General features: G+C 50.5%; 45 protein-coding genes, 7 tRNA genes and 1 pseudogene. 30 read left to right on the top strand and 23 right to left on the bottom strand.

The window, feature by feature from the left end; translation table 11 throughout:
- Window positions 1–196 precede the first annotated feature (196 nt).
- Together ACTHUT_RS01730 and ACTHUT_RS01735 are read right to left on the bottom strand one after the other, a co-directional pair.
- Window positions 197–388: a hypothetical protein gene (locus ACTHUT_RS01730; protein ID WP_440385707.1), complete on the bottom strand. Its 192-nt coding sequence runs from the start codon at window positions 386–388 to the stop codon at window positions 197–199.
- Complete coding sequence (locus ACTHUT_RS01735; RefSeq protein WP_440385708.1) at window positions 385–900, bottom strand: hypothetical protein; 516 nt, start codon at window positions 898–900, stop codon at window positions 385–387. The genes ACTHUT_RS01730 and ACTHUT_RS01735 overlap by 4 nt, the downstream gene beginning before the upstream one ends.
- Before the next feature lie 14 nt (window positions 901–914).
- Between ACTHUT_RS01735 and terL the strand changes: the two genes are divergently transcribed.
- The 24 genes from terL to ACTHUT_RS01855 all read left to right on the top strand — a co-directional run bounded on the left by terL (window position 915) and on the right by ACTHUT_RS01855 (window position 25610).
- Window positions 915–2525: a phage terminase large subunit gene (gene terL / locus ACTHUT_RS01740; protein WP_440385709.1), complete on the top strand. Its 1611-nt coding sequence runs from the start codon at window positions 915–917 to the stop codon at window positions 2523–2525.
- 2 nt (window positions 2526–2527) lie between these two features.
- On the top strand, window positions 2528–2725 hold the full coding sequence (locus tag ACTHUT_RS01745) for a hypothetical protein (protein WP_440385710.1): 198 nt from the start codon (window positions 2528–2530) through the stop codon (window positions 2723–2725).
- Window positions 2726–2775: 50 nt separating this feature from the next.
- Window positions 2776–4221, top strand: coding sequence for a phage portal protein family protein (locus ACTHUT_RS01750; RefSeq protein ID WP_440385711.1), 1446 nt, complete (start codon window positions 2776–2778; stop codon window positions 4219–4221).
- On the top strand, window positions 4208–5503 hold the full coding sequence (locus ACTHUT_RS01755) for a phage minor head protein (RefSeq protein ID WP_440385712.1): 1296 nt from the start codon (window positions 4208–4210) through the stop codon (window positions 5501–5503). The genes ACTHUT_RS01750 and ACTHUT_RS01755 overlap by 14 nt, the downstream gene beginning before the upstream one ends.
- A gap of 3 nt (window positions 5504–5506) precedes the next feature.
- Complete coding sequence (locus tag ACTHUT_RS01760; protein WP_440385713.1) at window positions 5507–5806, top strand: glycine cleavage system H protein; 300 nt, start codon at window positions 5507–5509, stop codon at window positions 5804–5806.
- A 279-nt stretch (window positions 5807–6085) separates the two neighbouring features.
- Entirely contained in the window at window positions 6086–7036 is a 951-nt protein-coding gene (locus ACTHUT_RS01765; RefSeq protein WP_440385714.1) for a hypothetical protein, read from the top strand.
- A complete protein-coding gene (locus ACTHUT_RS01770) occupies window positions 7029–7391 on the top strand; it encodes an oxaloacetate decarboxylase alpha chain (protein ID WP_440385715.1) in 363 nt (120 codons plus the stop codon). The genes ACTHUT_RS01765 and ACTHUT_RS01770 overlap by 8 nt, the downstream gene beginning before the upstream one ends.
- Window positions 7392–7406: 15 nt before the next feature.
- Complete coding sequence (locus ACTHUT_RS01775) at window positions 7407–8396, top strand: major capsid protein (RefSeq protein WP_440385716.1); 990 nt, start codon at window positions 7407–7409, stop codon at window positions 8394–8396.
- A 58-nt stretch (window positions 8397–8454) separates the two neighbouring features.
- Window positions 8455–8865, top strand: coding sequence for a phage protein Gp36 family protein (locus ACTHUT_RS01780; protein ID WP_440385717.1), 411 nt, complete (start codon window positions 8455–8457; stop codon window positions 8863–8865).
- 3 nt (window positions 8866–8868) lie between these two features.
- Complete coding sequence (locus tag ACTHUT_RS01785; RefSeq protein ID WP_440385718.1) at window positions 8869–9300, top strand: phage virion morphogenesis protein; 432 nt, start codon at window positions 8869–8871, stop codon at window positions 9298–9300.
- Window position 9301: 1 nt separating this feature from the next.
- On the top strand, window positions 9302–9766 hold the full coding sequence (locus tag ACTHUT_RS01790; protein WP_285070029.1) for a phage tail terminator protein: 465 nt from the start codon (window positions 9302–9304) through the stop codon (window positions 9764–9766).
- Between the two features lie 12 nt (window positions 9767–9778).
- Window positions 9779–10537: a hypothetical protein gene (locus ACTHUT_RS01795; protein WP_440385719.1), complete on the top strand. Its 759-nt coding sequence runs from the start codon at window positions 9779–9781 to the stop codon at window positions 10535–10537.
- Between the two features lie 109 nt (window positions 10538–10646).
- On the top strand, window positions 10647–14696 hold the full coding sequence (locus tag ACTHUT_RS01800) for a phage tail tape measure protein (protein WP_440385720.1): 4050 nt from the start codon (window positions 10647–10649) through the stop codon (window positions 14694–14696).
- A 103-nt stretch (window positions 14697–14799) separates the two neighbouring features.
- Window positions 14800–15210 carry a hypothetical protein gene (locus tag ACTHUT_RS01805; protein ID WP_063076042.1) on the top strand — a complete coding sequence of 137 codons (411 nt, stop codon included), beginning with the start codon at window positions 14800–14802 and terminating at the stop codon, window positions 15208–15210.
- 46 nt (window positions 15211–15256) lie between these two features.
- On the top strand, window positions 15257–17092 hold the full coding sequence (locus ACTHUT_RS01810; protein WP_440385721.1) for a hypothetical protein: 1836 nt from the start codon (window positions 15257–15259) through the stop codon (window positions 17090–17092).
- 8 nt (window positions 17093–17100) lie between these two features.
- Entirely contained in the window at window positions 17101–18786 is a 1686-nt protein-coding gene (locus tag ACTHUT_RS01815; protein WP_440385722.1) for a hypothetical protein, read from the top strand.
- A gap of 108 nt (window positions 18787–18894) precedes the next feature.
- Window positions 18895–19476: a J domain-containing protein gene (locus ACTHUT_RS01820; protein ID WP_440385723.1), complete on the top strand. Its 582-nt coding sequence runs from the start codon at window positions 18895–18897 to the stop codon at window positions 19474–19476.
- Between the two features lie 122 nt (window positions 19477–19598).
- Window positions 19599–20537 (top strand): hypothetical protein, encoded by a 939-nt coding sequence (locus tag ACTHUT_RS01825; protein ID WP_440385724.1) that lies wholly within the window; start codon window positions 19599–19601, stop codon window positions 20535–20537.
- 3 nt (window positions 20538–20540) lie between these two features.
- Window positions 20541–20918 carry a hypothetical protein gene (locus ACTHUT_RS01830; RefSeq protein ID WP_440385725.1) on the top strand — a complete coding sequence of 126 codons (378 nt, stop codon included), beginning with the start codon at window positions 20541–20543 and terminating at the stop codon, window positions 20916–20918.
- Window positions 20919–20929: 11 nt separating this feature from the next.
- Window positions 20930–22795 carry a hypothetical protein gene (locus ACTHUT_RS01835; RefSeq protein WP_440385726.1) on the top strand — a complete coding sequence of 622 codons (1866 nt, stop codon included), beginning with the start codon at window positions 20930–20932 and terminating at the stop codon, window positions 22793–22795.
- An 83-nt stretch (window positions 22796–22878) separates the two neighbouring features.
- Entirely contained in the window at window positions 22879–23109 is a 231-nt protein-coding gene (locus ACTHUT_RS01840) for a hypothetical protein (protein ID WP_049323799.1), read from the top strand.
- Between the two features lie 81 nt (window positions 23110–23190).
- Entirely contained in the window at window positions 23191–24447 is a 1257-nt protein-coding gene (locus ACTHUT_RS01845; RefSeq protein ID WP_440385727.1) for a hypothetical protein, read from the top strand.
- Window positions 24448–24635: 188 nt separating this feature from the next.
- The gene (locus tag ACTHUT_RS01850) at window positions 24636–24749 is read left to right on the top strand and encodes a zinc finger domain-containing protein (RefSeq protein WP_079453713.1); all 114 of its coding nucleotides are present in this window, start codon (window positions 24636–24638) and stop codon (window positions 24747–24749) included.
- Between the two features lie 81 nt (window positions 24750–24830).
- A complete protein-coding gene (locus ACTHUT_RS01855; RefSeq protein WP_440385728.1) occupies window positions 24831–25610 on the top strand; it encodes a DNA adenine methylase in 780 nt (259 codons plus the stop codon).
- A gap of 219 nt (window positions 25611–25829) precedes the next feature.
- On the opposite strand, the pseudogene ACTHUT_RS01860 reads toward ACTHUT_RS01855, so the two are convergent.
- The 11 genes and pseudogenes from ACTHUT_RS01860 to ccoG form a co-directional block, all read right to left on the bottom strand.
- A pseudogene (locus tag ACTHUT_RS01860) lies at window positions 25830–26087 on the bottom strand (transposase); the annotation flags it as partial.
- Window positions 26088–26281: 194 nt separating this feature from the next.
- A tRNA-Leu gene (locus ACTHUT_RS01865) sits at window positions 26282–26371 on the bottom strand.
- 21 nt (window positions 26372–26392) lie between these two features.
- Window positions 26393–26470 (bottom strand) — tRNA-Cys (locus ACTHUT_RS01870).
- A 10-nt stretch (window positions 26471–26480) separates the two neighbouring features.
- Window positions 26481–26554, bottom strand: a tRNA-Cys gene (locus ACTHUT_RS01875).
- Window positions 26555–26585: 31 nt separating this feature from the next.
- Window positions 26586–26661, bottom strand: a tRNA-Gly gene (locus ACTHUT_RS01880).
- Between the two features lie 21 nt (window positions 26662–26682).
- A tRNA-Gly gene (locus ACTHUT_RS01885) sits at window positions 26683–26758 on the bottom strand.
- A 24-nt stretch (window positions 26759–26782) separates the two neighbouring features.
- A tRNA-Gly gene (locus tag ACTHUT_RS01890) sits at window positions 26783–26858 on the bottom strand.
- Between the two features lie 34 nt (window positions 26859–26892).
- Window positions 26893–26968 (bottom strand) — tRNA-Gly (locus tag ACTHUT_RS01895).
- Window positions 26969–27062: 94 nt separating this feature from the next.
- On the bottom strand, window positions 27063–27623 hold the full coding sequence (gene pgsA / locus ACTHUT_RS01900; protein ID WP_003679552.1) for a CDP-diacylglycerol--glycerol-3-phosphate 3-phosphatidyltransferase: 561 nt from the start codon (window positions 27621–27623) through the stop codon (window positions 27063–27065).
- A gap of 680 nt (window positions 27624–28303) precedes the next feature.
- On the bottom strand, window positions 28304–28870 hold the full coding sequence (locus ACTHUT_RS01905; protein WP_188213707.1) for a FixH family protein: 567 nt from the start codon (window positions 28868–28870) through the stop codon (window positions 28304–28306).
- A 3-nt stretch (window positions 28871–28873) separates the two neighbouring features.
- Window positions 28874–30358 (bottom strand): cytochrome c oxidase accessory protein CcoG, encoded by a 1485-nt coding sequence (ccoG, locus tag ACTHUT_RS01910; RefSeq protein WP_440385729.1) that lies wholly within the window; start codon window positions 30356–30358, stop codon window positions 28874–28876.
- Between the two features lie 444 nt (window positions 30359–30802).
- On the opposite strand from ccoG, the gene tkt reads away from it, so the two are divergent.
- Complete coding sequence (tkt, locus tag ACTHUT_RS01915; RefSeq protein WP_440385730.1) at window positions 30803–32782, top strand: transketolase; 1980 nt, start codon at window positions 30803–30805, stop codon at window positions 32780–32782.
- 265 nt (window positions 32783–33047) lie between these two features.
- Here the strand turns inward: tkt and ACTHUT_RS01920 are convergent, their stop codons facing one another.
- A complete protein-coding gene (locus tag ACTHUT_RS01920) occupies window positions 33048–34469 on the bottom strand; it encodes a surface lipoprotein assembly modifier (RefSeq protein ID WP_440385731.1) in 1422 nt (473 codons plus the stop codon).
- A 105-nt stretch (window positions 34470–34574) separates the two neighbouring features.
- On the bottom strand, window positions 34575–35162 hold the full coding sequence (locus tag ACTHUT_RS01925; RefSeq protein WP_440418666.1) for a factor H binding protein domain-containing protein: 588 nt from the start codon (window positions 35160–35162) through the stop codon (window positions 34575–34577).
- Between the two features lie 112 nt (window positions 35163–35274).
- Here ACTHUT_RS01925 and ACTHUT_RS01930 point away from each other — a divergent pair, with 112 nt between their 5' ends.
- Window positions 35275–35676 carry a hypothetical protein gene (locus tag ACTHUT_RS01930; protein ID WP_440418667.1) on the top strand — a complete coding sequence of 134 codons (402 nt, stop codon included), beginning with the start codon at window positions 35275–35277 and terminating at the stop codon, window positions 35674–35676.
- A gap of 203 nt (window positions 35677–35879) precedes the next feature.
- Here ACTHUT_RS01930 and clpA read toward each other — a convergent pair whose 3' ends face one another.
- Together clpA and clpS are read right to left on the bottom strand one after the other, a co-directional pair.
- A complete protein-coding gene (gene clpA, locus ACTHUT_RS01935) occupies window positions 35880–38159 on the bottom strand; it encodes an ATP-dependent Clp protease ATP-binding subunit ClpA (RefSeq protein WP_440385733.1) in 2280 nt (759 codons plus the stop codon).
- A 3-nt stretch (window positions 38160–38162) separates the two neighbouring features.
- Window positions 38163–38474 carry an ATP-dependent Clp protease adapter ClpS gene (clpS, locus tag ACTHUT_RS01940; protein WP_440385734.1) on the bottom strand — a complete coding sequence of 104 codons (312 nt, stop codon included), beginning with the start codon at window positions 38472–38474 and terminating at the stop codon, window positions 38163–38165.
- A 257-nt stretch (window positions 38475–38731) separates the two neighbouring features.
- On the opposite strand from clpS, the gene ACTHUT_RS01945 reads away from it, so the two are divergent.
- The 4 genes from ACTHUT_RS01945 to ACTHUT_RS01960 all read left to right on the top strand — a co-directional run bounded on the left by ACTHUT_RS01945 (window position 38732) and on the right by ACTHUT_RS01960 (window position 40268).
- Entirely contained in the window at window positions 38732–38935 is a 204-nt protein-coding gene (locus ACTHUT_RS01945) for a cold-shock protein (protein WP_002217533.1), read from the top strand.
- A 75-nt stretch (window positions 38936–39010) separates the two neighbouring features.
- The gene (locus tag ACTHUT_RS01950) at window positions 39011–39226 is read left to right on the top strand and encodes a hypothetical protein (protein WP_003746135.1); all 216 of its coding nucleotides are present in this window, start codon (window positions 39011–39013) and stop codon (window positions 39224–39226) included.
- Between the two features lie 84 nt (window positions 39227–39310).
- Window positions 39311–39757 (top strand): SsrA-binding protein SmpB, encoded by a 447-nt coding sequence (smpB, locus tag ACTHUT_RS01955; RefSeq protein ID WP_049348437.1) that lies wholly within the window; start codon window positions 39311–39313, stop codon window positions 39755–39757.
- A gap of 70 nt (window positions 39758–39827) precedes the next feature.
- Window positions 39828–40268, top strand: coding sequence for a hypothetical protein (locus tag ACTHUT_RS01960; RefSeq protein WP_003682952.1), 441 nt, complete (start codon window positions 39828–39830; stop codon window positions 40266–40268).
- A 72-nt stretch (window positions 40269–40340) separates the two neighbouring features.
- Here the strand turns inward: ACTHUT_RS01960 and ACTHUT_RS01965 are convergent, their stop codons facing one another.
- The 6 genes from ACTHUT_RS01965 to ACTHUT_RS01990 all read right to left on the bottom strand — a co-directional run bounded on the left by ACTHUT_RS01965 (window position 40341) and on the right by ACTHUT_RS01990 (window position 46492).
- Window positions 40341–40826: a DUF4189 domain-containing protein gene (locus ACTHUT_RS01965; RefSeq protein WP_254344777.1), complete on the bottom strand. Its 486-nt coding sequence runs from the start codon at window positions 40824–40826 to the stop codon at window positions 40341–40343.
- 169 nt (window positions 40827–40995) lie between these two features.
- Entirely contained in the window at window positions 40996–41946 is a 951-nt protein-coding gene (trxB, locus tag ACTHUT_RS01970) for a thioredoxin-disulfide reductase (RefSeq protein WP_204788314.1), read from the bottom strand.
- Between the two features lie 108 nt (window positions 41947–42054).
- Window positions 42055–43350: an NAD(P)/FAD-dependent oxidoreductase gene (locus ACTHUT_RS01975; protein ID WP_440385735.1), complete on the bottom strand. Its 1296-nt coding sequence runs from the start codon at window positions 43348–43350 to the stop codon at window positions 42055–42057.
- Between the two features lie 149 nt (window positions 43351–43499).
- Window positions 43500–44387 carry an ABC transporter permease subunit gene (locus tag ACTHUT_RS01980; RefSeq protein WP_003679574.1) on the bottom strand — a complete coding sequence of 296 codons (888 nt, stop codon included), beginning with the start codon at window positions 44385–44387 and terminating at the stop codon, window positions 43500–43502.
- Window positions 44387–45352, bottom strand: a complete 966-nt coding sequence (locus ACTHUT_RS01985) for an ABC transporter permease subunit (protein WP_003746146.1) — start codon at window positions 45350–45352, stop codon at window positions 44387–44389. Before ACTHUT_RS01985 ends, ACTHUT_RS01980 begins: the two co-directional genes overlap by 1 nt.
- A gap of 15 nt (window positions 45353–45367) precedes the next feature.
- Window positions 45368–46492, bottom strand: coding sequence for an ABC transporter ATP-binding protein (locus tag ACTHUT_RS01990; protein WP_003746147.1), 1125 nt, complete (start codon window positions 46490–46492; stop codon window positions 45368–45370).
- Window positions 46493–46583: the final 91 nt, after the last annotated feature.

The following is a 46583-nucleotide window of genomic DNA, read 5'->3' on the forward strand; positions in this document are numbered from 1 at the left end:
CCGCGCTATAAGCTGGAGCCGTTGTTTTGGCTGGCCGACCAGTTTTTTTACTTTATGTCCGCCATGCATGAAATGAAAACGGGAGAGCCACTTCCTTTTTGTTTCAAGGTTTATCCCAAACCGCTAAAAAAACCTATCGTTCACTATTACAAGGCCGTCTGAAAAAAGGTCGGCTTATCAAACCCGACCCTTTGGATTAAACCGGCAATGCTGTAAACGTGCCGTCTTCTCGTCTGTGTGCCATGCCAAGAGCAACCTGAAGATTTAAGTGTTCGGTCAATTCAGGCAATGTAATGCTGAAGCCTTGCTCTTCCAATAGATCTTTTATTTCTGATGGTGTGTATCGGCCATTTTCGAGGATTTTTGCAAGTGAGTAATCGATATTCATATTGTATTTCCTTGTAAACTTTGCAGCAGATTGATAATTTGAGGAGATGTAACAGCGTCGATGGCTTTCTCGGTAAATTTTGCCAATGCGACATCTCCCATTTTGCTTAAGATAACCTTTAGCTTGCTTTTTTCTTCCGGAGGGATATCTGCTTGGTCAATTTTTGTATTGAGCAAAGCTTGAATAGTGTCACTGTGTAGTTTGACTGTGACAACCCCAAGAATAGCAGAAAGGCCGCCATCATCCATAAGGAAGTCTATGCCTTTGGCCGTGATTTTAACAGTAGCGGTTATGAGAGTCTCATTGTCGAAGACAACCAAGCCATGTTCGGCTAAATATTGCAGATTTGCGGATTGTTTTAATACAAACGAAGCATCTTCTTCTGCTTCTATAACACCACTAGTTTGGGCGATAGCGGCATTTATATAGTAGTCATAAGTAATACTGTCTGGATAAACCTTATAAAGCTCTGACAAAAATTCGTGTTGCAGGTTTCTGTCTAACCAATCCATTTTGAGCGCTCCATATGAAAAATAAAGAATTCCTCAAATCCCTTGCCGAACTGGCCGCCAGCCTGCGCCAAGTCATCGAAGCGGAAGTGGACGGCTTCGATGCGTCGTCCAAGGCTATTGCTGCACGCCGTGCCAAGGTGTTTGACCCGGTAGGCGGTTACGAATATTTCGTAAATACCTACTTCCCCCATTATATCCGCTCGCCTGAGAAATCCGAACTGCATGCGTTTTTATTCAGCCGTCTGCCGGAGATTATCCGCTCCCCTAAAGGGGAAAATGAGGCGGTGGGTGCGCCGCGCGGCGAGGGTAAATCGACGCAGGTTACTCAGTTGTTTACGCTGTGGTGTATCGTGACCGGCCAAAAACATTATGCGGTCATCGTCATGGACAGTATCGACCAGGCATATCCAATGCTGGAGGCCATTAAGGCAGAACTTGAGTTTAACCCGCGCCTGAAAACCGACTTCCCGGAAGTCTGCGGGCAAGGCCGTGTATGGCAGGCCGGTACGATTGTGACGGCCAATGACGTTAAAGTCCAAGTGGCTGGTAGCGGTAAAAAGCTGCGCGGTTTGCGTCACGGCCCTTACCGTCCTGACTTAACTGTTTTGGACGATATTGAGAATGACGAGCAAGTCCGCAACCCGGAACAGCGCGACAAGCTCAATGCGTGGCTGACTAAAACGGTATTGCCTCTGGGCGGGGTCGGCCAGAAATACGATGTGATCTATATCGGCACGATTTTGCATTACGACAGCGTACTGAATCGTACTTTGAATAACCCGTTTTGGCACGGTATTAAGTTTAAGGCGATGAAACGCTGGCCCGACCGCATGGATTTGTGGGACCGCTGGGAGGAACTTTTCCGAAACGACGGCGAGACGGTGGCCGAGGCGTTTTATCAGGCAAACAAAGACGAGATGGAGCGCGGCGCGCAAACAAGCTGGGCGGCTCGCGGCGTATTGGCATTGATGAAAATCCGTGCGCGTGACGGCCATGCGACATTTGACAGCGAGTATCAAAACGACCCAGTCAGCGGCGAAGATGCGCCGTTTGCCGAAAACATCAAATACTGGTCGGAGTTGCCGGACGATTTGGTGTACTACGGCGCTCTAGACCCATCATTGGGTAAAGCGGGTGCGGGGCGCGATCCGTCGGCAATTTTGGTCGGCGGTTATCAGAAATCAACAGGCCGTTTGTTTGTAACTGTTGCCCAAGTCAAAAAACGCCTGCCCGATTTGATTATTGAGGACGTGATCCGCATCCAAAAAGAGGCGCGGGTCAAGCCGGTGTTGTGGGTGGTGGAGACGGTGCAATTCCAAGAGTTTCTCAAGGATGAGCTGATTAAGCGCGGGGCGCGTTCGGGTGTGCATATTCCGGTGCGCGGTATCAAGCCGTCTTCGGACAAGATGTTGAGGATTGAGACCTTACAGCCGCATATGGCAAACGGGCTTATTCTGCTCAACCCCGACCAAAAGACCTTAATCAGCCAGTTGCGCCATTTCCCGAAAGCCGACCATGACGATGGCCCCGATGCGTTGCATATGCTGTGGATGGCGGCAACGACGGGCAATGTATCAAACAGAGCGCGGGCGATTGATTTGCCTGTGCCGATGTTGGAGATTTAACAATGTGTGATGGAAAACGTATAACCGCTCGTGAAAAAGAGCTGACAGAGGATGTTGAGTACCTCGAGCGTGGTTTGGATAAAGCGATTGCACATCTGCAAGAGGTTGTCTCCTGCTATAAGGCTGGGCGGCTATTAAATCTACATTTTATTGTCGCTGAAATTGAAGGTTTTTTGACGGCTCGCGGCGAAGAGTATTGATTTTAAGGTCGTCTGAAAACGGTTTCAGACGACCTTTGGAGTAAGAAAATATGTTCGGATTGATTAAAAGCGCAACACGGAAAACCGCCATCAAGACATTGACGAGCGCGACGGAAGATGCGTTGGAAAGCCTGTTTTCAAATATGGAAGGCACGGACTCTCTACTATCTCGCCTCGGCGTGGACAGACAGCAGGCGTTGGACGCGGTATCGGGCGACGATGAGGTCGCCGCCTGTTTGGAGGATTTGCATTCCGCCATGCAGAACAAGGCGTGGCGCATTTATGGCGAGGACTTGAGCGACGAAGACAAAGACCGTCTATGGAAAACGCTGAAACGCCATCTGCCCGCACTTGCCGAAATCGTGTTGACGGCGCGTTTGGGCGGCTATGGTGTCGGTCGGTACGTTTATCAGCCCGAACCCGACGGCTTTTTGACGATTAAGCATATCAGCAACAAAAGCGGCGAATTGGCGAAATACGTTCCCTACCGCGACGGCTCGCTGGTGTATCGCGGCAGCGGTGGCGAGGAAGCCTGCAATACGGACGTGCTGTATCTCTTTATTACCCACCGCGCCACTTCAACCAATCCTGCGGGCGAAATGGCGGCGGCGCGGCTGTATGCGCCGGTTGCGTTGCGTAAAAAAGGCTTTGTCTATGCGGCGCAATTTATTACGCGCTACGCCCAGCCTTATCTGATTGCCAAAATCCAAGCCAACAGCAACGACGACCACGACAGCTTCATGAGCCGATTTTACCGCTTTGTTTCCGGCGGCGCGTTGAGTATCGAACGCGAAGACGATGTAATGATGCTGCAAAACAGCGCGGATGGTCAGGCATTCCGCCGTCTGGAAAACCTCGCCAATGCGCGCATCCAAAAAACGCTGTTGGGCAAGGTCAAAACCAGCGACCTTGAGACCGCCAGCCGCGCGAGCCAAGAGACCGAAGAAAACAACCGCGACGAGCGTATTGGCGCGTATCTCGCTCTGCTCTCCCGCGCTGCACAGCACTTTATCGACGCGCTCGTGATGGTCAACAACGCCTACGGCAAGCCGATTAATGCGCCCAAAGGCGTATGGTTTGAGTTTGAAGAAGAAATCAAGGTCGATAAAACCCGCGCCGAACGCGACAAGATGTATATGGATACGGGGCAGCTCGTTTTGACCGAAACCTACTACCGCGACATCTTGGGCTTTGAGCCGGAGCATTTCGAGCTGCGCGACCCTAAAACGTCGTCTGAAAACCCTGCGCCTGCCAAATTCAGCCTGCGACTGTCTGACGGCCTTGCCCGTAATGCGCCTGATACGGCGGAGCAGGCAATCGCCCGACCGAAGATGGAGGCGGTGTTGGGTTTACTGGAAAGCTGCAAAGACTACGCCGAATTTGAGGCGAAGCTGTCCAAACTTGATTTGAGCCAGGGAGACAATCTCTTAATTCAGCGTTTGGTTTCAGACGGCCTTTCGGCTTGGGCTGACGGAGCGGACGATGGACGGGATTGAATACAACTTCTCAGGGCTGGTCGATAAAGCCGCTTTCGAGCATTTCAAATCCAAGAAAATCCTTGCGGGTTTCAGTCATTACGACGTTTGGCTATATCAACACAGCCTTGCCTTTACCGCCGCCAAGATGATGGACGCGGATATGCTTGCCGAAGTCAAAGACGCCATTGAATCCGCGCAACAAAACGGCACGGCGTTTGCCGATTTTAAAAAGCGTTTAAAACCATATTTGATGGCGAAAGGCTGGTGGGGCGAGCAAGTGATGACCGACCCGCTGGACGGCGAGCCGAAATTGGTACAGCTCGGCAGTACACGTCGTCTGAAAACCATCTTCAACACCAATATGCAAACCGCCTTTGCGGCGGGGCAATGGCAGCGGATTCAGGCAAATAAAAAAGCCTTGCCGTATTTGCGCTACAACCATTCCGCCGCCGGGCATCCGCGCGACAGCCATAAACGCTACTACGGCTTAGTCCTGCCGGTTGACCACGACATTTGGAAAGTCATCTTTCCGCCCAACGGCTACGGCTGTAAATGCTCGGTGTCCGCCCTGACCCGTCGGCAGGCGGAGCGCGAGGGCATCAGCGGCGAGCCTGATGTGGATATGGTCGAGTTTACCAATCCGCGCACAGGCAAAACGGTATTGATTCCCGACGACATCACGCCGAGCTTTGCGCACAACCACGGCGACCGACTGGGCGCAATGGACGCGCTGTTTGGCGAGAAAAACGGCGAAGAGGCACTGGCCGCCATGATTGCCGAGCGTGAGGCGTGGCTGGACAAGCGGTATAGCGTGCCGTCTGATAAAGTGGCGGTGTTGGCTTTGTCAGACAAGGTGTCGGAAAAAGAAGTGCGTAGGCTGACAAAAGAGCAGTCTGCCAACAATACCAAAGACCACGAAGCGAGAGCTGCGGCAGCGTGGCAGGCTGAAACGGGCGACAGGCTGGAAGTGTTCGATTTGGCGGTAGAAAAAGGCAAAGGACAAGCCGATTATCTGATTGTTTCAGAAGACCTGCCTCGTGAGCAATGGGTAAAACTGGATTTTATGTTTACCGAAAATCCCGAACGTGCGGAATTGATGAACCGTTATTTTGCGCACACCGCCGACGCATGGAAAGGGAAGGTTGACAATATTCAAGAGCATTTCAACAAAGCCGATATTGTCCCGCTTGATTTGCGCCATCTGAATGCGGTAAACCGGCATAAATTGTTGCAGTATGTGTTATCATTGCCAAAAGAACAGCGGGATAAAGTCCGCTTATTGGTAAAAATATCGGAGTAAGTCATGCCGTCTGAACTGTATGTCAGCCGCGAAGTAAAAGTATTTTTAGGCGGGAAAACCGCCCCGTCCGAATTATTGGACTATCTGTACCCGCGTCTTGCCGAAATCGACAAGGAGGCCGCCGAGCAAATGCAGGGCGAGTTTTCGGGCTGCGTTTTTTCGATTGCGGATTTATCCGCGGAGGCATTCGCCCGTGTATGCGGATGGATACTTGAGGCTGCTGAAAAGTCCGAGTGGATTAAGCCTTACAAGTCCGATTTAAAAGCCGCGCTTGAAGCCGATCCAAGATTCAAGTCTATATAACCCAAAGGCCGTCTGAAACCGATTCAGACGGCCTTTTTTATAACCGCTCAAATTTCGCGTTTTAGCGCGTTTAAATGCTTTGGGTAAGCAAAGATATATCCAGCATTTTAAAATCAATCCTAGAGGCTTCTAAAAAGCCCCTGAATCGAATTTTAAATAGATGAACCGCGCAAGGCCGTCTGAAACCTGATATTCGGGTTTTAGGCGGCTTTTGCATTTGGATTGGGAAGTGAAATCCTGCCGTCCGTCTTTTTGAACTTGGCAAGGCAAAATGGAGCAATGGATACGAACAACACCCCCCTCAATATCAAATTGTCCGCCGCGCTGCCGGTTGCCTTGGCGACCCGTGCGGATGATGTGCGCACCTTTAAGGGTGTCGCCAATTCGGGCAAGCCGTTCGGCTACGGCGGTTATCAAACCGTCGTCGATTTGGCTCAGTTGTCGCACAAAGCGTCCGTCCCCGTCCTGCTGGAGCATTCGCCGCTAAAAATGGCGGGCGTGTGCAGCCTGTCGGTAACGGCGGACGGCCTGATTGCGGAAGGCAGTCTGTTGTCCAACGAGTTTGGCACGCAGATTGCCGAAGCCGCCGACCAAGGTTTCCCTTGGGAGATGTCGGTTTACGCGCAAGCGGAATCCTACGAGGAGCTGGCGGCGGGCGCAGTATTGTCCGTCAACGGCAACGAGGTAACCGGGCCGGCCGTCATCCTGCGCCGTTGTGCGATACGCGAGGTGTCGTTTACCGCCGTCGGCGTGGACAGCGAGACGGAGGCGGTGGTGTTGTCGGACGGCAGTCCATTGCCGGATATTTTTAAACAACCTTTGGAGTTATCTATGACACCCGAAGAAAAGCAAGCGTTTGACAACCTGAAAGCGGAAGTCGATACGCTCAAGGCTGAAAAAGCCGAAACCGAGAAAAAGCTGAAAGAAGCCGAAGCGGCTGCCAAGAAAAACCAAGTCAAGGCGAAATTGTCCGCCGCCGGCTTTAAGGAAGGCGAAGACGGCAAGTTTGAAGGCTTGTCCGACGCAACCATGACCGTGCTTTTGTCTGCTGACATTGAAGCGGCAGAAGCCATGATTGCCGATTTGAAGCCGAAAGCCGCTCAATCTGCCGTACCACCCGCGCTGTTGAGCGAAGGCGCAGGCAAAGGCGCATCCGAAAACACCGGCGAGGCGGAGGGCAAGTTCTCCGTCGCCAGCCACAAAGGCTTATTGGGAGGCTCTTATGTCTAAAGCCAAAACCGAAATCCTCGGCCCTGCTATTTCCGATTTTTTGAAATATGAAGCGACGCCGTTAACGCGTGTGGCGATTGATGCTCCGCAAGGCACAAAAGCCGGTACATTTGTTAGTTGGACTTTCCGTAACGGGGGCAAGCTGCTGGCATTGACAGATGAAGCCGACGGTAAAGTCATCGTACAGCCGCACAATTGCATCATCAATCTGAATCAATGCTTAGACGCTGAAATTCGTGCAGGTGCATCGAAATTATCAAGCAATGTGATTGAGCAGCTGAATAAAGACGGCGATCCATACGGCATCGTTTATTTTGTAAACCGTACTGTCAATTCGAGTAGCGACAGCCTGTAACCATAAGGAAAAAATATGCCTTTATCTGATAACAGCAAATTCGGCGTGCAGGCTTTGACCACCGCCATCAACAAAATCGACCCGGGCGCAAGCCAAATCCGTGAACTGGGTATTTTCGAACCCGAATATCTGACCACCACCTACGCCGACATTGAGTTCCAAGACGGCAAAGTCCACTTGGTAGCCAGCAAAGAGCGCGGTACGGCCGGACAGGCGGTCGAAAGTCCGAAACGCACCGTGCGTACCGTCAAAATCCCACACCTTCCGATTCATGACGTCATCCGTGCCGATGACGTACAAAACCTGCGTGCTTTCGGCACGACCCAAGCCGCGACCGTCATGGACAAGGTCAACGAAAAGCTGGCCGGCGGCAAATCCGACCTTGAATACACCCGTGAGCACCTGATGCTCGGCGCGTTGCAAGGCAAGATTTTGGATGCGGACGGCAGCGTGATTTTGGACATCAATACCGATTTCAAAGTGCAGCGCAAAACACAAGACATCGAATTGTCGAAAGACACGACCAAAGTCGGCGCGGTATTGGACAAGCTCTTGTCCGAACAACGCCAAAAATTCAACGGTGCGCAAGTGCGCGGCTGGGTTGTCTATTGCGGCATGGAGTTTTTGAGTGCGCTCAAAGAGCATAAGTCTATCTTCGAAGTGTACAAACGCTTTGACGAAGCACGCGCCTACCGCGAAGGCGATACGCTCAATCCGACCGAGTTTGTCCACAAAGGCATCCGCTTTATCGAGTATGCCAACCATTTCGGCAGCGACGCCGACATCGGTGCGGACAAAGCCATTCTGCTGCCGGTTGGCCGCAATCTCTACAAAGAGTATTTCGCGCCTGCCGACATGAACGCCACCGTCAACACCCGCGCCCTGCCGTATTACGCCAGCCGCGAGAAATTGCAGCACGACAAAGGCTGGAGCCTGCATATGCAGTCCAATCCATTGCCGATTGCGCTGCGCCCCGAGTTGTTGGCAACGCTGACCATGTCTTAAACGGATTTCAGACGGCCTTTAAGGCAGTTTTAAAGGTCGTCTGAAAACGGAGGACGGCATGATTACCATCCAAGACATGATTACCCGCTTCAGTGAGCAGGAAATGGCGGAACGGTCGAATCATGAAAACTACGAAACCATAGACGAAGCAGTGATGGCGGCGGCAATCGCCGACGCGGAAGAAGAAGCGGCAAGCTACCTTCGGGCGGCGAAACTGTTTTTTACCAACGACACTGCGCCGCAGGTTTTGAAAATCAAAGTCTGCGACATCGCCCGCTACTACCTCTACGACGACGCGGTAACGGGTATTGTCGAAGAGCGTTATCAGTCGGCAATCGCCTGGCTGAAGATGGTCGTCAAAAATCCGAATATGCTGGACGAAAACCGCGTATCGGATGACCGCAGACCGTCAACGTGTGCCGTTTATGTGAATGCCGAACCCGATTTGCGGGAATGGCTGAAGGAGTAGGCAATGCGGATTACGGTATCGCACGACTTGTCGCGTATCGCCCAAAGCCTGAACCGCCTGTCGGGCAGGTTGAACGGCAGCCTTGAAGAGCCTTTGCGCGCTATCGGCGGCATCCTCGAATCTTCGACCCGCCGCCGTATCGCCGAAACCAAAACCGCGCCTGACGGCAAACGCTGGCAGGATGTCAGCCCTGCTACGGCAGAAGCCAAAAACGGACGCGGCGGGATTTTGGTGGATTACGGCAACCTCTTGGCAAGCATTACGCACGAGGCATCGGCAAAAAGCGTGATTACCGGCTCAATCATGGGCTACTCGGTTTATGTGCAGGAAGGCACGAAAACCATGCCTGCCCGCCCGTTTTTGGGCTTATCGTCGCAAGATTATCAGGACATTGACGATTTAATGTCCGATTGGCTGGAAGGATTGATTGTCTGATATGGCTTTAAAACAGCATGAAAACTTATTGGCGGTCTATCCCGAAATCCTAGGTCGTCTGAAAACCGTCAAAGGCATTAAGGCGGTCAAGGAAATCGGCGAACTTGCCGAGCTGCTCGCCCAAGGCGCGGCGAAGCGCAAAGCTGCCCCGCTGGACGGCGCGGTCTATGTCGTTTACGGCGGCTCGACCTTTGCCGACGAAGCGAAAAACGGCAAATTCCTCAAATCGACGCTGCACTTTACCTTTGTTCTCGCGCGAAGCTATACCGCCAACGGCAAATCCACGCTGTACGAGGTCGGCGAGACCCTGACGGCAATCCAACGGGCGTTTTCTGGCTGGGACGCTGGCGACGAATATGCCGTTACCCCTTTCCGCCGCATCGCCTCGCCATCCATCGAATACAACGACGGCTTTGCTTTTTACCCTATTTCATTCGCCTGCGACACCGTGCAGGCGGCAAACTAAAGGAGCTGCCACATGGCAAAACAAAACGACCACGGCTTAATCTTTGAGGGCGACGTCAAGGTACGCAACCTCAATCAAAAAGGCTCAGGCTTTATCGAAATCGGCAATACCACCGCCCTGACCACGCAGACCAGCGTGGAAACCAAAGAGCGCGTGTCCAAGCAAAAAGGCACTTACGGCAGCGCACTCGACAGCCTGAAAACCGTCAAGCCTACCGAAATCGGCTTGAAGCTCGACACTTTCGATAAAGACAACCTCGCGCTTGCCCTGATGGGTGAAGCCGCCGTCATCGCGGCTACGGCGCAGACCGTTACAGGCGAGACCGTAACCATCGGCAAAAAAGGCATGGCGTACAAACTGGCAAACGGCAACATCGATCCGGCTACCGTCAAAGTCAAAAACAAGTCAAACGTCAATGTTGATGCCAAGCATTTGGACATTAATGCCACCTTGGGCATGATTACCATCCTGACGGCCGCCGATACTGTCAATGATGGCGAAAACGTCACCGTCGAATACAAAACCCGAGATTCCGGCGGCTACAAAGTCTCTGCCGCTACCTTGTCCCGCTTGGACTTGGAAATCTACGTTGACGGCCGCAACCGCGTTACCGGCGAGACCGGCATTCTGCATATCCCCCATGCCGTACTGGCGGCGGACGGCAGTATCGACTGGTTCGGCGACGACTTCAACGAAGCCGAATTTAAAGGCACGGCAGTGTTGGCTTCGGGCGAGACTTCGACCTATTCCTTTACGTCGTACAACAACTAAAGATTCGGTAATAAACAAAGGCCGTCTGAAATTGGCTTCTGCGTGTAGGCGCAGCGGCGGCAGGTTTCAGACGGCCTTTTTTAAACGGGTTTTAAAACAGGATTAAATAATGGCGAATATTCAGGCAGGTTTAGAGATTAAGGCGGGCGTGTCCGGCGTTGAAAACATCGACGCGCTGGCGCAGTCCATCGAGGCGGCGGGCATCGATACGGGCAAGCTGACCACCGAAGCGAAAGAGCTGGGCGCAACGCTGGCCAAAGCACAAGCGCAACAGGCGGCAATTGCAGAATATAAGGCGTTGTCGGCGGAATTGGACAATACCGCTAAAGAAATGCGTGCACTGGACGAGCTGACCGCGACGTTGGAGAAATCCATGCGCGGTGGCGGTACGCAGCAACAGCAGGCCGATTTGGCGAAACTTCGCGCCGAATCCGAACGCCTGGCAAAAAGTGAAACCGAGCTAACGGGCAAGCTGTATGCCGCCCGCGATGCGATGTCGGTGTCTGGGGTGTCCGTCAAAAACCTTGCCGCCGAAGAGGCGCGCCTGTCGTCCGAATCCGCCGCCGCAACGGCGCAGCTCGACCGCCTGACCGCCGAAGCACAAACCCTAAAGGCGATCGCCGATGCCAAAATCCAGCTCGGCATCGATACCGACGACAAGGCGCGGCAGGAAATCCAAAAGACCAAAGACGCCTACGAATTGCTTAAAAACAGCGGCACACTCTCGCATGAAGAATTAGCCCGGGCGGCGCAGTTGCAGGAAGGCAAGGTGCGCGAACTTGAAGCCAGCCTGAAAGGCGTGAAGCCGTCTATTGCCGAGGTTGCTTCGGAGATTCAGGGCTTGGTTGGTGGTGCGGGCGGCTTGGCGTTTGCCACCCGCGAGGCGATGAAGTTTGAAACCGCTATGGCGGGTGTGAAAAAAGTCGCTGACGGTACGGACGAGCAGTACGTCCAACTTTCAGACGAGCTGAAGAAAATGGGCGCGGAATTAGGCATTTCCGCCGCTGAAATGGCCGAGCTTGCCGCAGCGGGCGGACAACTCGGCATTCCGATTGAGAAATTGTCGGAATTTACCGCTATTGCGTCCAAGATGTCGGTTGCCTTCGGCATGACCGCTGAAGAGGCAGGCAATGCCGCCGCGACGATTGCCAACGTGTTCCAACTTCCGATTGGAGAGGTGGAAAAACTCGGCGATGCCATCAACGTTTTGGGCAACAATACCGCCGCACGAGAAAAAGACATTGTTGCGGCGATGGCACGTATCGGCGGTACTGCCAAGCAGTTCGGTTTGGCTGCCGACGAGGCCGCCGCGCTTGCCGACGCATTTATCGCATTGGGCAAACCGCCCGAAGTGGCGGCGACCGCCATCAACGCCATGCTGCAAAAACTGCAAACTGCGCAAAGCCAGGGCAAAGGATTTCAGGCGGCCTTGGAAGGCATCGGTACGTCTGCCGACGAGATGGCAGCCAATATCGCCGCCAATCCGCAGCAGGCTTTAACGGACTTCTTGCACAAACTCGAAGGCTTGGACAAACAAAGCCGCGCCCTGATACTCTCGGAACTCTTTGGCACGGAATACAGCGACGACATTGCGCTTCTGGTCGGCTCACTCGGCGAATATGAAAAGGCTTTGGGCTTGGTAAACGATCAAGCTCAAATACAAGGCGCGATGCAGAAGGAGGCGGCAGCTGCATTAAATACTACCGAAGGGCAAATCAATAAGGCCAAGGCGGCAGTTTCCAATATGGCGGGAGAACTGGGTAATGCCTTATTGCCTATTTTAAAAATAACGGCATCCACAGTTGAAACGGTTGCAACGGCAATTAGCGATTTCACAAAAGATTTTCCGGTATTGTCAAAGCTGGCAATTTACTTTGCGGCCGCCCGTGTTGCAATGGAGGCGTATTCTGCAGTTGTGCGTCTTGGTGGTGCGACTGCGCTGAAAAGTTTGGTGTCTCAAAAAGCTGCTGTCGATGCGTTGACTGTTTCATATGGCAAAGCCGGTTTGGCGGCTAAAGAATATGGAATAAGTGCGGCGGCAGGTGCAGCGCAAACACGCGGCGTGAGTGGTTTGGCATCAGGACTGTCTGCGGTCGCCTCCCGATGGGGACTGATTGGGACGTTGGCGGTAACCGCCGGTGAAGCCCTCGGATCATTCATTCAGGACCTATACGAACACATCCCGGGCCTACGCGGTATTTTTGACGAGATAGCACGCCCGATCGCCATGATAGAGAGTCTGGTAACAACGGGAAGTTTGGATAAATATCACGAATTTTTCAAAACTGACGCTGAAATCAAGCGCGAGCTTGCAGAATCAAACAAAAAGGCTACTGAAGCTGCCGAAAAAGCCGCTGTCGCCAAGAAAAAAGCTGCCGAAGAAGAGGCAGCCGCCGTCAAAGCCCTGCAAGCCGAATATCGTGCGTCTGCAACAGAGTTGTCAGCGTTGGAGCACAGTATGGCCGCCTTGCGTGCAGACGGTCGAGAAGCCAGCGACTTTTACAGTGAACTGGCAATCAAGCTGGAAAACGTGCGTACCAAAACCGCCGAACTGAAAGCCGAACTTGATAAGAAAAACGTCAAAATCAGCGCAGATACGGGCGAGCTCGCCGCAGCACAAAAAGCCCTTGAGGCTTTGGGTTTGACGGCGGAAGAAGTAACCACCGGCATGAGCAAAAAGGCGGCGGAAGGTATTGCCAATTTTTCGCGTGTTGCCTCTCAGTTTGGTAATGATGCCGAGCAGATGGGCCGGGTGTTTCAGGCTGCGCTCAAGCAGATGGACAGCAAAGAATCAACTGATGCTCTTTTGGCTGAATTGGAAAAGGTAGGCAAACAATCCGGGCTGACGGCCGAAGAAATCAAGAAAATCGGAGATACGGCAAGGGAGTCGACGGACAAGGTTGCCGATGCCTTCGCCAAAATCGGCGTGGACAGTAAAGCCGTGATGACGGGCATCAGCAGTGATGCGCGGCAGGCATTCGCCGATTTTCAGACGGCCTCGACAGAAGCGGCGGCGGCCGGTCAAAAAGATGCCAAGCTGATACAGGCAGCCTTTGAGGCCATGATGGGCAAACTTAAAAGCAAGGAGGAATTTGCCGAGTTTCAACACCAGCTCAAAGCCAGCGGCGACGCGGCACTGTTGACGCAGGAGCAGCTTGCCCGGTTGGGCGATGCGGCTTCGGGCGGTGCGGAAAAGGCCAAAGCCGCCTATCAAGGGCTGAACGATACTGCCGCTAAAGCAGGCGAAGCCGCGAAAGCCGCGCATGACAAAGGCTCGCAAGCGGCGGAAAACCATGCCCAATCGGTCAGAAAAGTGGCGACAGCCAACAAAGAGGCGGCAGTGGAGGCAGACAATGCAGCAAAAGCGGCGGCAAATGCGTCTAAATCGTTTAGTGATTATGGCTACCGTCTGACGCAAACGGCTGGATTTTATAAGCTCAATAATGAGCAGCTGGATTTAATGAACCGACAGTTTTCCGGGATTAAGTTGGGCATGGAGGCCACATTCCGCACTGCTCAGATGAAAGAGTACACGCAACAGATTTACAACGCGAATACCGCGATGCAAAGGCTGACCAATGCTTCTGCTCAAGGCGCAGTGACACAGGATATCTTGAACGATGCGGCCAGCGCGGCATCTCGTGCTGCCGATAAATTGGGGAATACTGAGCTGACAAAATTCCGCAATGCGATATCCGATGCCCAACGCCGGCTGAATGCCCTGCGTCAAGAAGCACATGATGCAACCCGCGCGCTTGAGGCCGAGCTTGCCGAGCTTAATGGTAATACGGAAGCGGTTTATTCTTTGCAGCAAGAAAGAAAAATCCGTGAGCTGCAACAAAAACTCGACAATGCCAACCGCCTCAAACAAACCGACGTTGCGCGCGAATATCAGCGTCAAATCGATTTGCAGCAACAGATTTACAACAGGCAGCGCAGCAAGCGCGCCGAATCTGCCGCGCAAGAGCAAGTCCGCAACCAAGGTTCGTATGGTAACAGTAATGCCGCCCAGCGGTTGCAACAAATCGGCAATACGCAGGTTAATATCGACCCGGAAAAGCTTAACCAAATTTTGGCGCAGCGCGACCAAGCGGTTGCCGAGAAAGCTGTTAACGGTTTTATGAATAGTTTACAAGCTTCATTAAAGCGCACGACCTAATTCAGACGGCCTGCAAACATCTGACTGCAACCATGCCAAGCCCCGATTTTCGGGGCTTTTGTTTTAATAGGGTTTTGAGAAAAATACGCAAAGGCCGTCTGAAATGGCAAATCAAGAATGGACGCTGAAACGGAAAGACACCGGCGTGGCCGTACATCTGCCGCAGGATATGCGCTGGGACGATGAATTTGAATGGAACAAGGTTGCGCAGGCCGCTCCGCAGCGCACCTTGTCGGGCGGATTGGTCATCCAACAAGGCATTAAGGCAAACGGTCGTCCGATTACGCTGTCGGGCGATTGGGTATGGCTTGATTTAAGTATCTTGCGTACGTTGCGCGACTGGACGGACGTCCCCGAATTGGAAATGACGCTGACGCACTACGACGGCCGCGAATTTAATGTTATTTGGCGCACCCACAACGCGGCTTTGAACAATGTCGAGCCGGTGCATTACTCAACGCCGGAAACGGATAGCGAGCGATACACCGCCCAGCTCTGCCTGATGACGTTTTAAGGTCGTCTGAAAGTAGGTTTAAACAGGATTTAAAAAGGTTTCAAACATGGAAAAAACAACGCGCCTAACGCAGCAGGATTTGCAGATTTACCCCAGCCAGCGCATGACCGATACGCCTGACGGCGGCGGTTTGATGGTCGGCCAACCGCTGACCGGCGAGGATAACGAGATTTTCCCACCCGTCTCGGACGTTGACCGCACGATGGGCAGCCTGGACGCGCGTCTGCTGTACCCTGCCGTCTTGCGCAATGATTCCGAGCCGCTTTACGGCGGTCATTTTGTCATTACCGAGCCGCCGACCTCCGAAAACGTGTCTTTCTTGGCGTTTAAGGCGCGCAACTACGGCGAGAGCCGCGCGGATATTATGCCGCGCATTGAGGCGTATTCTGTGCCGACAGTGGAGAGCCGCATGACGTTATTGGGTCGCCATTTGGCAGGCGTTCGCCTTGTGCAGGCGTATCAGCGCGTAGAGGCTCCTTTGCCGAAGGTTGGCGAGCGTTATTGCCTGCAATATGAAGAAAAAACCAAAGATGTGACGCGCCGTATCACGGAGTATTTCCGCATTATCAACATCGAAGATGAAGTGCGAGTTTTTGAGATCCCAAAATCAAACGGTGAGGTCGAGGAAGTGCCGCGCCGTGTAGTCAAAATGGAAATCAGCAATCCGTTAACCCGAGATTTTGATGGTGTCGATTATCCGGTTAAGGGGTATGCCGCGCCTAAAGTTAAGATTTTGGAAACCCAAGTGGCAGATTCCGCGGCTTATTATGGCGTGAAACCTGTATCAGACGGCCTTTCGGCAGGAGATGCCACGCTGACGGTGTCTAGCATTTACGAAAAGCTTGTACCGACCTCGACAGTCGAGACACCTTATGCGGACGAATACCCGGTTCCCGGTGAAGCATGGGTCGCCGCTGCGCCGGAAAAGCAGCTTTTTGCGGGGCATGTCAATAGTGGAACCTTAACTTTGCCTTCGGCTGTTTTACCCGGCAGTATCAAGATTGGGAACTACACAGACAATGGCTTCGGTCAACTTAAAAGCGGGGACAATATCGTCAATGCCGATTACGCTCATGGGCGTCTGAGTGGTTTGCCGACAGGTTATTACACGGTAACTGCGGTTCCTGGTGCTAAATCATCATCCGCTCGATATGCTATTGCGGTAGAAATTAAAGAAACCAATCACGGTACATCATTTGCCCCTCTGCTTAGACCTAATCCTGCTTTGGGTAGTTTAAAAGTGTCTTTTATGGCTTTGGGCGTTTGGTATGTTTTGACCGATACAGGCGACGGCGTGTTACGGGATGAGGCCGGTAAAAGTGTAGGTACGGTATCGTCTGCAACAGGCAGTGTATTGCTTAATCTACCGTCTCTTCCGGATGTTGGCAGCCGCTTAGTGTTCCAATGGGGAGACTCCTCTGGTTTCACGTCTTTTGATGGCGGAAAGACGGGCGGAAATAATCTGCCCAAGGCTGCAAACGGGAAGTGCACTTATTCCCTGGGGCATTCGATTAAGCCGGGAACGCTGGTGCTTACTTGGCAAAATAACGGTAAGAAAAGAGCGCAAGACGATGGCGCAGGAAAATTAACGGGTGATGCAACTGGCAGCGTGGATTATTTGAACGGTACGATTAGATTGCCGGCTTATATTGACTCTACTTCAGTTGATTATGTTTGCGATGAGCCTGAACGCATTCAGGTTGGTCTTGCTGATGGGCGTGGGTTGACCGCAGAGGAAAAAGGAGAGATATGGAATATCACACTAGGTACGGCAGTACCGGATTGGCGCACTGTTTCTTTAACGGCTTTGGGAGGCTTTGAGGAATATACAAGTACAACCGTTTCAAACAGGTATTCTTGGGAATTGGCAGCATTGAGATAGGATAAGTAATGGGAGTAAAAACTGGTTCAGGCGGCTTTAAAATTGTATTGTCCGCCAACCCTGCGAAAAATGGCGAGTTTACAATCGGCGGTCGAATAGCCGAGGGTGTGAGTGGTGTAGGGTCGACAATGATCGTGCCTAAAGCGGTGTTACAGGTTACCGGTAATGAAAGATCGATGGTTGAACAAAATATTTTGGATACACCACATAAGTACCTAAAATCGCTTGAGACAAAAGAAATAAACCGTTATGGAAAAATAGTCAGTTGGTATGCAGATTACCTGACTAGTGATCCAGCTTCAATAAAAAAACGTCGTGGCAGCTTGAACGGCGGCTTGTTATTTAATGTTTTGAGCGACTTTGATCAAGGAAGCGTCTGTGTTTTTGATACCTGGTCATTTCATGACGGCGAGACAGAGATTATTGAGCGAGGCGGTACGCTTTATAAGAATTGGAATGCAGTACAAGGTTCGGGCGATGCAGTCGGTACGTTGACTGCTGACGGTAAAGTCATTATCAATGACCGTAATATTGCCTTCCTGAATCTTAAAATTACAGGCGGTATCGTACGCCAGCCACAGATCAAGGGTTATGGTTATGCAGGCCGCACACCTGCCGCGCCGGTCAAGCCTGAAAGCTTTACCGTTTACGCGGGCAATGGCGAAATTGTCGGCAGAAGCAACGCCGCAGGCGAAATTACCGGCGGCATCACAGGCAAAATCGACTACGAGACAGGCTTTTATGAAATCAAGCGCGATGAGGGTTTTTACCCCGAAGATTTACGCTACAACGCCGTGACCCAAGACAACCTGCCTTTGGATTCGTCGATTATCGGCATTGATGCAGTGCGCCTGCCTGCCGACGGACGCGTCCCTGTGTTCCGCAAGGGCGATATGATCGTGATTTCCAACCGCCTCAAGCAGGATTTGGGCAGCGCGTTTACTGCCGCTCAAAAAATCACGCTCAACCGTCAAAATATCGACCGCCTATGCTTGGTCGACAGCAAGGGCAAACACGTCCTCGCCGAGAAATACACGGCAGACCTCAAAGCGGGCAGCATTACTTTTGCCGAGCCGTTGGACTTGTCGCAATATACCCTGCCGCTGACGGCCGTGTGCGCGTGGGAAGAGGAAAACCGTGTGACCGGCGTCGATATTTCAGGCCGTCTGAAACTCCAGTTTGCGATTGGGCGCAACTATCCGAAGGAGCATACATTTGTGTCTTCCGCCCTGATCGGCGGCGATTTGCTGGTGCGCGCTACCGAGCCGTTTTCTCAGCAGGCATGGGACAATGTGTGGAGTGACGCGCAACGCGGGGAGCCTATTTTGGCGCGTACCAATGTCAAAGACTACCCGATTAAGTTGGCCAGCAACGGCGCAATTACCGAGCGTTGGCTGATTAAATTTATTACTGCAACCCAATTTGAGCTTTACGGCGAGCGGCTGGGCTTGGTCGCAAAAAGCGATACCTTGACCGATCTTGCGCCGACCAATCCGGCAACCGGCAAGCCTTATTTCACGCTCAAGGCGGCCGCATTCGGCGGCGGCTGGTCGGTGCAGAACTGTATCCGCTTCAATACCTACGGTACGCCGTTGCCTGTTTGGATTTTGCGCAGTGTCCAGCCTTCGCCGGACAAGCAAAACGGCCGCGATGGTTTTACCGCGTGTTTGCGCGGCAATACAGTGGCCGAATAAAAGATAAGGCCGTCTGAATAGGACTTTCAGACGGCCTTCATACCGTTTGTTTCTTTTTTATGCCGTTTGTTTTAGAATACATTATTTAAAATAAATATGGAGAATGAAATGGAAAACTATTACAAACTTCTTGGGATTATGTCATCTGCAACGGAAGAAGAGATTAAACGGGCTTTGAGGCGTGCTGCGGAGCGACAGAAACTTGAATTGGATGAGATAAGATGGTGTCGCGAGTATTTGCTGAATCCGGCGGCAAAGGCGGAATACGATAAAATCCTCCATGCCGAAAATCCCGATCTTGCCAAAGAAGAAAGCGAAAAAGCGAAAGAAAGAGAAAAGCTCAGACAGAAAAATAAAAAAAGCGGAGGGTCTGATTTCTTGAAATTGATCGGTACCGGGATTCTGGTTTCCATCCCGATGCTTTGGTTTACATTCAAAAACGGCGGCACGTCATCCAAGCCGAGCGTATATCAGGCACAATCAGCCTGCGAAAGCGCGGTAACGGGTATTTTAAAATCGCCTGCTTCGGCTGATTTCGGGGGATGGCAACGGCGTGAAAATGCCGATGGGACGTTTGAAATAAGCGGATATGTCGATTCGCAAAACAGTTTCGGGGCTATGTTGCGTGCGCAATTTAGCTGCTCCGTCGATGCAAGCGGCAGTCAGGCGACAATTACTTATTTCCGCTGAAATCAATAAAACAAAATAGAAACAAGCTATTGAGTGCAACTATGCCAAGCCCCGATTTTCGGGGCTTTTGTTTTAATAGGGTTTTAAATAAACCATTGAAGTAAAAAGAAAGGCCGTCTGAAATGTTTGATACGCAACGTGTGCCGGTAAAGGTTTACCGCTGGGATGACGAGGGTGCGCCGCAGGTTGAATCGGCGGCAGGCAGTATTAAAACGATTTTAAAAGCCTGCCTGGTTACCGGTTATGGCGAGGGTAATAAACGCAAGGACGCTCTAGGCTGGGAAATGGCGTTTGAAAAGGCGCAAGAAGCCTGTTTCCGCAGTATGCACCCGAAGGCGACAAAGTGGTGGCTGGGGGTGGATGATACGAAGTATTTGGCAGGCGGCGATAGAAATAGTCGTTATACCGATGTCTGTGGGATTTTGGAGCCGACATCTGCTACAGCGGGCAAGAAGGTTCAATATGTTTGGCGTAATTCGGATAGGGTTCGGTTTACTAGTGCCTATTATTCCGATAATAGTTTCAGATTGGAATGGGTTTTAGTAGGTCATGCACGTGCCTTTGCCCTTATTTTGCTGGGTCCGGATAATTCGTCCATCAGCCCTGTACTTTATTTTGGGGAGTTTCCAAGCCTGGCGGTGGCGGATGAGCATCAAAACCTATTGGGGCTGGGTGGGCCCGGAGACAGAAGATATTTTACTTTGAATGACACCAACGCATTTCATTGCTCGGCCATGCGCGATTACAAAGGGGATGCGCCAAATGCATTTTATTGTGGTGCTAATGTGGTTCAATCCTCTGTCCCTTACCCAAGTCCTATCAGTGGCGGCTTTACTGCTTCCGACCTGTATCTTTTTGAAGAGCTTAATGGCAGTAAATATGCGATTCGCGGCTTAGTTCCGGGTTTGATGCGGACCAACGAAGAGATGCCGAGTAACAGTGTTATTCCGCAAGGTACTGTTTACGATAATTTAGACAATTCCGGCGATGAATGGATGTATGCCAAAGTTTTTGGTAATCGTTCCGGCCTGCTGATCAACCTCACAGCCTGGGAGCTGTAAGCCATGCCGAATTATGTTTTCCGTAGCCGTCTTGCCGTTAAGCGCGGCAAGTTGCGTAGCAAAATCGTCAATCGGATTGGGCGAAACCGTGCAGTCAAATCGCCGCATTGGAAATACGGCGGCCACGGCTATATTGCCGGCGAAGGTACGGGTATTGTTACGGTGGGCGGCCAGCCGGCTTCGCGCCGTATTTATCTGTTTGCCCGGCCTAATATGTACTGCATCGCCGATACTTGGAGCGCGGAAGACGGCAGCTACCGCTTTGACCGGCTCAAGGAAGACGAGGAGTATTTGATGGTGGCGACGGATTATAAAAAGCAATACGAGCCTGTTTCTTATGATTTTATTAAGCCTTATGTCGAGCGTGACGGCGGCGGTTGAGGCCGTCTGAAATGTCTGAAGACAAAATTTATGATGATTCGGCGCGTATCCCTTTGCCTTTCGGCTTGGCGATTGGCTCCCGTCCGTCGTCCAGGCTCTTGCCGTTGGCGTTCAGACGGCCTTTACGCCATATTGAGGATGGCGGTGAGATTGTTCCCGATACGCCGCTTAAGCCTAATCCGTACCGCCCTCCGGATGGTTATGCGACTGTTTCGGGGGCATGGGGCTTTGTGCAGCAGGCGGTGTCAACGCAGGCGGTGTGCGCGGCCGGTCGTTATGATTTGGGCGACATGGCTGCCCAAGTGTCGGGGATAACGGCGGAGGCTGTCGGGGAGGCGGTTTGTTTTCAGACGGCCTTTTCGGATATGCCTGAGTTGGAAAGCTGCCTGCATGAAACGGTCGGCTTGTCTGACGTGGTTTCCGGGTGTATGCAGGCGGTGCAGGCCGGAATGGATGGTCTGGACGGCTGTCTGCATGATGCTTTCCCCGATGATTTGTTCTTAAGCGGCTGTAATGCAGACCGATCATCGGCAGGTCTTGGTGAGGCTTTGGCGGCGTGTTCGGAGAGTGTGTTTTCCGATGACGCGCCGGTGGACGATTGTTTGGTATCGGAGGTGCGCGAGGCGGCGGTATTGGCGCGCTGTGCGCATCCGCAAAGCCTTCCTGCTTTGGCTGTGCCTTGCGAGTATTATGAGATTCCGGTTGAGCCGGAGCCCGTCCCTGAAACTTATGTTTGCGGTATCCGCCCGCCTTCAAACCGTCTGCACCTGCGCTTTTACCGCAAAAAGATTGCACACGATGCGCGCCATATTCCACTGCCGTTTGCTTGTTTTGATACGGTAAGCACTCCTGTTTTAAACGGATATATCATGCAAAATATTATTAAGGCTACGGTTGACGGCCAGCCGATCGGGCTGTTTTCTGCTTCCTTTACGACGGACACTGCCGGTTATTGCTGGCAAGGCAGTTTGACTGTTTCGCCCGATGATTTTGCCAAGATTAATCCTGATGCCCGACCGAAAGGCGGGGAGGCTGAAATCGAGGTGCAAATCAATGCGGATACTTTTGTCATTATTGCCGAAGATTACAGCGACAACCGCCGCTTTGGGCAAAAGAGCTATATGGTAACCGGCCGCAGTGTTACCGCCCGTTTGGGCGCGGACTATGCGCCTAAAGGCCGCGGTACATACCGCAATCCGATTTATGCGCAACAAATCGCAACGGAGGTTTTACGCCCGACAGGTGTGGATTTGGACGGCTGGACGATGGTTGATTGGTTGATTCCGGGAGATGTGTATTCGTTGACCGATAAAACGCCGATTGCTGTTTTGCAAGAGCTGGCTCAAGCCGCCGGGGGATTTGTGGAGAGCGACCGCGCCCGACCTGTTGTCCGCTTTAAGCCTAAATGGAAAAAGGCTTCTTGGGAGGTTTCCGATGCGCCTGCCGATGTCAGTGTCCCTGTCAGCGTGATTTTCAGCATCAGCGGCCAGCGCAATGTATCGGAGCGTGCCAACGGGGTTTATGTTTGGCCGAGCCATAACAAGGGCAAAGGCGCGGATGTGTACCGCAACGGCAGCAACCGCGAGCCGCGTGCCTCCGCGCTGACCAATACGCTTTATACCGACCAACCGGTCTTGCTTGCCGCCGGTATCGCCGCTTTAAGCGAGACCGGTGTTCATAAGCGCGAAACGGTGTCTTTACCGGTATCGGATAAATACGCCATTCCTATGGCGAATTTAGGCGAGATTTGGCAAATCAATGAGCCTTCGGGGAGCTGGCAAGGCGTGGTGGTTGGTGTGTCGGTCGAAGTCAAAATCGAAAACGATGCGCCTGTCGTGACTCAAAATGTAACGATAGACCGCTATTTTGACGAATGATTAAAGCTGGTTTAAAGATGCTTTAAAGGCCGTCTGAAAGCCATGTTCAGACGGCCTTTTATCTTTTTGTTGAGGATAACAAAATGACTAATCTGTATCAAAACCTGACGGCACTGCTCAAGCGCGAACAGCGCGGCATTGCCAAAATAACGGGCGATTTGGGCGGCGGCTCATGGGCGGCGCAAACGCAAAGCGGCGGCAATCTTGTTTTAAGCGGGCAAGCCGCTTTAAATCAGCGCGTGTTTTATGATGTCTTGAGCAACCGTATCCTTGGGCAGGCTCCCGATACTACTGTTTTAGAGCTTGGTGTATAAGGCTAAGTGCAGTATAGCCAGGCGTTGCTTTCGTATAACGTCTTAAAATAATTATTATTATTATTATTTTGAAGAGGTTTTATGCGAACTGAAGTGTTGGGTGTCGGTATTGGCGACATTTTAAAATTTGAAGCCACTACCTTGACGCGTGTGAAGGTAAAAGTGTCTGAGGGTACGCGTGCCGGTGATTGGGTCAATTTCTCTTTGCGTGACAATAAATTAGTCGCGTTAACCGATGAACAGGACGGATACGCTCTTGTTCATCCGCACAACTGTATTATTGACCTGCGTTATTGCGCTAAACCTGAAAATATTTCTGATACCTTGCAGCAAGGCGACCGATTCGGCATTCAATATATTGGCGCACCGGTCGAGCATGAGCGTCATACCGTTATGCCGTCCGGCCCTGTTATTCCTCCGAAAGAGGCGGCACGCCCGGTAGCTCCTCCTTCCCCTCCTTCTGCATTGAAACGTAGCCTCAATTTCTTCGGCGACTCCACCAATGCACGTATCGGCGGTCAGGCTGTGAGTGTTGCCGCCGCTGAAAATCTGCCGGTTGTAAACAACGCACAGGGCGGCAGTCTGGCTGCGTATGCCCTAATGTCGATGAACGGCAGCCCGGTGGAAGTTACTTTTAAAGTCGATACTATTCCAGCTAAAGCAAATGGCGTGATGGTTGATGGCGAGTTGGTTTACGGCGAAGGCGTTACGCCTTTCAGTATGCACTCTACCGTCGTTATTATTGGCGATGACATCGAAGCGGTCATGACCGGCCAAACCGCTAATATTAAAGTCATTCCGCGCGATAGCCAGGCTCATAACGTTGTTCCGGGTAAAAAATATCCGGTACGCCTGAAAAACAGCGGTGGTGTCGATGGTATTTGCGTGTTGGCAACCGCAAAAAACGACATTAACGGCGCAAATGTCGGTAACTGGCAGACGGTTTTGGAGCGTATTAAAGGCTATGTTGAAAAATGTATTCAACAAGTTCAGCCTAAAGAGTCTCCCCGTTATATTGTCCTGACTGTATGGGCTGATAATAAGCCGGGTTGGGCCAAAGAAAACCACCCATACCGACATCAGCTCAAGGATCAATTTAATAATTGGCTCAAGTCTAAATATGGCAATAATGTCTTTGATATTGAGCAATATATTTTATCTGATCAGATTTGGACGGATAGCGGCCTCACGCCAAATGAGGCGGATAAAAAAGCGCAAACAGACGGCGTAATGCCGTTGTCACTCTCACAAGACGGCGGTGCCCATCTGCTTCCGGCGGTTGAGGCTAAAGTCGCTGAACGTATCATCGCAAAAGCGAAAGAGTTGCGCTATTTGTAGGCAAATATAAATAAAAGGCCGTCTGAATAAGGCGGCCTTTGGGAGGATTTTAAATATAAGTGGGACGGCGACGTAACAGTGCGGCAACACTGTTACGCCAGCCAAGCAGAGTATGCCTGCATTGACTTCTAAGGCCGCCTTAGTCTCTAGAGACCGAGGCATTCTATCTGATACAGGAGTGGATGCAAATGCAAATCTATCGTGAATTACGCTGTAAGTTTTGTGGGAAATTGCTGGCAAAAGGCAGCGGCTGTGTACAAATAAAGTGCGCTCGTTGTAAAAACATCAATTCTTTCAGCTAATTAATAAATCAAAAGAATGCCTTTGAGCGTCATATTAAATCTGATTTAGAGCATCGCGAATGCCATAATTTAGGAGTATATATGATGCAAAAAATGCAACAGACATTACCTATTATCCCCTGGATGGGTGGCAAACGTCGTTTAGCAAAACATCTTTTGCCCATGTTCCCCGAGCATTCTTGCTATGTCGAGTTGTTTTCTGGTGGCGCAGCATTGTTCTTTATGCGCCCAACGCCTGCTAAAGTAGAGGTGCTCAACGACATCAACGGACAGCTCATCAATCTCTATCGTGTGGTACAACACCATTTCGACGAGTTCGTCCGTCAGTTCGAGTGGACGCTGACCAGCCGTGAGACATTCTCCGGCCTGCAAAATACGCCGCCCGAATGCATGACAGATATTCAACGTGCCGCTCGTTTCTTCTACCTTCAACACAACGCTTTCGGCGGCAAAACCGTCCATCAGCATTTTGGGACAGCTACCACGTCAAAAGCGTGGGATGCATCTCAGATTGAGGTTAAATTAAAGGCTGCTAAAGACCGTTTAAAAGGTGTTTATATAGAGAATGAATCGTGGGATCGTTGCTTCAAGCGATATGACCGTGAGCATACCTTCTTCTATGCAGACCCACCATATTGGCAGACCGCAGGCTATGACCAATCATTTGGCTGGGAGCAGTATAAATTACTGGCCAAGGCAATGGCAGAGAGTAAGGGTAAGGTCATGCTATCCATTAATGACCACCCTGATATCAGGGAATTGTTTAAAGATTTCCGTATCACTCAACTTGAATTGGCTTATACGGTCGGAAGAAATAAAACTGGTAAAACCAGTGGAGAATTGGTCGTATGTAATTGGTAAAATAAAAAGCGACGGTAGCGTCGCTTTTCTTATTTCTCATCATCCGATATAGTGCAAAAGCTGTCGAAACTTTCGCGAAGCCTAGAGTGCAAAAGTTACTGCAACAAAGTGCAAAAGTCGGCGGCGGCTTACATTTCGCCCCTAATTGTTCCTGATTCTACCCAAATACCCCCTTAATCCACCTTGGATACCTGATTAATCAGGCATCCGAGCCACCTTTTAGGCAGCAACAGGCACACTTAGCCTGTTGGCGGCTTTCAACAGGTTCAAACACATTGCCTTCAGATGGCTTTGCGCACTCACTTTAATCAGACCGAAATAGGCTGCCCGGGTGTAGCGGGACTTACAGTGCAGCGTACCGAAGCTTTGTTTGACCACATAACGGGTCTTCGATAGATGTCGGTTACGTTTGGTTTGCGCTTCCGACAGTGGATGTTTGCGGTGGGCTTTGTGCATAATGCCGTCCAGCAAACGATGATTACCAGATGCTACCAGTCTTCCTTACTGTCATAGTTTGAGGCCTTTGCAGGAGCTTGTCACATTTGATACATACGGGGCAAGTTAGACACAAATCAGGCACAAACAAAAAAGACAGCCTTACAAATAAGCTGTCAATTGGAAATTTGGAATCTTAGATTTTCAATAAATTCAGATAAAATTCAGATATTTATTGGTGCCCGGAGCCGGAATCGAACCGGCACGGCCGGTTTAGGGCCGACGGATTTTAAGTCCGTTGTGTCTACCTATTTCACCACCCGGGCATAGACAGTAAATTGAGAAATTGGAGGCGGGGGCGCGGATTTGAACCGGCCTGTATAAGGGTTGCACCCCTTATAGCATAAACACTCTGCCACCCCGCCATGAAAGGGATGGAGGCGAGAGTCGGAATCGAACCGGCGTAGACGGATTTGCAATCCGCTGCATAACCACTTTGCTATCTCGCCAAAACTACGTTTGAGTGTTGTAGTATGAAACTGGAGCGGGAAACGAGTCTCGAACTCGCGACCTCAACCTTGGCAAGGTTGCGCTCTACCAACTGAGCTATTCCCGCATATTCGGATGCATGATTTGATGGAGCGGGAAACGAGTCTCGAACTCGCGACCTCAACCTTGGCAAGGTTGCGCTCTACCAACTGAGCTATTCCCGCATTTGAGTGCATCTGAAATTAAACTGGAGCGGGAAACGAGTCTCGAACTCGCGACCTCAACCTTGGCAAGGTTGCGCTCTACCAACTGAGCTATTCCCGCATATTGAAAAAGAACAATCAACAAGTAATCAGAATGGAGCGGGAAACGAGTCTCGAACTCGCGACCTCAACCTTGGCAAGGTTGCGCTCTACCAACTGAGCTATTCCCGCTCTGATATTTGTTGCTTCGTATATCGAAGAAGACGCAATTATTATGGATTTAATCGCGTGCGTCAAGTGTTTTGTTTTTATTTTTTCAAAAAATTTATTTGAATTCCTTCCATGCCATTTTCAGGTAGTAGCACATTGACCAGATGGTTAATACAGATGCTATAAACATCAATATGTTACCGATGAGATAGAAAGGATCGTTATATTTGTCTGTGCCGATAAGCAAAAGGAAGATGGCGATCATTTGGGCAGTGGTTTTGAATTTGCCGATGGTTGCCACGGCAACGCTGCCGCGTTTGCCCATTTGTGCCATCCATTCGCGCAAGGCGGAAATGGTGATTTCTCGGCCGATAATAATCATGGCGAAGATGGCGTATGTTCTGCCAAGGCTGACGAGCAGGAGCAGGGCAACTGCGACCATGAGTTTGTCGGCAACGGGGTCGAGGAATGCGCCAAAGTCGGAAGTTTGTTTCCAGCGGCGTGCCAAAAAGCCGTCGAACCAGTCTGTAATAGCGGCAAGTGCAAAGATAATAGCGGCTGTCCAGTTGACGGTTTGTGGTTGAATCCATGTGTTCGGCAAATAGAATAGGATGGTGAACACGGGGATTAATAGGACGCGCATCCAGGTAAGTAAAATAGGTATGTTCCAAGGCATGGTTTGGGATCTTTTGGATGATGTGTCGGGTTGTTCATTATAGCTTATTTGTTCACTCTGCTTTTTGAAGTGTTGTTTTTTTGCCGACAAGTATCTCGGGCATAGATTTTTGTCGTGTGGGTTGTGAAGAAAATCTGCTAAGGCCGTCTGAAAAATAGGCTGTTGCGGGGTGTAAATGTTTTTGGGTAGAAAAGTGGCTGCGAAATAGTGGGCAATAAGGTCTGCCTGCTGTTCGATATTTAATTGGTTAATGTGTGGTAAGGGGATGGGATAGGCGTAAGCTTTGCGTTTTCTGTATCCGCCTTTGAGCATGATGAATAGGCCGGAAAGCCAAACTTTGTGACCGTGTTGGTGTTGCCAGACATGTGTCAGCTCATGAATCAGCCAAATTTTGTAGGCTATGCCGGCTTGAGTGAAATCTTCGGGGCAGTGTTTACGCGGAAAGTATATGTTTCCATTGGGTGCAATGGCGGTATTGGCGTTGGGTATAAGTGGAATGCCGCGATATATTTTGATGCGGTGGAAGTTTATGCTGTCTGCAAAAACTTGTTTTGCCATACGGACTTCGTTTTCGGTCAGTCTGCGCCAATCGGAAAAAATCATCTTTGGAAGAGAATAAATATAAGAGGGTATGAAGATTTCAGGCCGTCTGAAAGGTTTCAGACGGCCTGGGTCGGGATTTATTGTTCTGTTGAAGCGGCTTGTTTGCCGTTGTCGAACAATTTGTCCATGGGTGTCAGGTTGACTGCATTGCCTTGGCTGACTATCCATTTGTTTTCAACACGCCATATGCCTGAGGCATCTTCAACGCGCAAGTACCAATGATTGGTTGGGCGTAAAGGCTTAAAGACGGCTTCGTATTCCATGCGGCCGTTTTGCGGCTCGACTGTTACGGCGCGCAGCTTGACGGTTTGGTCATCGGCTTTGCGCGTCGGGTGCATCAACAATAGGTTTAATGGCTGTTTGGTATCGAATTGTCCGCTGACGAATACTTTGGCGGCGTTCATATCCGGACTGATTAAGACCTGCACCTGAATTTGCCGTTTAACGGCTTCTTCATCGCGGTGAAGTTGGATTTCGATGTGTTTGCCGTCTTTGTAGTAATCGTCAGACACCAAGTCTGTCGTGTGTTCTTTTGCGACGAAGAACATGGAAACGCTGGCGATAACGACGAAGATGGGGCCGGCCATCAGCACCCAGGGCCAAATATGTTTGTACCAAGGTTTGATTTGGGGTTGTGGGGACACCGTTTATTCTCCGATAAAGGTTGCTTTTTCTTCTAAAGTAGTCGGTTTGGAGTCGGCAGAGCCGGTCTCGCGATAGGTAAAGGTAAATTCGATCGGATGGCTGCCTTTGTCGGCGTATTCGGGAATGGTAGACACCTGTACCGGGATGGTAACGGTTTCCCGCGGCGCAATTTTAATACCGTTTTCAGGCAGGCCGGTCAGCGCGATTTCATCAAAGCCTTTGACGGTTGCGGTCATCAGTTGTTCGTTTTCACTATTGTTGATAATGCGCAGGTTATAGGCATTTTCCAACCAGCCTTGGCTGTTTTCGCGAACCATGACGCCACGGTCTTTCAGGATATCGACTTCGACCATTTTTCGGGTGGAAATGCCGACCAGGAAGGCAATGATGACCACCAAGAGTACTGCGCCATAACCGGCTACGCGCGGACGTTTCAAGCGTTTTTTGATGTCGCTTTCAGGGTATTCGTGTTCCAACGCGCCTTCGGTCGTATAACGGATCAAGCCGCGCTCGTAGCCCATTTTGTCCATGATTTCGTCACAGGCATCGATACACGCCGCACAGCCGATACATTGGTATTGCAAACCGTTGCGGATGTCGATACCGACGGGGCAGACTTGCACGCACATGGTGCAGTTGATGCAGTCGCCCAAGCCGCTGTCTTCTTTGTTGGCGGTTTTCTTGCGTGCGCCGCGCGGTTCGCCGCGTTCGGCATCGTAAGAAATAATTAGCGTGTCTTTGTCAAACATTGCACTTTGGAAACGTGCATACGGACACATATGCAGACAAACTTTTTCGCGCATGATGTGGGCGAAGAAGAACGTCATGAATCCGTAAAACGCTGCGGCAAACATCGCGCCGCCGCCTGCTGCTCCGGTAAACAAATCAGGAACAAACTGGCGGATCGGGACAAACCAGCCGGCAAAGGTAATGCCTGTCCATGCGCAGACAAGGAAAATCAGCAGGTATTTAGTGGCTTTGATGCGGATTTTGGTGAAATTCCACGGCGATTTTTCCAGTTTTAGGCGTTTGTTTCTATCGCCTTCGACCAAGTTGTCAATCCACAGCATAATTTCGGTGTAAACCGTTTGCGGGCATGAATAGCCGCACCACAAACGGCCGGCAATGGTTGTCCACCAAAACAATCCGAATGCGCAAATCATCAGCAGCAAGGCAAGGTAAATCAAATCGCCCATGCCCAGCGACAGTCCGAAAATGAAGAAATGACGGTCAGGAATATTGAATAAAACCGCCTGACGGCCGCTCCAGTTGAACCATGGAATAACGTAAAATACAAACTGGGTCGCCAATACGGCGGCGATACGCAGTTTGGCAAAGCGTCCTTCCGCCTTTTTGGGATGGATGCGTTCGCCTTCAGGATGGATTTGAATCACGCTGGATTTGGGTTTGGAAGGTTTGGGCGGAGTAGCTTTTGCTGTTTTTTCTGTTGAGGGTGTGGTGTTTTCAGCTTGGTTTTCTGGTGACATTTCAGTGTTCCTTGATGAAGTGCACACAAGCCTGTTGTCATGGTAGTAGTTTGATGTGAATATTTTCAGACGGCCTTTCGCGTGCATACAAATCATAACATTTGACTCTATTCAAAGCAAAAGAAGGACTTCGTCTTAACAATGGATTCCTTGCGGCCGTTTGATGTAGGGCCGTCTGAAAAGGGCAGTATTCAAAGGTTTGCGAATCAGTCTGTGTGCAAACTTATAGTGATTTGCTATTTACACGATAAAAATATATAAAGTACTGTTTCAAAACGAAATAACAGTTAATATCATCTATTCATTCCGTTTCGGGCAACCGAGTGGAAACAGGCCGTCTGACAAAGCGAATATCAAAAGCTATCCTTGAAAGCACGGCTGATTCAGGCGATAATCGGCACACCTTTTTTCATATTTCCAATCTTGTCCAAGGAAGGTCAAACCATGTCTCAACTGGCAAACGCAATCCGTTTCCTCTCAGTCGATGCCGTACAGAAAGCCAACTCCGGCCACCCCGGCGCACCTATGGGTATGGCGGAAATGGCGGAAGTATTGTGGACGAAGTTCCTCAACCATAACCCCGCCAACCCTAAGTTCTACAACCGCGACCGCTTCATCCTTTCCAACGGTCATGCGTCCATGCTGCTGTACAGCCTGTTGCACCTGACCGGCTACAATGTATCCATCGAAGACTTGAAAAACTTCCGCCAATTGCACAGCAAAACCCCCGGCCACCCCGAATACGGTTACACCGACGGTGTGGAAACCACGACCGGCCCCTTGGGACAAGGTATTGCCAACGCTGTGGGCATGGCTTTGGCCGAAAAAATCTTGGCTGCCGAATTCAATAAAGACGGCTTAAACATCGTTGACCACCACACCTACGTCTTCATGGGCGACGGCTGCATGATGGAAGGCGTGTCGCACGAAGCCTGTTCGCTCGCCGGCACTTTGGGCTTGGGCAAGCTGATTGTTTTATATGATGACAACAATATTTCCATCGACGGCAAAGTGGACGGCTGGTTTACCGAAAACATCCCGCAACGCTTTGAAAGCTACGGCTGGCATGTGATTCCAAATGTGAACGGTCATGACACTGATGCCATTCAGACGGCCATTGAAGCAGCCAAAGCCGAAACCGGCAAACCGTCCCTTATCTGCTGCAAAACCTTAATCGGCAAAGGCAGCGCCAACAAAGAGGGCAGCCACAAAACCCACGGTGCGCCTTTGGGTGCGGACGAAATCGAAGCCACGCGCAAACATTTGGGTTGGAGATATCCTGCGTTTGAAATTCCGCAAGAAATCTATGCCGCATGGAATGCAAAAGAAAAAGGCGCAAAACTTGAGGCCGAATGGAACGAGCTTTTCGCTCAATATCAAGCCAAATACCCTGCCGAAGCTGCAGAATTCGTGCGCCGCATGGATAAAAAACTGCCGGACAACTTCGATGCTTACGTTCAAGCCGCATTGAAAGAAGTGTGCGCCAAAGCCGAAACCATCGCCACCCGTAAAGCTAGCCAAAACAGCATCGAAATTCTGGCCAAAGAGCTGCCTGAGTTGGTGGGCGGTTCTGCCGACTTGACACCATCCAACCTGACTGACTGGTCAAACAGCGTCTCCGTTACCCGCGAACACGGCGGCAACTATATTCACTACGGCGTACGCGAGTTCGGCATGGGTGCCATCATGAACGGCCTTGCCCTGCACGGCGGTGTGAAACCCTTCGGCGCGACTTTCCTGATGTTCAGCGAATACGAACGCAACGCCCTACGCATGGCGGCACTGATGAAAATCAACTCCGTCTTCGTGTTTACCCACGACTCCATTGGTTTGGGTGAAGACGGCCCAACCCACCAACCTGTCGAGCAAACTGCCACTCTGCGCCTGATTCCAAATATGGATGTATGGCGTCCGTGCGATACCGTTGAATCCTTGGTGGCGTGGTCTGAAGCCGTTAAAGCGGCCGATCATCCGTCCAGCTTGATTTTCAGCCGTCAAAACCTGAAATTCCAAGCGCGTGATGAGCAACAACTGAACGACATCAAACGCGGCGGCTATGTCATCAGCGAAGCCCAAGGCAACGCCCAAGCCGTCATCATTGCCACCGGTTCTGAAGTTGAATTAGCTCTTGAAGCGCAAAAAGTATTGGCAGAACAAGGTATTGCCGTGCGTGTCGTTTCCATGCCGTCCACCAACGTATTCGACCGCCAAGATGCCGCCTATAAAGCCGCCGTTCTGCCCGAAGGCTTGCCACGTGTAGCCGTAGAAGCCGGACACGCCGACGGTTGGTATAAATACGTCGGTTTGAACGGCGCAGTAGTCGGTATCAATCGCTTCGGCGAGTCTGCACCTGCTGATTTGCTGTTTAAAGAATTCGGCTTTACCGTAGACAATGTGGTTGCTACTGTTAAATCCGTCTTGTAAATCAGATTTTTGATTGAGATAAAAAGGCCGTCTGAAATTTCAGACGGCCTTTTTTCTAGGTCTTGCCGTTTGGATCTTCGAATACACTAAATTGTCATTTAAATAGAAACGTTTTAATCAGCATCATTTTCGAGTTTATGAGGAATTACTTTTAATCTAGTAACTGTTTTTCAAATGTCTATTTCTTGGAATTTCCGACGGCCCTCCACCTGTGTAGGAAAAAAGGCTGATTGAAACGGCATGTTTTGTTTCCATTCCTGTTGCATTAAAACTGTTTCTCCACACTGACGAATGTCTGCATATTCTTGCGGGAGTAGAAGCCGCTCATATTGCTGTCGATTTTCAGGTAACGGAAATTTAAATGCGGCACTAAGCCTTTCCATGCAATTTTATTGTGCCAAATAGAGGCATTTGCCTGATATTCATGGTCTTTTCGGGTTAGGCGGTACACCAGGCTACCCGGTGCATCAAAGGTACGGCGGGCGTAGCGCAGGTTGGTGCGGATGCCGAATCCGTTCTCAAACGCTTTCGCCGCGCCGAAGTGTATGCCCTTGCGCACAGATGCTTGCTCGGCTTCTTTGGTCATGTCGTGCGACCAGTCCGCGCCGCCGTAGAGCAGCCAGTTTTTCGGCGCAGAGTATGCCAGCGTTGCACCCGCCAGTGGCATATGGCTGTTGTAACGCTCTGCCGAATCGCTGTTCCGATAGTATTTTTTGATATAACCTGCATTGAGTGAGAACCGCCATTTTTCGTTCAGACGACGTGAAAAGTCGGTATTGATACCGGTTTCACGATTATAACGTTTGCCGCCCAGCCAGTTTTGCTCGGCAAACGGTACAACCCCGAAAGATTGCACCGCCGAACGGTTTTTATAGCCTGCTGCTAAGTGCAGGCTTTGCTCGTTAAAATCCTGATTGTCCCAATAATGCACGCCGTCGCCGCTGAGGTTGCCGTAAACAAAATGATGTCCACCCACATTGATTTCGCGCGCTACGCCTGCGCCATAGCGGATACTGTGCGCCTTTTGCGGCAGGCTCTCAGCGGTTTTATTCCAGCGTCTGCCGTTCCATTCTATAACGCGCTCGGACGAGGCATTGTTCACATTATCGGTTTGCTCGTATTGCAGCGAAACATCGGGCTGCCAGCTTTGCGTCGATTCAATGGAAGCAAGATAGCGGTCGGCAAGTTGCTGCATGGGCGGCTGCAAATCCGGTTTTGCCCGTTTCAATTCAGCTTTTGCCTCATGGTACTGTTTGTTTTCAAACATCATTACGCCCAAATCGAAACGCGGATACGCCAAATCGGGATGTTTCGCCAAAATGCCGCGATAGAGTGATACAGCCTCACCATGCCGCAACTGACTGCGCCGCAACGCGCCTAAAGCATAATCGTATAAAACGGCATCCCGGTCGGGCACGGCTTTATATTGCGTCAACAAACCTTCCAGCGTCTTCCAGTCCCGTCCGATTAATGCGCGGTTGATCTGTGCTTCCAATGAGGAATCGGCAGGAAGGTCGTCTGAAAGCCTCTGTTCTGCAGGTTTGTCGTCGGTAAATTCTTTTGAGGGCGTTTCGCTGTTGGATTGTTTGTCAAAAAATACAGGAGCAGGTACACGGACAACGGGTGTTTCGGCAAGGGCGGCTGATGTGAAGGAGAATATTAGTAAGACGAGATGGTTTTTATTCATTTTATTCAGTGGGATATGGGTCGTAGGAATATTCTGTCATTATAAGGATAACACGGTGAAAATGGTCGAAAAGGTCGTCTGAAACGTTTTCAGACGACCTTTTGGTTATATTACATTAATATTAGCGGGAGCCGGCAAAGCCGATTTCACCATTTTTTTATCATCGACAGTACCGACGATTTCTTCCGCATCCGGACCGAAGAAGCCGAGTCGGTAGCTGCCACGGTTGGAAGAGCCTTCGATGCCGTGTCCATTAATTACTGTGTTATCGATTTCGTTGGTGTAGCTGCCTTCTCGAATAGACGCTTCGTGCAGATTGATGTCGCTGCCGACACCGGTAATTTTACCGCTGCCTTTTCTGCTGTCGAAGTCAACAGAATAAGCCAATTTGCCTTTGCTTGCGCCATCGCTTGCAATACCTGAGTAGTCAAATTTTCCCGAAGTCGGCAGGGTTTGGGTAGTTTGACCTTTAATCAGGATATAAGTATCGTCAAGATTTTCAGATTTGTTGATGTCTGGACCTCTAAGAGTAGCTTTTGTCGGATTGATGCCCGCAATCAAAGAGTAGTTTTGACGGTAAATATGGGCTTTACCGCTTTGGATAATGGTGTAATTTTTACCTTCGGCACGCGCAATGGCGGTTTCTTGGAAGTCTTGATTGAGTGCTAATTTTTTGAGCGGGTATCCGGACAAATTAAGTTCCTTGCCCTTACTGGTTTGATTACCTAATTTCACAGTGTATGATTGAAGGGCCGCATCATCAACACCAAACTCTTTTGCTAGGTGTTGAACAGCTTCATTAGCATTGCTTTTTAAGCCTTCATATGAAACTGAAAAATCAACGCGTGGTGTAGCGTTGGCAGAAGAATTATTGTTGCCGGAAGTATTGCTATTGTTGCCGGAAGTATTGCTATTGTTGCCGGAAGTATTGCTATTGTTGCCGGAAGTATTGCCATTGTTGCCGGAAGTATTGCTATTGTTGCCGGAAGTATTGCCATTGTTGCCGGAAGTATTGCTATTATTGTTGGAAGTATTACTATTATTGTCAGCAGAATTGCCGTTATTCTTCTGGATGCCATTTGATGAACTAGTGATGGATGGAGTGTCATTAGGCTGGTTGTTGCTGCAAGCCGCCAAGCTCAGGGCGATAATAGTTGCTGCACTTACTTTTTTGAAAGACATAGATATTTCCTTTGCAATGAATTGATTGATAATTAAAATGTAGATGTATTATCAAATAGTCATTTAAAAATATCAAGTAAATAATTTACAAAAATAATTAATTTGTTAAATTACGAGGTATTTTGTTATTTGTAGCCTCTATATAGACGGAGAATTAGGCATTAATTACAAAAAGGTTGTCTGAAAACGGAAATCTCGTTTTCAGACGACCTTTTTTGCCTTTATCCTTCAAACCGCTGCTGTTTCAGGTTTGACCTTGCTTTTCTTAAACTTCAATACGGCTTCTTCTTTTGCTGCATCCCAGTCTATACGCACGAAGCCGCCGTCGGCGAGTTTGCCGAACAGGAGTTCGTCGGCGAGTGGTTTGCGGATTTTTTCCTGAATCAGGCGGTGCATCGGGCGCGCGCCCATTTGCGGGTCGAAACCTTTTTCCGCTAGATATTTGCGCAATGCCGGCGTGAACTCGGCTTCAACTTTTTTGTCGAGGAGCTGGTGTTCGAGCTGGAGCAGGAATTTGTCCACGACTTTGGCGATGACGGGTTCGGACAGGGGCGCAAACGGGATAATCGCGTCCAAGCGGTTGCGGAACTCGGGCGTAAAGAGTTTGTTGATCGCCTGCATTTCGTCGCCGCGCTCGCGTTTGGCGGTAAAGCCGAGGCTGGGGCGGCTGAGGCTTTCCGCGCCTGCGTTGGTGGTCATAATCAGGATGACGTTGCGGAAATCGGCACTCTTGCCGTTGTTGTCGGTCAGTTTGCCTGCATCCATGACTTGCAGGAGAACGTTGAAAATGTCGGGATGGGCTTTTTCGATTTCGTCCAAGAGCAACACGCAGTGCGGCTGTTTGTTGACGGCTTCGGTCAAAAGGCCGCCCTGGTCGAAACCGACGTAGCCCGGCGGCGCGCCAATGAGGCGCGATACGGCATGGCGTTCCATATATTCGGACATATCGAAGCGTTGCAGCGGTACGCCCATCGAGTAGGCAAGCTGTTTGGCGACTTCGGTTTTGCCGACGCCGGTCGGGCCGGAGAAGAGGAAGCTGCCTATGGGCTTGTCGGGTAGGGCAAGGCCAGAGCGCGACATTTTGACGGCGGCAACCAGCGCGTCGATGGCGTTTTCCTGACCGTAAACCATGTTTTTCAAATCGCGGCCGAGGAATTGCAGCACTTGTTTGTCGTCATGCGAGACGGTTTTTTCAGGAATCCGCGCGACTTTGGCGATGACGGTTTCGATTTGCGCTTTGCCGATGACTTTTTTCTGTTTGGATTTGGGCAGAATCCGTTGTGCCGCGCCTGCTTCGTCCATTACGTCGATGGCCTTGTCGGGCAGGAAACGCTCGTTAATATAGCGGGCAGAGAGTTCGGCTGCGGCTTCGAGTGCGCCTTGCGTATAGCGGACTTGGTGGAAATCTTCAAACATCGGTTTCAAGCCGCGCAGGATTTGCACGGTTTCGGCGACGGTAGGCTCGACCACATCGATTTTTTGGAAGCGGCGGCTTAAGGCATGGTCTTTGTCGAAAATGGTACGGTATTCGTCGTAGGTGGTCGCGCCGATGCAGCGCAGCGAGCCTTTCGCCAATGCAGGTTTGAGCAGGTTGGACGCGTCCATTGTGCCGCCGCTGGTACTGCCCGCGCCGATGATGGTGTGGATTTCGTCGATGAACAAAATGGCGTGCGGGATTTTTTCAAGCTGTTTCAAGACGGATTTAACCCGCGCTTCAAAGTCGCCGCGGTATTTCGTACCCGCCAAAAGCGAACCCATATCCAGCGCGTACACTTCGGCTTCTTTCAGCGCATCGGGAATGTCGCCGTTGACGATTTGATGTGCCAAGCCTTCCGCCAGCGCGGTTTTGCCCACGCCTGCTTCGCCGACCAAAAGCGGATTGTTTTTGCGGCGGCGGCACAGGATTTGCACCAGTCGTTCCATTTCGTGTTTTCTGCCGATTAAGGGGTCGATACGGCCGGCTTTAACTTCGGCGTTGAGGTTGACGGTGTAGTCGGAAAGGGAGCCGGTTTTTGGTTCCGCTTCTTCGCCCTCACGTTCCAGGCCGTCTGAATCATTGCCGTCTTCGTCATCGGGTGAGCCATGGGCAATGCAACGCAAGACTTCAAAGCGCGTAATGGATTGCAATTTGAGGAAATAAACGGCATGGCTTTCGGATTCGCTCATCATGGCAACCAAAATATCCAAAGGCTCTACTGAGGCTTTACCGGCAGACTGGGTATGCACCATTGCCCGTTGGATGACGCGTTGGAAGCCCAATGTCGGCTGGGTTTCGACCGTATCCAGAAGATGATCGGGAATTTGCGGCGTATTTTCGGCAACACTGGCGGCCAGCTGCTCGGACAGGACTTTCAAATCCGCACCACACAGTTTCAAGACGTTTGGCACAGCCGCATCTTCTTCTATCAGCACCAAAAGCAGGTGTTCCAAGCTGATAAACTCATAACGCGCGTTGCGTGCTTCACGGTAGAGCAGTTGCAGGATGTGTTCCAATTCGGGTGAAAGCATGGTTTAAACCTCTTCGACTATACATTTGAGCGGATGCCCTTCAGCTTTGGCGCGTTCCATGACCTGATGCTGCTTGGTTTGCGCAATATCGCGCGTGTAGGTGCCGCACAGGCCTTTGCCTTCGTGGTGCACCAGCAGCATAACGGCCACTGCCTGTTCCTGTGCAAGCATAAAGACTTCGGTCAGGATTTCGACGACAAATTCCATGGTGGTGTAATCGTCGTTCAATAAAAATACGCCGTAACGTTTCGGCGGCTGCGTGTTGATATCGCTGATCAGGGTATCGGATTGGTGGTCGGTATTCGGATGGTTCATAAGCTTAGATTTCAGTTTTCAGACGGCCTGTTTTAGAGTGCAAACCGTTTTCTGTTGTATTTCGGCCAATTTTTTCTATTTTCCCACTTTTTTGAAAACATAGCTTGACGTTTTGTCTTAACAAATGTAAAAAGACGGTTAAGCAGAAGTTGGCACTCGACCGCGTAATAAAAACGGGGGAGAAACGCTGAACGTTTTAGTTTGCTGTATGCCTTGTTTTGCTGATTTTGTTAATTTTTAAGTATAGGAAGTTTCTAATGGCAACCGGTATCGTAAAATGGTTTAACGACGCTAAAGGTTTTGGTTTCATCACTCCTGACGAAGGTGGCGAAGATCTGTTCGCTCACTTCTCAGCGATCAACATGGAAGGTTTCAAAACCCTGAAAGAAGGCCAACGCGTGTCTTTCGACGTAACCACCGGCCCTAAAGGCAAACAAGCTGCTAACATTCAAGCTGCTTAATCAAATGCGCGGCATAAGCCGTAAAATCATGGCGGGGTTTCCCGCCATTTTTTATGGGCGTTCGAGTTAAAAATTATGAATCCAAATTCATCTTATCAAAATGCTTTAAACCAGTTGGACGAGCTTATCCGTCATTTCCGCAGCGAAGGCGAGGTCAGCTGCGCCGTTGCCGAGCGTGAAGACCAAATTTTGATCCGCCTTGCCGATTTGAAATTGGATTTGCGCCCTGAAGATGAAAAAGCGATTGCCGATATAGACCGCTTTTACCGCCGCCATGTTTTAAGCGAATAAACGTTTCAAAACCGTTTGCCGTTTTATTTTTTAAGCATGCCTGATAAAATAGGCCGTCTGAAAAGTTTGTAAAGAATCAGCACAATGAGTATTGCCAATAATAAAAAAGCCTTTCACGATTTCTTTATCGAAGACCAAATCGAAGCCGGTATAGTATTGGAAGGATGGGAAGTCAAAGCCATCCGCGCTGCACGCGTGCAATTAAAAGAAAGCTATATCTACTGGAAAAAAGACGCGTTCTATTTGGTGGGCTGCCACATTACCGCGTTGCCCACTGCCTCGACACACGTCAAACCCGACCCTGTCCGTCCGCGTAAGTTATTGTTGAAACAATCGGAAATCAATAAGTTAATCGGCAAAACCGAACGCGCCGGTTATACGATTGTGCCTTTAAACCTGCATTACACCCGAGGTAAAATCAAAGTGGAAATCGGTTTGGCCAAGGGTAAGAAACAGCATGACAAACGCCAAAGCCTGAAAGAAGCGGATTGGAAGCGTGAGAAACAACGTTTGATGAAAAACGTACGTTGATTTTTTCAGACGGCCTTTGCATGAAGGCCGTCTGAATATTTATTGTTTGAACATTTTAAAAGGAAAACAGATGAAAACCATGATTTTAGCGGCGGCTTCAGCCGTATTGTTGCTGGGCGCGTGTTCCACTACGGAACAAAGAGTATTGAAACCTGAAGAGCTGACCAGCATCAAACATGTCTGCATCATTCAAAACGCAAAAGTAAGACCGCATGATTTGGATCGTGCTTTGTCCAAAGCTTTGGCGAAACGCGGCATTGGCAGTACGATTGTAACCGCGGACAACCGCGGCAAACTGTATGATTCTTCTTGCCCGTATAACCTGCGTTACAAAACCAAAGGCAATAACGAAATCTTGCGTAAAGGCGTATTTGTGTTGCGAAGCACCAAGTACGCGGTTTCTACGGTCAGCTACTCTTTGAACGATGAAAACCACTTCCGAACCAATCCTGATTTGGTGAAACAGGCCGAAGGCGTTGTCGCCAAATTGTTGGAAAAAAATAGTAAATAAAAGCCAGAATAAAAAACCGGCTTGCCGTGATATGGAGAATATCGGGCAAGCCGGTTTTATTTTCAGACGGCCTTAAATGGATTTGATTTTTTCCCAAAGGGTTTTGACCGTACCTTGATAGTAAGTATCGGAAGTGCAATAGACTGTTTCTAAAGCACATTGTCCTTGAGAGCCATATTTTTTGATGCACTGGCTCAAGGCAATTTGATGCACGTTTTTGAAGCGCGGAGACGTAATGGCCACCACGTTTTGAGCAGTTAATTTGCCCATGGCTTTAGGGTAGGCAACCGCGATACAGGTATTGTGCAGTGGGACAACCGTTTTGCAGCCTGTTGCTTGGCCAGCGCCGATACCGGCTAAGGCATCTTGGCCTTTGCAGAATGTTTCGAGTTCTGCCGTCGCGTCCAGTTGGGTGGCATTTTCTTTGGTGGTTTTGATTTGCAGCGCTTCATTGCTGTCGGCTGGGTTTTGCCACATGGCCAGGTAGCCGTAAGTATCGGCAGCCAGGGCGGCAGGAGTCAGTGCGCAAAGGATAAGTGTCGTTAGTGTTTTTTTCATGTTTGTTCCCTGTTTGTTGGGTATTTGTTGTCATTATAAAGCAAAAGTACTTATTTGATATAAATTTGCCATTAAAATGAAATTCAGTGTGGCAAACAGATGATAGGCCGTCTGAAATTTCAGACGGCCTGTTGATGATGTTTCAAAGAATAGAATGTGGCTTAGAGGCTTATACGCTGTGGCGGTCGAGCCAACGTTCGGCATCAAGTGCGGCCTGACAGCCGGAAGCCGCGCTGGTGATGGCTTGACGGTAGGTATGGTCTTTGACGTCGCCTGCCGCCCATACGCCTTCGATATTGGTTGCGCCGACATTATCACCGGTACCGCCTTTGGTTTTCAGGTAGCCGGTTTCATCCATATCAAGTTGACCTTTGAAGATATCGGTGTTGGGTTTGTGGCCGATGGCGATGAAAACGCCTTTTACAGCGATTTCTTCAGTGCCGCCGTCATTGTGTTTCAAGCGTGCACCGGTAACGCCGCTTTCGTCGCCCAAGATTTCATCAACCGAGCTGTTGAGCTTGAGGATGATTTTGCCTTCTTCGACGCGTTGCATCAATTTGTCCACCATGATTTTCTCGGCACGGAAGCTGTCGCGGCGGTGAATCAGGGTAACGGTGTTGGCGATATTGGCAAGGTAGAGGGCTTCTTCCACAGCGGTATTGCCACCGCCGACTACGGCAACATCTTGTTTTTTATAGAAGAAGCCGTCGCAAGTTGCGCAGGCGGAAACGCCTTTGCCGGCAAAGGTTTCTTCGCTTGGCAAACCTAAATATTTGGCGGATGCGCCCGTGGCAACGATGAGTGCATCGCAGGTGTATTCGCCCATATCGCCTTTGAGGGTAAACGGACGGTTTTGCAAATCAACGGTGTGGATTTGGTCGAAAATCATTTCAGTGCCGAAGCGTTCGGCATGAGCTTGGAAACGGGCCATTAGTTCCGGACCTTGTACGCCTTCTGCATCGGCAGGCCAGTTGTCCACTTCTGTGGTGGTCATCAATTGTCCGCCTTGCTCAACACCGGTAATGATTACAGGGTTAAGGTTGGCGCGGGCGGCATAGACGGCGGCAGTATAGCCGGCAGGGCCGGAGCCGAGGATGATGAGTTTGTGATGGTTGCTCATGATGGTTTCCTTGCTGATAAATGATTGAATTTTGTCGTGTCTACGCTTTCAGACGGCCTAAATTCTACTTGAATCTGCCGCCGTCTGAAATATGTTTGTCGTTTGGGTTTAGTGGCTGTCTTTCCATTGATAGTATTTTGAACCGAGGTAAGAACCGAGTTTGCGCAGGAATGGTTGGGTAATAATGTTGCTGTGGCGCAGTTGTTCAAAAGGTTTCAGACGGCCGTCATCGCCCATGATGGCTTCGGCAATTGCCAAACCGGCAATGCCGGTAATTGCCATGCCGTGTCCGGAGTAGCCTTGTGCAAAGAAAACGGTAGGGGCGAGGCGGCCGAAATGTGGGGCGAGGTTGCGCGTAATGTCGCATTCGCCGCCCCAAGAATGCTCGATTCTGACATCGGCAAGTTGTGGAAAAACTTTCAGCATGTCTTGGCGGACGAGTTCGGTCATGCGGTCTGGATCGTCGATAAATTCGTTGTCTTTGCCGCCGAAGAGCAGGCGGCCGTCGGCGCTGAGACGGTAGTAGTCGAGGACGTGGCGGTTGTCGCAGATGGCCATATTGTTGCGGATCAGGTCTTTGGCACGCTCGCCCAGAGGCTCGGTGGCGATGATAAAGGTGCTGACTGCAATGGCTTTTTGTTCCAATACTTTGAATTTCGGGTGTAAACCGGCATAAGTATTGACGGCATAAACGAGGTTTTTGCACTCAACGCTGCCATTGGGCGTATGAACCAGCCAGCCGTTATCGCATGGCTCGATACGTGTCATGGGGGACTGCTCAAAAAGTTGTGCGCCTGCATCGGCTGCCGCTTTGGCAATGCCTAGGGTGTAATTGAGCGGGTGCAAGTGGCCGGATAAAGGATCAAATTGCGCGCCTTGATACCTATCACTGGCAAGTTGCTGCTTCAGCGTGGCTTTATCCCAAAGCTGGTAATGGCTTGCGCCATAATGTTTTTGGGCGTGTTCGTGCCATTGTTGCAATTCTTCCCAATGCTGAGGACGGACGGCGACGGTCGCATAGCCGCGTTGCCAATCGCATTGGATATTGTGTTTTTGAATGCGCGAGTCAACCAGTTCAACGGCTTGCAGGGATTGCTGCCAGAACCATTGGGCCTGTTCTAAGCCGACTTGTTTTTCGATCTCTTCCATGCCGCAGGCAAAATCACTGATGACTTGTCCGCCGCTGCGGCCTGATGCGCCGAAACCGATACGTGCGGCTTCAAGCACGATGACTTCATGGCCGTTTTCGGCAAGCGGTAGGGCGGTGCATAAACCGGTCAAGCCGCCGCCGATAACGCAGGTTTCAGTTTTCAGACGGCCTTCAAGCGTCGGATAAGACGGATGGGGATTGACTGTGCTGACATAGTAGGAAGGAAGGTATTCTTTGAAGCTGGGATTGATCATGATTTGGGCTTTAGGTTGGTTTTCACTTTATTGAAAACAGGTTTTCAGACGACCAGGAATATGGGCTTAAGTTTAGGCCGTCTGAAAGGATAAAATGCGGTTAATAAAACAGGCTGTTCCGACACTTTATCGGACAGCCTGTCTGCATATTAGGCGGCTTTCTCGGCTGCCAATTTTTCTTGGCGGTAGGCTTCGGCAGCCTCGCGTTCCCGTTTGGTTGCCTGACGCATCATCCAGTAGTTGACGACAATCACCAGCGTACCGATGATACCGATCAGGATGGTTGCCAAAACGTTCATCTGAGGGTCAAGGCCGAGTTTGATTTTGGAGAAAATCACTTGCGGCAATGTCGATGAACCCGGGCCCGATAGGAAGGAGGTAATGACCAAGTCGTCTAAAGACAGGGTAATGCCCAAGAGGAAGCCGGAAGCAATCGCAGGGGCAATCAGCGGCAGGGTAATCACGAAGAAAATCTTCAGCGGACGGGCGCCCAAGTCCATAGCGGCTTCTTCTAAGGATTGATCCAATTCCACCAAGCGCGAGCGGATGACGACGGTAATGTACGCCATGCAAAGCGTGGTGTGGCCGAGGAAGATGGTGAAGAAACCGCGATCGAAGTAGAGCGATTGCAGCAATTCACTGCCTTGCAGGAACATTTGTACCTGAATAATCAGCAGCAGCATGGACAAACCGGTAATCACATCAGGCATCACCATAGGCGCGGAAATCATACCGGCAAACAGGGTGCTGCCACGGAAGCGTTTAATCCGCGCCATAGCGTAGCCTGCCAATGTGCCGAGTGCCACGGCGGCAAGCGAGGAAACGATGGCGATACGCAATGACAGCCAGGCGGCTTCCAAGATGGTGTCGTTTTCCATCAATGCGCCGTACCATTTGGTTGAGAAACCGCCCCAAACGGTAACCAGTTTGGATTCATTGAAAGAATAGATGACCAAAACTACCAGCGGAATATAGAGGAATGCCAGCGAGAGCAGGAGCATCAGTTTCAAGAACCAGGATAATTTGGTTTTCTGCATTATTTGCCTCCTTCTTCCAATTCGCGGTTTTCATAGTGTTGGAACAGGGCAATCGGTACAACCAACAGGGCAACCATGACGACGGCGACGGCAGAAGCCAGCGGCCAGTTGTTTTGGTCGAAGAATGCCTGCCACAATACTTTACCGATCATCAGATTTTCAGAACCGCCCACCAATTCAGGAATCACAAATTCACCGACAGCCGGAACGAAGACCAGCATAGAGCCTGCAATGATGCCGGTTTTGGACAAAGGCAGGGTAATGGTAAAGAACGATTTGATCGGACCTGCACCCAAGTCGGAAGCGGCTTCGAGCAGACGGTTGTCCAGTTTTACCAATTGTGTGTACAGCGGCAAAATCATAAACGGCAGATAGGCGTAAACCATCACCAAATTCAGCGAAAAAGCATTGTAGAACAAGTCTAAAGGCTCGCTGATGATTCCGTATTTGATTAAGAAATTGTTGATGATGCCGTTGTGTCCCAATAAGCCCATCCATGCGTAAACACGCAACAGGAAAGAGGTCCAGAAAGGCAGCATGATTGCCAACAGCAGGCCGTTGCGCGCAGCCGGATTCGCGCGTGAAATGGCATAAGCGGTCGGATAACCGATCAACAGGCAGATGATGGTTGTCGTCAGCGCCGTCTTAATCGAAGACCAGTAGGTCATCAGATAGATATTGCTGTTTTCACTGTCGCCAAACGGATTGAGCGTATTCCAAAAGTTTTGGAAGATGTCGGCGTAGTTCTGATAGCTGATGGCAATGTTCAGACGGCCTAAGTCTTCATCAATCGTTGTCAGCGGCGTAAATGGCGGAATGGCAATTTCTTGTTCGGCAAAGCTGATTTTCAATACGATGGCGAACGGAATCAGAAACAGAATCAAAAGCCAAATATACGGCACGGCAATCACTGCACGCTGGCCGGGGCGGCGGAACAGTTTGTTTTTCAGTTTTTTAAGGTTCATTGCATTTCCCTCAAATTAACTGAACAGAGGTGTCGGTTGGTTTTCAGGCCAGCTGATGTAGACAGTCTCGTCCCAGGTCGGCGGCGTAATGTTGCGCACATACCAATAAGGTGCGGGAACTTGGCTTTTGACGACACGGCCGTTGGCAAGTTTGATGTGGTAAATCGCGAAGCTGCCCAAGTAGGCAATTTCTTTGACTGTGCCTTGGGCCCAGTTGTGCGCGCCCAAGTGTTCCGGTTTCTCTTTGTGCAAATCAATGTCTTCAGGGCGGATGCTGATCCAGATTTCATGGTCGTTCGGAACGCCCAGGCCGTGGTCGATGCGGACGTGGTTTTCCAAGCCGTCACATTTGACGATGGAGAAATCGGCGCGGTCGTCAATAACGACGCCGTCAAAAATATTGGTTTCGCCGATAAATTCAGCGGTAAAGCGGCTGTTAGGGTAGTCGTACACGTCGCTAGGTGTGCCGACTTGACGCAATTGGCCGTCGGACATAATGGCGATACGGGTCGCCATCGTCATCGCTTCTTCTTGGTCGTGGGTAACCATGATGCAGGTTACACCGACTTGTTCCAGCGTGTTGACCAATTCCAGTTGGGTTTGTTGGCGCAGTTTTTTATCGAGTGCGCCCAAAGGTTCGTCAAGCAGCAGGATTTTCGGACGTTTTGCCAGGCTGCGCGCCAAAGCGATACGTTGTTGTTGGCCACCGGAAAGTTGGTGCGGCTTACGTTTGGCGTATTTGGTCATTTGCACCAGGCGCAACATTTCTTCGACGCGGGCATCGATTTCGCCTTTAGGCATTTTGTCTTGTTTCAGGCCAAAAGCAATGTTTTGTTCAACGCTCATGTGCGGGAACAGGGCATAGCTTTGGAACATCATGTTGATTGGGCGCTCATACGGGGCAAGCTTGGTAATGTCTTGACCGTCGAGAATGATTTTGCCCTGATTGGGGCTTTCCATGCCTGCCAACATACGCAGCAGTGTGGATTTGCCACTGCCTGAGCTGCCCAAAAGGGCGAAGATTTCGTGTTGATAGATGTCCAAGTCGATGTTATCGACAGCGTAATTGTCACCAAACTTTTTCACCAAGCCTTGGATTTGCAAATAAGGTTTGGCTGAAGACGCAGTGGTTGCGGTCATAATGGCAATACTCCAAAAAGAAAGACGAGTACCGGCAAAACGGATTTTCGAATGGGTGATAAAAAGCTGTTTGATTGCTGGCGGGAGTCGG

The sequence above is a fragment of the Neisseria sp. P0022.S010 genome, from assembly GCF_051956635.1.

Bases quoted from the DNA above. Each gene is read 5' to 3' on its own strand.
- ACTHUT_RS01730 (WP_440385707.1), bottom strand. From the start codon at position 388: ATGAATATCGATTACTCACTTGCAAAAATCCTCGAAAATGGCCGATAC.
- ACTHUT_RS01735 (WP_440385708.1), bottom strand. From the start codon at position 900: ATGGATTGGTTAGACAGAAACCTGCAACACGAATTTTTGTCAGAGCTT.
- terL (WP_440385709.1), top strand. From the start codon at position 915: ATGAAAAATAAAGAATTCCTCAAATCCCTTGCCGAACTGGCCGCCAGC.
- ACTHUT_RS01745 (WP_440385710.1), top strand. From the start codon at position 2,528: ATGTGTGATGGAAAACGTATAACCGCTCGTGAAAAAGAGCTGACAGAG.
- ACTHUT_RS01750 (WP_440385711.1), top strand. From the start codon at position 2,776: ATGTTCGGATTGATTAAAAGCGCAACACGGAAAACCGCCATCAAGACA.
- ACTHUT_RS01755 (WP_440385712.1), top strand. From the start codon at position 4,208: ATGGACGGGATTGAATACAACTTCTCAGGGCTGGTCGATAAAGCCGCT.
- ACTHUT_RS01760 (WP_440385713.1), top strand. From the start codon at position 5,507: ATGCCGTCTGAACTGTATGTCAGCCGCGAAGTAAAAGTATTTTTAGGC.
- ACTHUT_RS01765 (WP_440385714.1), top strand. From the start codon at position 6,086: ATGGATACGAACAACACCCCCCTCAATATCAAATTGTCCGCCGCGCTG.
- ACTHUT_RS01770 (WP_440385715.1), top strand. From the start codon at position 7,029: ATGTCTAAAGCCAAAACCGAAATCCTCGGCCCTGCTATTTCCGATTTT.
- ACTHUT_RS01775 (WP_440385716.1), top strand. From the start codon at position 7,407: ATGCCTTTATCTGATAACAGCAAATTCGGCGTGCAGGCTTTGACCACC.
- ACTHUT_RS01780 (WP_440385717.1), top strand. From the start codon at position 8,455: ATGATTACCATCCAAGACATGATTACCCGCTTCAGTGAGCAGGAAATG.
- ACTHUT_RS01785 (WP_440385718.1), top strand. From the start codon at position 8,869: ATGCGGATTACGGTATCGCACGACTTGTCGCGTATCGCCCAAAGCCTG.
- ACTHUT_RS01790 (WP_285070029.1), top strand. From the start codon at position 9,302: ATGGCTTTAAAACAGCATGAAAACTTATTGGCGGTCTATCCCGAAATC.
- ACTHUT_RS01795 (WP_440385719.1), top strand. From the start codon at position 9,779: ATGGCAAAACAAAACGACCACGGCTTAATCTTTGAGGGCGACGTCAAG.
- ACTHUT_RS01800 (WP_440385720.1), top strand. From the start codon at position 10,647: ATGGCGAATATTCAGGCAGGTTTAGAGATTAAGGCGGGCGTGTCCGGC.
- ACTHUT_RS01805 (WP_063076042.1), top strand. From the start codon at position 14,800: ATGGCAAATCAAGAATGGACGCTGAAACGGAAAGACACCGGCGTGGCC.
- ACTHUT_RS01810 (WP_440385721.1), top strand. From the start codon at position 15,257: ATGGAAAAAACAACGCGCCTAACGCAGCAGGATTTGCAGATTTACCCC.
- ACTHUT_RS01815 (WP_440385722.1), top strand. From the start codon at position 17,101: ATGGGAGTAAAAACTGGTTCAGGCGGCTTTAAAATTGTATTGTCCGCC.
- ACTHUT_RS01820 (WP_440385723.1), top strand. From the start codon at position 18,895: ATGGAAAACTATTACAAACTTCTTGGGATTATGTCATCTGCAACGGAA.
- ACTHUT_RS01825 (WP_440385724.1), top strand. From the start codon at position 19,599: ATGTTTGATACGCAACGTGTGCCGGTAAAGGTTTACCGCTGGGATGAC.
- ACTHUT_RS01830 (WP_440385725.1), top strand. From the start codon at position 20,541: ATGCCGAATTATGTTTTCCGTAGCCGTCTTGCCGTTAAGCGCGGCAAG.
- ACTHUT_RS01835 (WP_440385726.1), top strand. From the start codon at position 20,930: ATGTCTGAAGACAAAATTTATGATGATTCGGCGCGTATCCCTTTGCCT.
- ACTHUT_RS01840 (WP_049323799.1), top strand. From the start codon at position 22,879: ATGACTAATCTGTATCAAAACCTGACGGCACTGCTCAAGCGCGAACAG.
- ACTHUT_RS01845 (WP_440385727.1), top strand. From the start codon at position 23,191: ATGCGAACTGAAGTGTTGGGTGTCGGTATTGGCGACATTTTAAAATTT.
- ACTHUT_RS01850 (WP_079453713.1), top strand. From the start codon at position 24,636: ATGCAAATCTATCGTGAATTACGCTGTAAGTTTTGTGGGAAATTGCTG.
- ACTHUT_RS01855 (WP_440385728.1), top strand. From the start codon at position 24,831: ATGATGCAAAAAATGCAACAGACATTACCTATTATCCCCTGGATGGGT.
- pgsA (WP_003679552.1), bottom strand. From the start codon at position 27,623: ATGCCTTGGAACATACCTATTTTACTTACCTGGATGCGCGTCCTATTA.
- ccoG (WP_440385729.1), bottom strand. From the start codon at position 30,358: ATGTCACCAGAAAACCAAGCTGAAAACACCACACCCTCAACAGAAAAA.
- tkt (WP_440385730.1), top strand. From the start codon at position 30,803: ATGTCTCAACTGGCAAACGCAATCCGTTTCCTCTCAGTCGATGCCGTA.
- ACTHUT_RS01920 (WP_440385731.1), bottom strand. From the start codon at position 34,469: ATGAATAAAAACCATCTCGTCTTACTAATATTCTCCTTCACATCAGCC.
- clpA (WP_440385733.1), bottom strand. From the start codon at position 38,159: ATGCTTTCACCCGAATTGGAACACATCCTGCAACTGCTCTACCGTGAA.
- clpS (WP_440385734.1), bottom strand. From the start codon at position 38,474: ATGAACCATCCGAATACCGACCACCAATCCGATACCCTGATCAGCGAT.
- ACTHUT_RS01945 (WP_002217533.1), top strand. From the start codon at position 38,732: ATGGCAACCGGTATCGTAAAATGGTTTAACGACGCTAAAGGTTTTGGT.
- ACTHUT_RS01950 (WP_003746135.1), top strand. From the start codon at position 39,011: ATGAATCCAAATTCATCTTATCAAAATGCTTTAAACCAGTTGGACGAG.
- smpB (WP_049348437.1), top strand. From the start codon at position 39,311: ATGAGTATTGCCAATAATAAAAAAGCCTTTCACGATTTCTTTATCGAA.
- ACTHUT_RS01960 (WP_003682952.1), top strand. From the start codon at position 39,828: ATGAAAACCATGATTTTAGCGGCGGCTTCAGCCGTATTGTTGCTGGGC.
- ACTHUT_RS01965 (WP_254344777.1), bottom strand. From the start codon at position 40,826: ATGAAAAAAACACTAACGACACTTATCCTTTGCGCACTGACTCCTGCC.
- trxB (WP_204788314.1), bottom strand. From the start codon at position 41,946: ATGAGCAACCATCACAAACTCATCATCCTCGGCTCCGGCCCTGCCGGC.
- ACTHUT_RS01975 (WP_440385735.1), bottom strand. From the start codon at position 43,350: ATGATCAATCCCAGCTTCAAAGAATACCTTCCTTCCTACTATGTCAGC.
- ACTHUT_RS01980 (WP_003679574.1), bottom strand. From the start codon at position 44,387: ATGCAGAAAACCAAATTATCCTGGTTCTTGAAACTGATGCTCCTGCTC.
- ACTHUT_RS01985 (WP_003746146.1), bottom strand. From the start codon at position 45,352: ATGAACCTTAAAAAACTGAAAAACAAACTGTTCCGCCGCCCCGGCCAG.
- ACTHUT_RS01990 (WP_003746147.1), bottom strand. From the start codon at position 46,492: ATGACCGCAACCACTGCGTCTTCAGCCAAACCTTATTTGCAAATCCAA.